The sequence below is a fragment of the Kitasatospora sp. NPDC101447 genome (genome assembly GCF_044767225.1).
Lineage (GTDB): Bacteria > Actinomycetota > Actinomycetes > Streptomycetales > Streptomycetaceae > Kitasatospora.
In genome coordinates this window covers 378,936-436,606 of the sequence record NZ_JBIWNL010000004.1, presented here as the reverse complement: position 1 = coordinate 436,606, position 57,671 = coordinate 378,936, and the positions used below count along the sequence as shown (strand labels likewise).

Genomic DNA, 57,671 nt, shown 5'->3' with positions numbered 1-57,671 from the left:
CCGATCCGACCGGGGTGATGACGGCGGCGGTGCCGCAGGCGAAGACCTCGGTGAGGGTGCCGTCGGCGTTGGCCTGCTGCCACTCGTCGGTGGAGATCTTCCGCTCCTCGACGGCGTAGCCGAGGTCGGAGGCGAGCTGGAGCAGCGAGTCGCGGGTGATGCCGGGCAGCAGCGCGCCGGACAGCTCCGGGGTGACGATCTTCGCGTCCTCGCCCTCGCCGAAGACGAAGTACAGGTTCATGCCGCCCATCTCCTCGACCCACCGGTGCTCGGCGGCGTCGAGCCAGACGACCTGGTCGCAGCCCTTCTCGGCGGCCTGGGCCTGGGCGACCAGCGAGGCGGCGTAGTTGCCCGCGCACTTGGCGGCGCCGGTGCCCCCGGGCGCGGCCCGGACGTACTCCTTGGACAGCCAGACCGAGACCGGCTTGATTCCGCCCTGGAAGTAGGCGCCGGCCGGCGAGGCGATGATCATGAAGAGGTAGGAGTTGGCCGGGCGGACACCCAGGCCGACCTCGGTGGCGAACATGAACGGACGCAGGTAGAGGCTCTGCTCCGGCTCGTTCGGGACCCACTCCTGCTCCTGCTGGACCAGCAGCTCCACGGCCTCGACGAAGGTCTCGACCGGCAGCTCCGGCATGGCCAGGCGGCGGGCCGAGGCCTGGAAGCGGGCGGCGTTGGCCTCCGGGCGGAAGGTCGCGATGGAGCCGTCGGCCTGGCGGTAGGCCTTCAGGCCCTCGAAGATCGCCTGGCCGTAGTGCAGGGTCATGTTCGCCGGGTCGATCTCCAGCGGCGCGTACGGCGCCAGCTGGGCGTCGTGCCAGCCCACGCCCTCGGTCCAGCGGATGGTGACCATGTGGTCGGTGAAGACGCGGCCGAAGCCGGGGTTGGTCAGCCGGGCCTCGCGCTCCGCTGCGGGCAGCGGGTGGGCGGAGGGCTTGAGGTCGAACGTGATGGGCGCCTGGGTGGGCGTGCTCATGGCTGTTTCCTTCACCGTGGGGTTGGTCCGGGCCGCCACCGCTGCAGGGACGTTTCGGCGATCGAACGCCGGAACGAGCGCACAACGGCACGGCCCACTGTCGATACTCGCATCCAGAGGGCCGTGCCGAACAGCCACCGGCTCCTATCAGAGCCGCGAGCTGCGGTTATGCGGTCCGGCCCACCTGGCCGGAAACCTTTTGTCGGTCCGGCTCGTCAGCCGCCCGATACTCGACCGGCGAGCGCGTCGCCGACCTGGGAGGTGCTGCGGGTGCCGGAGCGCTCGGCCAGGTCCGCCGCGACGGCGGCCTCGACCGCAGCGGCCTCGGCGGCGAAGCCGAGGTGCTCCAGCAGCATGGCGACCGACAGCACGGTGGCGGTCGGGTCGGCCTTGCCCTGGCCGGCGATGTCCGGCGCCGAGCCGTGCACCGGCTCGAACATGGACGGGAACTCACCGCTCGGGTTGATGTTGCCGCTCGCCGCCAGGCCGATCCCGCCGGTGACGGCGGCCGCGAGGTCGGTCAGGATGTCGCCGAACAGGTTGTCGGTGACGATCACGTCGAAGCGCTCGGGCTGGGTGACGAAGAAGATCGTCGCCGCGTCGACGTGCAGGTAGTCGGTGGTGACCTCGGGGAACTCCTTGCCGACCTCGGCGAAGATCCGCGTCCACAGGTGCCCGGCGTGCACCAGCACGTTGTTCTTGTGCACCAGGGTGAGCTTCTTGCGCGGCCGCGCCTGCGCCCGGCGGTAGGCGTCGCGCACCACGCGCTCGATGCCGTACGCCGTGTTCAGGCTGACCTCGGTGGCCACCTCCTGCGGCGTCCCGGTGCGCAGCGTGCCGCCGTTGCCGACGTACGGGCCCTCGGTGCCCTCGCGGACGACCACGAAGTCGATGTCGGGCTCGCCGGCCAGCGGGGACCGCACCCCGGGGAAGAGGCGACCCGGACGCAGGTTGATGTGGTGGTCGAAGGCGAACCGCAGCTTGAGCAGCAGCCCGCGCTCCAGCACGCCCGACGGCACACTCGGGTCGCCGATGGCACCCAGCAGGATCGCGTCGTGCGACTTCAGCTCCGCCAGCACGTCGTCCGGCAGCGTCTCCCCCGTCCGGTGGTAGCGCCGGGCCCCGAGGTCGTACTCGGTGGTCTCCAGCTTCACATCGGCGGGAAGCACGGCACCCAGGACCTTGAGGCCTTCGGCCACCACTTCCTGACCGATGCCGTCACCCGGGACAACTGCGAGACGAATGGTGCGAGACATGCTCGGACCCTACTCCGCCGTCCCAGGGGCTGACACCTGGCGTCCACCATCCGGACGCACAGGAGTGGCGGCACCGGGTCGATGTCTGCTGCCACGGCGACACCTTCACAGGCCGGCAGAGCCGGTGCCACTTCATCACTCCTTCGACGGAGCGCGTACGTCGTGGCTCGCGCTGGAGGCGCGCTTAGGGTGGCGAGGTCCGGGGTCACTGGCAGAACGGGGCGCGTGGGTGCAGGGCGAGCGGCGGCGGGAGGTGCTGGTCAGCGGGGGTGCGGCCGCCCTGGCGATGGGCGGGTACGCGCTGGCACTGGGGCTGCGCGGGCGGTGGCCGGCCGGGGCGGAGGAGGTCGCGGTGCCGTACCACGCCCACCTGTGGGACCTGCTGCACGGGGAGGCCACCGGGGACGTGCTGTTCAACTGGAACAGCGGGTACGGCGTCCCGTTCCTGGCGGACTTCTTCGCCTACCTGATGAACCCGTTCTCCTGGTTCACCGCGTTTCTCCCTCGCGACCGGGGCGAGCTCGCCGTCCTGCTGGTCACCCTCGCCACCATCGGCCTCGGCACCGCCCTGATGGCCCGCCTGCTCGGCCGCCTCCATCCGGGCCCGCACTGGCTGCGGGCGTTCGCCGCCGTCGGGTACGGGCTGTGCGCCTGGGTGCTGGACGTCGGCGGGGCCGCGCCGATGTGGCTCTGGGGCCTGGTCTCGCTGCCGCTGCTCGGCCTCGCCGCCGACTGGTGCCTGCGCGAGCGGCGCTGGGTGGCCGGCACGCTCTGCGTCGCGCTGGCCTGGGCGGGCAACCTGTACACCGCCGCGCTGGCCACCCTGGCGGCCGGACTCCTGTTCGCCGTCCGCCTGTTCGCCACGTCACGGCCGTTGCGCCAACGGGTCCGGGCCACCGGCCGGGCGGTCACCATGGCCACGACCGGGGTGCTGCTCGCCTCCCCGGTGCTGTTCGTCGCGGTGCAGGCGGCGCAGCGCGCCCAGCCCGAGTCCCCGGTGGAGCCGCTCGGCCCGTCCGGCCTGGGCGGCCACCTCGCCCAGTTGCTGCCCGCCACCCACGGCGGGCGGGGGCTGCCGGACGTGGCGATCGGGCTGTTCGGGCTGCTGCTGGTGTGCGGGCTGCCCTTCAACCGGAGGGTGCGGCCGCGGGAGCGGGCGGCCTGGTGCGCGGCGCTGGTGCTGGTGGTGCTCGGCTTCGTCTGGACGCCGACCGTCCTGGTGTGGCACGGCCTGGCGATCCCGGCCGGTGGGCCGTACCGGGTCGCCTTCGTGCTCAGCGGGCTGCTGGTGCTGGCCGGTTGGGTGTCGCTGGCGCACCGGCCGGACCGGCTCACCCTGCTGGGCGGCGCGGCCGTGGTCGCGGTGATCGCCTCGGTCGCGGCGGGCCTGCACTCGGTGCGCACCGCCACCTGGGTGCTGCTGGCCGTCGGCGGCACCGTCCTGCTCGCCGCGCTGTGGGTCCTGGACCGCCGCCACCCGGACCGCCGGGCGAACACCGTCGCCACCTGGGTGATCGGCGGCGCGGTGTTCGGCAACGCCGTCTGGTCCGGGTACGCGGCGCTCGGCGCGGCCCCCTCCGGCAGTGTCCGGCCGGCGGCCGTGCGGGCCGGACACGCGGCGGTCCGCGCGGCCGAGGACTGGCCGCGCGGCCGCAGCGACCCCGGCCCGCACGCCTTCACCACCAACGATCCGCTGCTGCTGGGCGGCCAGGGCGGCGGCTACTTCAGCGGGTACCTGCCGACCGTCGCGGCCCTGCTGCTGCACGACCTCGGCGCGGGCTGGACCGCCGGCGGGCGGCAGACCGAGAGCGTCACCGACCCGGTCGGGCAGGCACTGTTCGCCGTCCGCGCCCACCTGGACGACGGTCCGCCGCCGTACGGCTTCACGCCCGTCCGGGCCGCCGCGCCGCCGCTGGTCACCGTGCTGCCCCCGGGCGCCCGCCCGGACACCTCCTCGGTCTGGTCCCGGCAGGAGTCGCTGCTCGGCAGCCAGGTGTACGACGCCCCGCTGCCCGTCCCGGCCGGCGGCCCGGCGCCCACCCTGCACGGGACCAGCGGCTGGTCGGTGCCGCCCGGCGAGGAGGGCACCGTCCTCACCGCCGCCTGCACGCCCGGGTCGACGGCGTTCTTCCACGGCGTCTGGTACCGGGGCACGGTCAGCGCCCTGGGCGCCGCCTACCGCAGCGACGGCGAGCAGCCGACCACGGCCGTGCCGATCCACCGGCTGGGGACCGTCCCGGCGGACGGGGTGGTCCGGGTGACACTGCGCTCCGACACCGTCAGCCAGGTCCCGGCCCGCCCGATCGGCTGTCTGCGGACCGGCGCCCTGGAGGCCGCCGTCGCCCGCCTCACCGCCGGCGGCGCCACCCGCGTCGACGCCGGTGGGCACACGCTCGCGGCCACCCTCCCGGCCGGCTCCACCGGCACCGCGCTGCTCGCCGTCCCCGCCACCGAGGGCTGGACCTGCGCCGTCGACGGCGGCCGCGCCTCCGCCCCCACCCCGGTGCTGGGCATGATCGGCGTGCCCCTCGGCCCCGGCGCCTCCCGGGTCGCCTGTTCGTTCCGCCCGCCGGGGCTCACGGAGGGCCTCACCGTCGGCTCCGCCACCGTCGCCGCCCTCGGCCTGGTGGCCGTCTTCGCCCGCCTCTCCCGCCGCCCCACCCGCACCCCGCGCCGCGAGCGGCGCGCCGCCCGGGACGCCAAGGACGCCACGGACACCACGGACGCCGGGAACGCGTAGGACGCCCGCAACGCGCACGGCGCCCGCAACGCGCAGGGGCGGCCCGCCGACCGGTGTCGGCGGGCCGCCCCGTCAATCGGCTGCCGCGGCTCAGGGCAGGGTCAGCACCTGGGCCCGCCGCTCGCCCGGGTTGAGGTGCTGCAGCAGCAGGAGCTTGGAGCCCGCCGTGCGGTGCACCGTGAGGACGGCGCCGGGGCCGACCGGGGCCATGACCGCCGGAGGCCCGGTGAGGCCGACCCGGGCGTCGAGGGCCGGCTGCAGGACGTCCACCGGGACGGCCGGCCGGGTGCCGCGCAGGCCGATGGCGGCGTAGGCCTCGGCCGGATCCGGTGTGCCGGGGCCGGCGACGCCGGTCCAGACGCCGTAGTGGACGGTGCTGTGGCCGGGGCCGACACCGGGCAGGACGCTCAGCCGGACGGGCAGGACCACGACGTCGCTGTCCAGCAGCGCGGTGTCGGTGTCGCCCCAGCGGGCGTTCAGCGGCTGGACGTCGAGCTCGGCGCCGGTACGGGCGTCGAGGGCGCGGGAGACCAGGACGTCGCTGCCGCGCTGCCGGTCGGCCTTGAGGATGACGTCGGTGCTGCCGTCCCCGTCGGTGTCCAGCGCGACCCGCACCCCGTACAGCCCGACCGGGGTGGCTGCCGGGGCCCACACCTGCGCGCCGACGTACAGCAGTTCGGAGTCGACGGCGGCGCCGGCCGCCCGCAGGTTCACGGACCGTTCGCCGGGGTGCTCGACGCAGACGTCCTGCCCGGGGTCCGCCCCCTCCCCCGCACCGTCGGGCCGGATGCCCGCGCCCGGCCCGACGGCGGTGCCGCTGCCGGGCGGGCAGTCGGCCCAGCGGGCTCCTTCGCCGCCGAGGGCGAGGGCGGTGACCAGTCCGGGCGTCGCCCCGGGCGCGGCGCTGCCGCCGAGCGTGACGAGGGTGCGGTCGCGCACGGTGCGGACGGCGGCCGTCACCGTGAGGTCGGAGGCCGGCCGCGGCGCGGCGAACACCGGGACCCGCAGCTGCGGCAGCGCGCCGCCCGCGACCGGCGTCAGCAGCACCCGCCCCGAGAGCTCGCCCCGGTAGCTGCGCGCCTTGCCGCCCTGCACGGTGTCGATGGTCGGGTCGGGCGCGCGGCCCAACTCCCCGGGGACGGACAGCCTGACCCGTACCCGCGCCGTGCCGCCCGCCGGCACGTCGACCCGCTCCGGGGCCACCGTGAAGGAGGCGCCGGGCAGTTCGGTGGCCGCCGCGTAGCCGGTGCGGTAACTCAACGGCGAGTCACCGTGGTTGCGGACCTCGATCTCCCGCACGAGCGCCGTCGGCCCGCCGACCTCGACCGGCCCGAACGAGACCCCGACGCCGCCCTCCTCGGCGCCCTGCCCCGCCGCGTAGGCGACGACGGGGGTGCGGACCGCCTGGTCGACCCGGACCCGCCCGGCGCCGGTGCGCTCGGGCCCGTAGACCGGCCCGCTGTGGTCGTCGCCGACGTAGGTGTCCGCGGTGGTGTTCATCAGCGCGGCCTTGAGCTGCTCGACCGGCCAGTCCGGATGGGCGGCGCGGACCAGCGCGGCGAGCCCGGCGACGTGCGGGGTGGCCATCGAGGTGCCGTTCTCGCGCTGGCCGCCGGTGCCGCTGCCGACCAGGGCGGACCAGATGGTCTCGCCCGGGGCGGCGAGGTCGGGCTTCACCACCCCGGGCACGCCGATGCCGCGGGAGGTGAAGTCGGTGAGGGTGTCGACCCGGGCCGGCTGGTTCTGCGCCACGGAGCCGTGCAGACGGTTGCCGGGGGCGGCGAGCCGGACCCGCACCGGCCCGGCGGCCACGGCCCGGCGCAGGCGCTCCCCGTCGGCGCGGGCCAGCAGGGCGACGGGGACGCGGTCGTCGCCCGCGATCTCGGCGAGGTGGTCGGAGTCGGCGGCGTACAGCGCGCCGATCGCGCCCGCGTCGGCGACGTGGTCGGCGCGCGGGCCGGAGTTGCAGGCCCGGTCGGCGTCCCTGGTCGTCCAGGCCAGCAGGGCGACCTTCCCGGCCAGCCGCTGCCGGTCGGCCTCGTCGAAGGCGGCGCAGCCGTCCGACTGGTCGGCGGGCAGGGCGAGTTCACCGCCGACGTCGGCGGTGGCCCACCCCTCGTAGCGTTCGCTCCAGTGTGCCGGGACGACCCCGGCCAGCGCGGCGGGGGCGAGCACGGTGACGCCGTCCACGTCGGCGTGCCCGTGGACGGAGGCGGCGACGGTGATCGCCCGGGCGGCGGTGCCGGGGCTGCCGCCGATGCCGTACACGTCGCCCTCGTTGCCGGCGGCCGCGACCACGACGGTGCCCAGCGCGGCGAGCCGGTCGACGGCCAGCGCGTCGGTGTCGTCGGCGCTGCCGAAGCTGCTGCCGAGCGAGAGGTTGACGACGTCCAGCCGGTCGCCGAGGTCGCCGTCCCCGTTCGGGTCGGCGGCCACGTCGAGGGCCTGGGCGAGGCGGTCGGTGGAGCCGTCGCAGCCGAACACCCGGATGGCGTACAGCTGGGCGCCGGGGGCGGCGCCGGGGCCGATCCGGAACGAGGCCGGGTCCAGCCCGGGGCCGTAGGGACCGGTGTACGGCCGGCCGTCGGCGGTGACGCCGTACCCGGCGGCGGTGCCGGCGACGTGGGTGCCGTGTCCGTTGCGCACGCAGTCGATCGGGTTGTCCCCGGGGTGCGGCACGGGCTGGTACCGCGGGGAGGCCGGGTCGGGGTCGTAGTCGTCGCCGACCAGGTCCTTGCCGCCGACCACCTTGGCGTTGGGGAACAGCGCGGCCGGCGCGGGCTTGCCGCGCTCGACCGAACGGAAGGCCTCCTCGGTGCCGGGCCCGCCGAAGTCGGCGTGGGTGTAGTCGATGCCGCTGTCGACGATCCCGATCCGCACGCCCGCGCCGGTGGTGCCGGCCGGCGCCGCGCCACCGGACCACACCTGCGGAGCGCCGGTCAGCGGGACGGAGTAGGCGTTGTCGCGCCGCTTGTTGACGATCGGGTGGACGGCCCGGACGCCGGGCAGCGCCCGCAGCGCGGGCAACCGGTCGGCGGGGGCGCTGACCGCGAGCCCGGTGAGCAGGGTGTGGGTGCGGTAGAGCTCGCGGGCGGCCGGAGCCGTCCGGTGGACGGCCCCGGCGAGCTGCTCCAGCGCGTCTCCGGCCCGGGCCCGCTGGGCGGCACCGGCCTGCGCGGCCTCCCGCCGGACGGCCTCCGGGGAGCGCTGCTCCCGTCGGGCCCCGTCGGCGGCGCGCCGCCAGGCGGGGCCGGCCGCTTCGGTGGTGAGTTCGAGCAGCACGGAGGCCGTTCGACCGGCCGCCGGGGATCCGGCGGCCGGCGGTCCTGCGGCCGGCGGTCCTGCGGTGGGTGGTCCTGCGGTGGGTGGTCCTGCGGTGGGTTGGCCGCCTGCCGCCGGGGTGGCGGCGAGGACGGCGCTCCCGGCCAGCAGGGCCAGGGTGAGGCCGATCCGGGCGACGGGTCGGCGGACGGGTGGCAGACGCACTGGGCCCTCTCCCCCGGCAGGGGGACTGATCCGCACTCCGTGCCGCTGACGCCCGCCCGCGCGGCCGTCGATCACCCTTCCGGGGGCCCCAAATTAGGATGATCGCGCCGGGCCGGGCGAGCAACTTCCCCCGGACGGACCGATGTTGCACTCTACGGGGTGACGTACCGTCAACCCGTCCGGCCCAGTAGCCCGATGAACGCCACCCATGGCTCGGCTCAGTGGTGGCCGGTGACACCGCCGTTGTCCCGGCGGTCCAGCGAGCGCTGCAGCGCGGCGGCGGCGTAGCTGTTCCGCTCGGCGGCCCGACGGCGGCGCGGGGCGCGGACGGGGGCGGCGGCGGGGGCGGCGGGGGCGTGGCGGTCGACGGTGGTGGGCATACCGGGCTCCTTGGAAGCGGCGCGCTCGAAGAGCGCGGCGGGAGGGTGGGAGGGAAGGAGCGCGGGGGCAGGGATCGCCTGCCCGTGAGGGCGCACGCGCACACGGGCCGCGCGCCCTGGCTACAGGGGCGGCACACCGTATGGCTCTTCCACGGTACGACCCCGCCCCGGCCGTGTCTGCACGAATACTTGGATTTCCTACTATCTGAGACGGCAGTCACCCGGCGGAACGCAGCAGGGCCCGGACCGCCGTCCTACGGCGGTCCGGGCCCTGCGCGGGCGGGGGACCCGTCAGCCCAGGTCGACCGAGCGCGCGAAGCGGGCGCCGATCTCGGCGGCGATCACGGTCAGCACGTCCTGCGGGATCTCGCTGTCCACGGTGATGGAGGCCAGCGCGCCGCCGCCGTCGCGGGCGACCTGCATGCCGGCGATGTTGATGCCCGCGTCGCCGAGGTGGCGGCCGAGCACGCCGACCACGCCGGGGCGGTCCTCGTACTTGAAGAAGGCCATGTGGTCGGTGAGCGCCACGTCCACGTCGAAGGCGTCCACGCCGACGATCTTCTGGGTCTGCTTGGGGCCGGCCAGCGTGCCGGAGATGGCGATCTCCTCGCCGTTCGCGAGCGTGCCGCGCACGGTGATCACGTTGCGGTGCTCGGGGCTCTCGCTGGAGGTGGTCAGGCGGACCTCGACGCCGCGCTCCTGAGCGAACAGCGGGGCGTTGACGTAGGACACCGTCTCGGCCACCACGTCCTCGAACACGCCCTTCAGCGCGGACAGTTCGAGCACCTTGACGTCGTGCTGGGTGATCTCGCCGCGGACCTCGACGTCCAGCCGGACGGCCACCTCGCCGGCCAGCGCGGTGAAGATCCGGCCGAGCTTCTCGGCCAGCGGCAGGCCCGGACGGACGTCCTCGGCGATCACGCCGCCCTGGACGTTCACGGCGTCCGGTACGAGCTCGCCGGCCAGCGCGAGGCGCACCGACTTGGCGACCGCGATGCCGGCCTTCTCCTGCGCCTCGTCGGTGGAGGCGCCCAGGTGCGGGGTGGCGACCACGTTGTCGAAGGCGAACAGCGGGGAGTCGGTGCACGGCTCCTTGGCGTACACGTCCAGGCCCGCGCCGGCCACCCGGCCCTCGCGCAGCGCGGCGGCGAGCGCCTCCTCGTCCACGATGCCGCCGCGGGCGGCGTTGACGATGCGCACGGTCGGCTTGACCTTGTGCAGCGCCTCGTCGCCGATCAGGCCGATGGTCTCGGGGGTCTTGGGGAGGTGGACGGTGATGAAGTCCGAGACCTCCAGCAGCTCCTCCAGGGTGACCAGCTTGACGCCCATCTGCGCGGCGCGGGCGGCCTGGATGTAGGGGTCGTACGCGACGATCTTCATCCCGAACGCGGACATCCGCTGGGCGACCAGGACGCCGATCCGGCCGAGGCCGACGACACCGAGGGTCTTCTCGCTCAGCTCGACGCCGGTGTACTTGTTGCGCTTCCACTCGCCCTGCTTGAGCGCGGCGTTGGCCGGCGCGATGTTGCGGGCGACGGAGATCAGCAGGCCGCAGGCGAGCTCGGCGGCGGTGACGATGTTGGAGGTCGGCGCGTTGACGACCATCACGCCGGCCTTGGTGGCGGCGGCGACGTCCACGTTGTCCAGGCCGACGCCGGCGCGGGCGACCACCTTGAGCTTGCGGGCGGCGGCCAGTGCCTCGGCGTCGACCTTCGTGGCGGAGCGGATCAGGATCGCGTCGACGTCGGCGATCGCGGTGAGCAGCTCGGTGCGGTCGGCACCGTTGCAGTGGCGGATCTCGAAGTCGGGGCCGAGGGCGTCGACGGTGGCGGGCGACAGCTCTTCGGCGATCAGAACGACGGCGGTCTTGGATGTCACAGTGCTCACGACAGTGTGTCCTTAACTCTGCGGTTCCCCCGGCACGAAGGTGGCGTGGAAGGGCGGGGGAAGGTGGCATGCCGCGTAGGTAGACGCACGACGCTGTGGGCCTGACGCGCACTCGGAAGTGTATCGACGGGCTGGGTGCCAGGCTGCTCCCGTCCGGCGAAATCACCCGGACGAGAGCAGCCTACTTGTACAAGGGCGTTACAAAAGGGGGGCGGGGAAGGCTCAGGCCTTCTCGTTGACCCAGCTCATCAGCGAGCGCAGCTTCTTGCCGGTGGTCTCCAGCAGGTGGTCCTCGTCGGCCTTCTTGTACTCGTTGTACTTGGGCAGGCCCGCCTTGTACTCGGCGATCCAGTTGTTGGCGAAGGTGCCGTCCTGGATCTCGGCGAGGACCTTCTTCATCTCGGCCTTGGTGGCGTCGGTGATGATCCGCGGGCCGGTGACGTAGTCGCCCCACTCGGCGGTCTCGGAGACCGACCAGCGCATCTTCTCCAGGCCGCCCTCGTACATCAGGTCGACGATGAGCTTCAGCTCGTGCAGGCACTCGAAGTAGGCGATCTCCGGCTGGTAGCCGGCCTCGACCAGGGTCTCGAACCCGGCCTTCACCAGGGCGGCGGTGCCACCGCAGAGAACGGCCTGCTCACCGAACAGGTCGGTCTCGGTCTCCTCGGTGAAGGTGGTCTTGATGACGCCGGCCTTGGTGGCGCCCAGACCCTTGGCGTACGACAGCGCCAGGGCGAAGGCGTTGCCCGAGGCGTCCTGCTCGACGGCGACGATCGCCGGGACGCCGCGGCCCTCCTCGTACTGGCGGCGGACCAGGTGGCCCGGGCCCTTCGGGGCGACCATGCAGACGTCGACGTCCGCCGGGGGCTTGATGAAGCCGTAGCGGATGTTCAGGCCGTGGCCGAAGAACAGGGCGTCGCCGGCCTTGAGGTGCGGGGCGATGTCGGCCGCGTAGACGTCGGCCTGGATCGGGTCCGGGACCAGGATCATGATGACGTCGGCCTCGGCCGCGGCCTCGGCCGGGGTGACGACGCGCAGGCCGGCCTCCTCCGCCTTGGCACGGGACGTGGACTCGGGCTTCAGACCGACCCGGACGTCCGCGCCCGAGTCGCGCAGGGACAGCGCGTGGGCGTGGCCCTGGCTGCCGTAGCCGATGACCGCGACCTTGCGGCCCTGGATGATGGACAGGTCGGCGTCGTCTTCGTAGAACAGCTCGGCCACGGGGGCACATCTCCTTGCATCATGGTGCCGGGTTCGCGGTGTTCACCGTATGCGGTCCCGGCGGGTGTGGGGTCTTTGCTTCAGGGTTTGAGACGGTTTGGCGAGTCGGGCGGGGTCGCCGCCTGGCGCTGTTTACGCGCTGCGGTCCAGGGCGCGCAGCGACCGGTCGGTGATCGAACGGGCGCCGCGGCCGATGGCGACCAGGCCTGACTGGACCAACTCCTTGATGCCGTAAGGCTCCAGCATCCGGAGCATGGCCTCCAGCTTGTCCGAACTGCCGGTGGCCTCGATGGTCACCGCTTCGGGCGACACGTCGACGGTCTTGGCACGGAAGAGCTGGACGATCTCGACGATCTGCGACCGGGTCTCGTTGTCGGCGCGGACCTTCACCAGGACCAGTTCCCGCTGGATCGCAGCGGCCTGGTCGAGTTCGACGATCTTTATCACGTTCACGAGCTTGTTGAGCTGCTTGGTGACCTGTTCCAGCGGGAGGTCCTCGACGTTGACCACGATCGTCATCCGGGACACGTCCGGGTGCTCGGTCGGGCCGACGGCGAGGGAGTCGATGTTGAAGCCCCGACGGGAGAACAGCGAGGCGATGCGGGCGAGCACGCCGGGCTTGTTCTCGACCAGGACGGAGAGGGTGTGCTTGGACATGTGGTTCCTCAGTCGCACAAGAGGGGTCCGGCGTGGCCGGTCCCGAGAAGGGTGGCGGCGGGCGACGGGCGGGCGGGCCCGGTCAGTCGGAGTCGTCGCCGAAGTCGGGACGAACGCCCTTGGCGAACTGGATCTCGTCGTTGCTGGTCCCGGCCGCGACCATCGGCCAGACCATGGCGTCCTGGTGGACGATGAAGTCGATGACGACCGGGCGGTCGTTGATCTCCATCGCCTGCTTGATGACGGCGTCGAGGTCCTCGGGGCGCTCGCAGCGCAGGCCCACACAGCCCATCGCCTCGGACAGCAGGACGAAGTCGGGGATCCGGGTGCCCTGGGCCGGCGGCTCGATGCCGTCGTGCCCCGGGCCGGCGTGCAGCACGGTGTTGGAGTAGCGCTGGTTGTAGAACAGCGTCTGCCACTGCCGGACCATGCCCAGCGAGCCGTTGTTGATGACCGCGACCTTGATCGGGATGCCGTTCAGGGCGCAGGTGACCAGTTCCTGGTTGGTCATCTGGAAGCAGCCGTCACCGTCGATGGCCCAGACCGGGGTCTGCGGGCTGCCGGCCTTGGCGCCCATCGCCGCCGGGACGGCGTAGCCCATGGTCCCGGCGCCGCCGGAGTTGAGCCAGGTGCCGGGCTTCTCGAACCGGATGAACTGCGAGCTCCACATCTGGTGCTGGCCCACGCCCGCGGCGTAGATCGCCTCCGGGCCGACCAGCTGCCCGATCCGCTCGATGACCTGCTGCGGCGAGAGCTGGCCGTTGGGGGCCGGCTCGTAGCCGATCGGGTAGGTCTTCTTCCACTCGTCGAGCTTCTCCCACCACTCGGCGTAGTCGCCCTTGTGGCCGGCGTCGAACTCGGCCTGGACGGCGACGATCAGGTCGGCGAGCACCTCGCGGGCGTCGCCGACGATCGGCACGTCCGCCGGGCGGTTCTTGCCGATCTCGGCCGGGTCGATGTCGGCGTGGACGACCTTGGCGTACGGGGCGAAGCTGTCCAGCTTGCCGGTGACGCGGTCGTCGAAGCGGGCGCCGAGGGTGAAGAGCAGGTCGGACTTCTGCAGGGCGGTGACGGCCGGGACGGAGCCGTGCATGCCCGGCATGCCCAGGTGCAGCGGGTGGCTGTCCGGGAAGGCGCCGAGGGCCATCAGGGTGGTGACCACCGGGGCGCCGGTCAGCTCGGCCAGGATCCGCAGCTCGGCGGTGGCCTGCGCCTTGATCACGCCGCCGCCGACGTACAGCACCGGGCGCTTCGCGCTGACCAGCATCTTCGCGGCCTCGCGGATCTGCTTGGCGTGCGGCTTGGTGACCGGGCGGTAGCCGGGCAGGGCCGCCTCGACCGGCCAGCGGAAGGTGGTGGTCGCCTGCAGCGCGTCCTTGGCGATGTCGACCAGGACCGGGCCGGGGCGGCCGGTCGCGGCGATGTGGAAGGCCTCGGCGATCACCCGGGGGATCTCGGCCGGGTCGGTGACCAGGTAGTTGTGCTTGGTGATCGGCATCGTGATGCCGCAGATGTCCGCCTCCTGGAAGGCGTCGGTGCCGATCGCCTTGGAGGAGACCTGCCCGGTGATCGCGACGATCGGCACGGAGTCCATGTAGGCGTCGGCGATCGGGGTGACCAGGTTGGTCGCGCCCGGGCCGGAGGTGGCCATGCAGACCCCGACCTTGCCGGTGGCCTGGGCGTACCCGGTGGCGGCGTGGCCGGCGCCCTGCTCGTGCCGGACCAGGATGTGGCGCACCTTGGCGGAGTCCATCAGCGGGTCGTACGCGGGAAGGATGGCCCCGCCCGGAATGCCGAAGACGGTGTCCGCGCCCACGGCCTCCAGGGAGCGGATGAGCGACTGGGCGCCGGTCATGGTCTCGACGACGTGCTGGGGAGCGGGAGCGTTGGCGGCCGGGTTGTCCCCGCGGCGGGGGGATGCGGCGTGCTCAGTCATCTGCCTGTCTCTTCTCGGGTTTTGCCGACCCGGCTGCGGGCCCCGGTGCTGCGAGGGTGGGGTCCCGGTCCGGGTCGATCGCCGGCTCTGCCTCAATCGTCCCGCTCAATCCGACAACTCGGAGGATCTCGGGCGGTCGAGGCCAGGGGTCTTGCGGGGTGGAACAGCGTCAGTGCAACAAAAAACCCCTCGTGCCCAAGGGCATGCGAGGGGTGGCGCGTCGGTCTGTCACGAGCAGGGCGTGCGAGCCCTGTCAGCCGACGCGCCCGCCAAGTACGAGAATTCGGGTGCGCATGGCAACGACCATCCTCCCGTCCGGGGTGGCGTGTCAAGCAGGTGGGATGACCGTCTCGCCATGCGGACCACCGGCCGGACCGGTAACGGCACGGTGTTCGGGCAGGTCAGAGCCGCCGTGGTGACGTACGCCACGTCCCGGTGCGGCGTCCGGCCGGCCACTCGTCCGGGTGTCGGCGGCCGGGTGGCCGCGGCGGGCGGAGAGCGGGCCCGGCTGCTTCGGCAGCGGGTAGCCGCGGCGGGCCAGCGCGCGGCGCAACCGGGGTTCGTCCAGCGGCGGCGCGAAGGCCGAGCCCTGGGCCTGCCCGCAGCCCAGTTCCTGCAGCACGGCGACCTGGCGGGGCAGGTCCACGCCCTCGGCGGCGGTGGCCATCCCGAGGTCGCGGCCGAGCCGCAGGGCGTGCCCGGCGAGCGTACGGGCGAGCCCGGACTCGCCGAGGCCCTGGACCAGCGTGCGGTCCAGCTTGAGGCCGTCCAGGGGCAGCCGGGCGAGGGCGCCGAGCGAGCCGCTGCCCGCTCCGTAGCCGGCCAGCCAGGTGGAGACGCCGAGCCGGCGCAGCGCGGCCAGCCGCCGGCCGAGTTCGTCGGCGAGCGAGTCCGGCCCCATCCGGGCCACCTCGATCACCAGCTCGCCGGCCGACAGCCCGCTGTCGCGCAGCGCGGCGGCCACCGTCTCGTACACGCCGGGCGAGCAGAGCCGTTCGGCGGAGAGCCGGACGGCGACCGGGACGGGCTCCGGCGCGCCCCGGCCCCGGCCGTGCAGGCCGCGCCGGGCGGCGGCCGCGGCGACCGCCTCGCGGACCAGCCAGCGGGAGAAGCGGGTCGCCGCGTCGCCGTGCTCGGCGGAGCGCAGGAACTCGGCCGGGGTGAGCAGCAGGCCGCCCGCCGAGCGCCAGCGGGCCTGCGCCTCGACGCCGGTCACGGCGCCGTCGGCGAGGTCCACCACGGGCTGGTGGAGCAGGGTGAAGCCGCCCTCCCGGACGGCCAGTCTCAGCCGCTCCTCCAGCTCGGTGCGGCGCTCCAGGTCGGCCCGCATCGCGGGGGTGTAGAGCACCACCCGGCCCTTGCCCTCGGACTTGGCCCGGTACATCGCGAGGTCGGCGTTGCGCATCAGCTCGTCGGCGGCGGCTCTGGGGTCGGCGGCGGGGCCGCGTTCGGGGGTGCCGAAGGCGATGCCGATGCTGGCGGCGACACCGAGTTCGGCGCCGCCGATCCAGTACGGCTCGGAGAGCGCCACGCGCAGCCGTTCGGCCAGCTCCTGGACCTGGAGGCGGCCGAGCGGGCCGCAGACCAGGGCGGCGAACTCGTCGCCGCCGAACCGGGCGACGGTGTCCCCGCAGCGGACGGCGCCCTGCAGCCGGCGGGCGGCCTGCACCAGCAGCTCGTCGCCGACCTGGTGCCCGGCGGAGTCGTTGACCGCCTTGAAGCCGTCCAGGTCGAGGAAGAGCACGGCGATCCCGGCGCCGGTGCCGCCCTGCTGGCCCCGGGCGCCGAGGGCGGCCCGCAGCCGCTGGGTGAACAGCGCCCGGTTGGGCAGGTCGGTGAGCGGGTCGTGGAAGGCGTTGTGCTGCAACTGGGCCTGCAGCATGACGCGTTCGGTGACGTCCCGGCTGTTGAGCAGCAGCCCGTCGCGGTGCCGGCTGACCGTGGACTCGACGTGCAGCCACTCGCCGTCGCCGGAGCTGATCCGGCACTCCACCCGGGCGGAGGGCTCGGCGGTGGCCGGGACGCGGTGGGCGGTGAGCCGGATCCGTGCGAGGTAGCGGCGGACCTCGGAGAGCACCCGGTCCACGTCCTCCGGGTGGACGAGGTCCAGCAGGTTGCCGCCGACCAGCTCCTCCGGGTCCCGCCCGTACACGCCGAGCGCGGCCGGGGAGACGTAGGAGAGCACGCCGTTGGCGCCGGCGATCATGATGACGTCGCTGGACCCCTGCACCAGGGAGCGGAAGTGCGACTCCTTGTGGGCGAGTTCCTGGGCCAGCGACAGGTTGTCGAGCAGCATCACGCCTTGCCTGAGGATCAGTGCCAACCCGACGGTGCACGCGGCCGCGGCCACCACGCGGTCCAACTCGCGCCCGCCGAGGGCGTTGTAGAGGATTCCGGCGGTGCAGACCGCGGCGGCGGCGTACGGCGTGAGCGCGCTGAAGGTGGTGGCCACCCGGCGGCGCGGCAGGCCGCCGGCCGAGGGGTGCTCGCGCAGCGGGCGGCGCCAGCGCACCGACCACGGCGCCCAGGCCAGCAGCAGGCTGCCGGAGAACCAGCCGGCGTCCAGCAGTTCGCCGGAGTGGTAGCTGCTGCGCAGCTCCGGGGAGGTGAACAGGGCGTCGCACAGCACGGTGACGGCGAGCGCCAGCATCGCGGTGTGCACCGCCGCCCGGTTGCCGTCCCGGCCGCCGAAGCGCAGCCCGACCACCAGGCTGACCAGCAGGATGTCCAGGACCGGGTAGGCCAGGTTGAGGGCCAGCCGCAGCGGGGAGCAGTCCTCGCCGGCGGCGATCCGGCCGAGCGCCAGGCTCCAGCTGAGGGTGAACAGCGAGCCGGCGATCAGCCAGCCGTCGAGCAGCAGGCAGAGCCAGCCGGCCGCGGAGCGCGGGCGCTGGGCGAGCACCAGGACGCCGGTGATGGCGAGCGGGGCGAACAGCAGGAAGGCGTACTCGGCGAGCGAGTCCCGCGGCAGCGGGGTGCGCACGACCAGCTCGTACCAGCCCCAGGTGCCGTTGCCGCAGGCGACCATGAGCGAGGAGAGGCCGAACAGCAGCCAGGCCGGGCGGGCGTGCCCGCCGACGGTGCAGCCGTACACCAGGCAGGACAGGGCGGCCGCCAGGGCCGCCGCGGACAGGCCGAAGTCGCCCATGAAGATGGACAGTTGGCGGGATCCCCAGCCGGCGGTGGCGCCCATGGCGTAGGCCAGGCAGAGCCCGCCCAGGACGAGTCCGGGCAGCGCGCGGCTCTCCCGGAGCCGACGCAGCGGGCCGCGGCGGGCGGGTGCGGGAACCGCCCCGGCGGCGGACGCGTCGGCGGGTGGTGCACCCGGGCGTCCGGCCTCGGGCAGCACCGTATCGGTGGAGCTCACTCGGCCTCTCCCCCTCCGGCCCGGGGCCTCGCGCCCCGGCCACGGGCCACCGGACGCGCACCTCTCAGCCGTACGCGGTGGCCTGGCGCCCCGTCAGGACGGTGGCCCAGGGGGTGGGCGGCCTGCCGGCCGCCGCACCGCACCGATGCTCCCAAAATGGACCCTACACCAATTCCGTCACTCAATGACACGCACACTCAACTTAGAGTAATGGCGCAGAGGTGGGGAAATACCCCCGATTCCGGCGGATCGGCCCGGTTGGCGGCGGCGTGCGGCCGGGGGCTCACGCGGCGCGCACGGGAGCACACGGCGGCGCCCCGCCACCGGGAGCGGTGGCGGGGCGGTGGCGGGGAGGTGCTCCGGGCCCGGCGGCGGGGCCCGGTCTCAGCGGCCTGACAGGGCCTGATCGTCCGGGAACAGCCGCAGCCGGTGCGCCAGCGCGGCCGCCTCGCCCCGGCCGCCGACCGCGAGCTTGCCCAGGATGTTGGAGACGTGCACGCTCGCGGTCTTCGGAGAGATGTACAGTTCCTCGGCGATCTGCCGGTTCGTCCAGCCGCGCGCGAGCAACCGGAGCACGTCCCGCTCACGGGGGGTGAGGTTGAAGGAGTCCCCGACGGCCGCGGCCGGAGCCGGCTCCGCCGCCGCCCGCTCGGCGGGGGCGAGGCTCAGCCCGGCCCGCTCGGCGAGGCCCGCGATCTGCGCCCCCAGTGTCCGGTCCTCCCGGACGGCCGCCAGTTCGGCCGCCTCGCGCAGCAGTTCGGCCCCGTCCTCGCGCCGCCCGGCCAGCACCTCGGCCTCACCGGCCCGAAGCAGGGCGAGCGCCAGCGGGTACGGCAGACCGGTCGGCCGCAGCGCCTCGACCACGGCACCCCACTGGTCCGGGGTGTCGGCGCCCTCGGCACGGGCCAGTTCGGCCTCCAGCAGCCGGGCCCAGCCGTGGTGCAGCGGCGCCCGGGGCCGAAGCCGCCCGGCGGCCGCACCGATGGCGGCCAGCGCCTCGCCCCGGCCCGCGTCGGCCTCCGGCAGGCCCCGGGTGTCCGCCTCCACCCCGGCGGCCTCGGCCAGCAGCGGGTAGACGTCGGACTCGTGGCCGAGGCGCCCCTCCTCCGACAGTGCGGCGAGCAGTTCGGCCCGGGCCTCCAGCGGCCGGCCGCCGAGCGCGGCGAGCCGCACCGCCAGCCGGCTGATCGGCACGCTGTGCTGGACCTGGCCGACCCGGTTGGCCGCCCGGGCCTGCGCCAGCATGGTCGCCGCGGTGGGCAGGTCGCCCCGGAGCAGGGCGAGTTCGCCGCGCATCCGGTCCAGGAACTCGGCGTGGGTGCCGCTGAGGCTGGTCAGCTCGCAGGCGGCGAGCACCTCGGCGGCCTCCTGGACCCGCCCGAGGTCGGTCAGCGCCTCGACCAGGTTGCCGGTCAGGATGGTGCCGATGTTGCGCAGCAGGCCGTTGCCGTCCGCGAACTCCAGGCCCTCGCGGGCCAGCCGGACGGTGTCCTCGGGCCGGCCCAGGCCGCGCTGCATGCTGGCCAGGTTGTTGATGCCGCGCAGCAGCAGGTCGGGCACGCCCAGTCGGCGGGCCCGCTCGACCGCCCCGGCGAGCTCGGCCAGGCCGCCCTCGGCGTCGCCGTGCACGTCGTAGCGCAGGCCGCCGAGGGTCATCCGGGCGTGCACCTCGACCGAGTGCGCGCCGACCTCCTGGGCGATCCGGATCGCCCGCTCGGCGAGTTCGAGGTGTTCGGGGCCGGGCTTCTTGAGCATCGCCGAGCCGGCGCCGAGCGCGAGCACCTCGGCCTGGACGGCGGACGGCGGCAGCTGGGCCACCAGCCGCAGCGCGTGGCCGATCTCCTCCTCGTCGCCGGAGCGGCGCAGGCTGCCCAGCATCCGGGCCCGGTTGATCCGGAACCAGGCCGCGCGCACCGGGTGCACCGTCTCGTCGACCAGCCGCAGCCCGCGCTTGGCCAGGCTCAGGCCGCGCTCGCGGTCGCCGGTGCGCCGGGCCGCGACCACCGCCTCGGCCAGCACGTCCTCCAGCTGGATCCGGTCGCACTCCTCGTCGGCGGCGCTGTGGTCGCAGGAGCCGGGCGGGTAGGTCTCGGCCCAGTCGTACGGGCGCAGGGTGTGCGCCAGCACCTCCTCGGAGACCATGTCCCACAGCTCCAGGGCCCGCTCCAGCATGCCCAGTTGCTCGGCGAAGGCGTTGCGGCGGCGGGCCGCCCGGGCGGCGTCCAGGGCCGTCGGCAGGGCGCGGGCCGGATCGTGCGCGTGGTACCAGTAGTTGGCCAGCCGGGCGGGCAGCGCGTCGGAGGAGAGCAGCTGCGGGTGGGCCTCGACGGCGAGCGCGAACGTGCGGTTGATCCGGTGGCGTTCGCCGGGCAGCAGGTCGTCCGAGACCGCCTCGCGGACGAGGGCGTGCCGGAACCGGTACCCCTCGCCCTCGCTGTCCGGGCGCAGGATGTTGGCGCCGACCGCCGAGCGCAGCGCCTCGATCAGCGCCTCCTCGTCGTCGTCCAGGACGGCGGCCAGCAGGGCGTGTTCGACGTGCGAGCCGCCCTCGGCGGCGATCCGCACCACCCGCTGGGCCTCCTCGTCCAGGCCCTCGACCCGCACCAGCAGGATGTCCCGCAGCGAGTCCGTCAGCCCGGCGCCGAAGCCGTCCTGGAAGGCCGTGGCCAGTTCCTCGACGAAGAAGGGGTTGCCCTCCGAACGGCGGTGGATCCGGTCCACCAGCTGGCGGTCGGGGGCGGCGGTGCCGAGGATGCCGGCCAGCTGCGCGGCCACCTCGCGGCGGTCGAACCGCGCCAGCTCCAACCGCTGGACGGTGCGCAGCCGTTCGAGCTCGGCGAGGAAGGGGCGCAGCGGGTGCCGGCGGTGCAGGTCGTCGCTGCGGTAGGTGGCGACCAGCAGTACCCGGGAGCGGTGCAGGGTGCGCACCAGGAAGGCGAGCAGTTCGCGGGTGGAGCGGTCCGACCAGTGCAGGTCCTCGACGGCGAGGACGAGGGTACGTTCCGCGCCGAGCCGTTCGAACAGCCTCGCGGTGTGCTCGAACAGCCGGGCCCGGCCGTACTCGTCGTTGGGTTCGCCGTCCGCCTCGCCGAACTCGGAGAGCAGGCGGGCGAGGTGGCCCTCGCTGCCGGCCGCGGCGGCCTCGAAGTCGGTGCCCAGCGAGCGGTGCAGCCGGCGCAGCGCGGCGGCCAGCGGCGCGTACGGCAGGCCTTCGGCGCCGACCTCCGGACAGCTGCCGAGCGAGGTGACCGCTCCCCGGTCGGCGGCGCGCTCCAGGAACTCCTCCAGCAGCCGGGTCTTGCCGACGCCGGCCTCGCCGCCGATCAGCACGGCCTGCGGACTGCCGGTGCCCGCCCGGCGCAGCGCGTCGGTCAGTTCGGTGATCTCGCTGCCACGGCCGACGAAGACGGGGCTGACCGATATCTGCTGCATGGAGGCGAGCATGCCATAGCCGGTGGGGACCGGCCGAGGGGTTATCTCCCCTGGCGAACGCCCGGAGGGGGAGACGCTCACTCGCGTCTCCCCCTCCGGAACTCCGTCGGCACCGCCCTGGTGCCGGACCGTCAGCATTCGGGCCGACGCACGGGGCGCCGCTGGAAGCGGGAGGCCACCGGGCGCTGCCGCAGACGGCTCGCCTGCTTGGCCTCGCGGACCAGTCGCTCGTGCTCGGCGCGGGCCACGAGCTCGTGGGCCTGTTGCTGGAAGGTCTGGTACTCGATCACTTCGGTTCCCCTTGTGGGTCTCACTGCGTTTCGCTGACGAGTAAGAGCTTCCTCTCCCAGTGGGGGGTGGGGCATCGGGAGCGTGCCCGATCTTCCGGGGCCCGGATGCCTTAGATCGGGCTCCGGAAAAGGTTCAAGGCCCGGCCTCACCCCATTACGGAGGTGAGACCGGGCCTTAGGCCTTACTTAGAGGGCCTTAGATGCCTTAGATGCCTTAGGAAGGCAGGGTTGACAGCCTAGGTGCCCTGGGAAGGGCCCGCTCAGGCGGACACGCCCCGCTTCTCCAGGCTGTGCCTACTGTCCTTCTGCGGCGAGCCGCTCCAGGATCAGATCCTTCACGCGGGCGGCGTCCGCCTGGCCGCGGGTGGCCTTCATGACCGCGCCGACCAGCGCGCCCACGGCCTGGACCTTGCCGTCGCGGATCTTGGCGGCGATGCCCTCGTTCTCGGCGATGGCCTGGTCCACGGCGGCGCCCAGCGCGGAGTCGTCCGACACCACGGCCAGGCCGCGCTTCTCGACGATCTCGTCCGGCTCGCCCTCGCCGGCCAGCACGCCCTCGATGACCTGGCGGGCCAGCTTGTCGTTCAGCTTGCCCTCGGCGACCAGCGCGGCGACCCGGGCGACCTGCGCCGGGGTGATCGGCTGCTCGCTCAGCTCGGTGCCGGTCTCGTTGGCCCGGCGGGCCAGCTCGCCCATCCACCACTTGCGGGCCTGGTCGGCCGGGGCCCCGGCCGCGATGGTCTCCTGGATCGGCCCCACCGCACCGGCGTTGAGGACGGACTGCATGTCCTTGTCGGACAGGCCCCACTCGGCCTGCAGCCGGGCGCGGCGCACCCGCGGCAGCTCGGGCAGGGCGGCGCGCAGCTCCTCGACCCACTCGCGGGCGGGGGCCACCGGCACCAGGTCCGGCTCGGGGAAGTAGCGGTAGTCCTCGGCGTTGTCCTTGATCCGGCCCGAGGTGGTGGTGCCGTTGTCCTCGTGGAAGTGGCGGGTCTCCTGGACGATGGTGCCGCCGTCGGTCAGCACGGTGGCGTGCCGCTGGATCTCGTACCGGGCGGCCCGCTCCACGCTGCGCAGCGAGTTGACGTTCTTGGTCTCCGAGCGGGTGCCGAAGGTCTCGGTGCCGTTCGGGCGCAGCGACAGGTTGACGTCGCAGCGCATCTGGCCCTTGTCCATCCGGGCCTCGGAGACGCCGAGGGAGCGGATGACCTCACGCAGCTCGGCGACGTACGCCTTGGCGACCTCGGGGGCGCGCTCGCCGGCGCCCTCGATCGGCTTGGTGACGATCTCGATCAGCGGGATGCCGGCCCGGTTGTAGTCGAGCAGCGAGTGCGTGGCGCCGTGGATGCGGCCGGTCGCGCCACCGACGTGGCTGGACTTGCCGGTGTCCTCCTCCATGTGGGCGCGCTCGATCTCCACGCGGAAGGTCGAGCCGTCCTCCAGCTGCACGTCGAGGTAGCCGTTGAAGGCGATCGGCTCGTCGTACTGCGAGGTCTGGAAGTTCTTGGGCATGTCCGGGTAGAAGTAGTTCTTCCGCGCGAACCGGCACCACTCGGCGATCTCGCAGTTCAGCGCCAGGCCGATCTTGACGGCCGACTCCACGCCGATCGCGTTGACCACCGGCAGCGAACCCGGCAGGCCCAGGCAGGTCGGGCAGGTCTGGCTGTTCGGCTCGGCACCCAGCTCGGTCGAGCACCCGCAGAACATCTTGGTCTTGGTACCGAGCTCGACGTGGACCTCAAGGCCCATCACCGGGTCGTACGACGCCAGAGCGTCCTCGTAGGAGACCAGGGTCATGACGCTCACAGCGTCCCTTCTCACTTGAAGCTTGGGAGGTACGGGCCCGGCCGCCGCTCGCGCGGGGCCGGGCCTGGGAGCTCGGCTCGGCTCAGCCCAGCAGCACGTCGTCGGAGCCCAGCCGGCGCAGCTCGCGCACCAGCAGGGCGGTGCCGGTGACCAGCGCCGCGGCGCCGACCAGGGCGTTGACCAGCTTGAGGGTGTCGCTCTCCTCGCGGGCCTTGCGGACGTCCTTGGCGATGGAGATCGCGCCGAAGGCGCTGGTGCCGATGGACAGCCACAGGCCGGGCTTGCTGTGCTTGAAGCCCTTCAGGGAAGTGGACTGCGCCTTCGCCTTCTCGATCTTGCTCACAGTGCCGGTGCCTCCTCCAGCAGGGTGTGCCCCCACTTGTCGTTGAGCGCGGCCTCGACGGCGCCGCCCACGCGGTACAGGCGGTCGTCCGCCATCGCGGGTGCGATGATCTGCAGGCCGACCGGGAGATTGTCCTCCGGGGCCAGCCCGACCGGCAGCGACATGGCCGCGTTGCCCGCCAGGTTCGACGGAATCGTGCACAGGTCGGCCAGGTACATCGCCATCGGGTCGTCGGCGCGCTCGCCGATCGGGAAGGCGGTGGTCGGCGTGGTCGGCGAGACCAGCACGTCCACGCCGGCGAAGGCCGCGTCGAAGTCGCGCGAGATGAGCGTGCGGACCTTCTGAGCCGAGCCGTAGTAGGCGTCGTAGTAGCCCGAGGACAGGGCGTAGGTGCCCAGGATGATGCGGCGCTTGACCTCGTCGCCGAAGCCGGCCTCGCGGGTCAGCGCGGTGACCTCCTCGGCCGAACGCGTGCCGTCGTCGCCGACCCGCAGGCCGTAGCGCATCGCGTCGAAGCGGGCCAGGTTGGAGGAGCACTCCGACGGCGCGATCAGGTAGTACGCCGGCAGCGCCAGGGTGAACGACGGGCAGGAGACCTCGACGACCTCGGCGCCCAGCTCGCGCAGCAGCTCCACCGACTCGTTGAAGCGCTGCATCACGCCGGACTGGTAGCCCTCGCCGGCGAACTCCTTGACCACGCCGATCCGCATGCCGCGGACGTCGCGCATCCTCGCGGCCTCGACCACGGCCGGGACCGGCGCGTCGATCGAGGTGGAGTCCAGCGGGTCGTGCCCGGCGATGGCCTCGTGCAGCAGCGCCGCGTCCAGCACGGTGCGGGCGCACGGGCCGCCCTGGTCCAGGCTGCTGGAGAACGCGACCAGGCCGTAGCGGGACACCGAGCCGTAGGTCGGCTTGACGCCGACGGTGCCGGTGACGGCGCCGGGCTGGCGGATCGAGCCGCCGGTGTCGGTGCCGATCGCCAGCGGGGCCTCGAAGGCGGCCAGCGCGGCGGCCGAACCTCCGCCGGAGCCGCCGGGGATGCGGGTGAGGTCCCACGGGTTGCCGGTCGGGCCGTAGGCCGAGTTCTCGGTGGAGGAGCCCATCGCGAACTCGTCCATGTTGGTCTTGCCGAGGATGACGACGCCGGCGTCCTTGAGACGGCCGGTCAGCGTGGCGTCGTACGGCGGGATCCAGCCTTCGAGCATCTTGGAGCCGCAGGTGGTCGGGACGCCCTTGGTGGTGAAGACGTCCTTCAGGGCGAGCGGGACGCCGGCCAGCGGGCCCAGCTCCTCGCCCTTGGCGCGCTTCTCGTCGACGGCCTTGGCGGCGGCCAGCGCGCCCTCGGTGTCGACGTGCAGGAAGGCGTTGACCTTCTTGTCGACGGCGTCGATGCGGTCCAGGTGCGCCTGCGCGACCTCGACGGCGGACACCTCGCCCTTGGCGATGGCGCTCGCGGTCCGGGCGGCGGTGTAACGGATCAGCTCGGTCATCTCGGTCAGTCCTCCCCGAGGATCTGCGGCACACGGAAACGCTGCTCCTCGGCGGCGGGGGCGCCGGACAGCGCCTGCTCCGGGGTGAGCGAGGGCCGGACCTCGTCCGCGCGCATGACGTTGGTCAGCGGCAGCGGGTGGGAGGTCGGCGGGACGTCCTGTCCGGCGACCTCGGAAACGCGGGCTACCGCGCCGATGATCACGTCGAGCTGCTCGGCGAAGTGGTCCAGCTCTTCGGGCTTCAGCTCAAGACGCGACAGCCGGGCGAGGTGGGCGACCTCCTCGCGCGTGATGCCAGGCATGCAGCGATCCTCAGGGTGAGTTCTGGTGAGGCCCGGCGTGCCTTGCGGGCGGTGCCGGGCCCGGGCAGGAGCAGCCGGGTTCGGCGCTCCGTCCTCGTGGTCTTTGGACCCCATCCTATGGGGCCCGGCCCGGCCACCGGCCAACCAGTGAGCCGAGCCGCCCGTCACCGCCGGGTCGCATCCCCGCCACCACCCCCACGGCGGCGTCCGGCACGGCGTCGATCACCGCGCGAGCACCGGGCGAGCACGGCGTCGATCACCGCGCGAGCACCGGGCGAGCACCGCGTCGATCACCGGGCGAGCACCGCGTCCGTCACTGCGGCCGGAAGCGGGCCCAACTCTGCGTGCCCGGCGCGTTGATCTCCATCTGCGCGGCCTGGACGGCCTGGACCACCGGCGGCAGCACCGGGGGCAGGACGGGCGGGAGCGTCGGCGGCAGCACCGGCGGGATGGCCGGCTGGACGATCGGCTTGCCCTGGACCGGCTTGCCGCCCTGGAGCGGCTGCAGGCCGGCCCGCAGCGGCGGCGCGCCGAGCCGTTCCACCGGCGGGGCGCCGGTGCGGTGCACCCGCAGCCAGGCGGTGGCCTGCTCGGCCGGCAGCGCCGCCGACACCAGCCAGCCCTGGACGGCGTCCACGCCCATGCCGTGCAGCCGCTCCCAGGTCTCGTCGTCCTCGACGCCCTCGGCGACCACGGTCAGGCCCAGCGAGTGGGCGAGCTCCACCGAGCAGCGGACCACCGCCGCATCGTGGTCGTCGGCGACCATCCGGGAGACGAAGGAGCGGTCGATCTTCAGCTCGCCGACCGGCAGGCTGCGCAGCCGCACCAGCGAGGAGTGCCCGGTGCCGAAGTCGTCGAGGGACATCCCGACGCCGTAGCCGCGCAGCTCGGCGAGGGTGTCGGCGGCCCGCCGGGAGTCGTCCAGCAGCAGCCGCTCGGTGATCTCCAGCTGGAGCGCGTGGGCCGGCACCTGGTGGCGCACGAGGTGGCCGGCGACGCGCTGGGCGAAGCCGGGGTTGAGCACGTCCCGCGGCGAGACGTTCACCGCGACCTGCACCTGCAGCCCCTGGTCGCGCCAGTAGGCGAGCTGGCCGACCGCCGCCTCCAGCACGTAGTCGGTGAGCCGCGGCATCAGGCCGCTGGACTCCGCGAGCCCGACGAACTCGTCCGGCGAGACCCGGCCCTGGCCGGGGCGCTCCCACCGCAGCAGCGCCTCCAGGCCGACCACCCGGCCGTCGAAGGCCACCTTGGGCTGGTAGTGCAGCTGCACCTCGCCGGTCTCCAGGGCCCGCCGCAGGTCCCCCAGCAGCCCGATCCGGTACGGGGTGTCGGCGTCCTGGGTCTCGTCGTACTGGGCGACGCCGCTGCAGCCGCGCTGGGCGTGGCCCATCGCGACGTCGGCGCGGCGCAGCAGGGACTCGGCGTCCTGGGCGTGCTGCGGGTAGACGCAGACGCCGGCGCTGGCCTCCAGGACGAGCAGCAGCCCGTCCAGCCGGATCGGGGCGGCCAGTTCGGCGATCAGCGCCTTGGCGACCCGCTCCAGGCTGTCCGGGCAGTTGATGCCGGGCAGCAGGACGGCGAACTCGTCGCCGCCCATCCGCGCCACCATCGGGCGGCCGCGCCGGTAGTGCCGGGGCAGCCCGGCGAAGACGTCGTCGATGGACTCCCGGGTGGCGCTGCCGGCCGGGCCGCCGGAGCGCAGTGCGCGGTGCAGTCGGCGGGAGATGTGAACCAGCAACCGGTCACCGGCCGTATGACCGAGTGTGTCATTGAGTGATCGGAAGCGGTCGAGGTCAAGCAGGATGAGACCGACGCTGTACCCCTGGTCGCACTCCGCGATCGCCTCCTGGGCGGCCAGCAGTAAGGCCTGACGGTTGGGCAGGTCCGTCAGCGGGTCGGTCAGTTGGTCACGGGCGCGGTCCCTGGCGATCCGCCAGGCCGCCACCAGCACGGCCAGGGGCACCGCGAACAGCGGCAGCAGTTCGGGTTCGTACCGGTAGACCAGGACGGCCAGCGGGATGAGCGGCGCAGCACCGGCCAGCAGCACGCCGAGCAGCAGGACCGCACCCGCCACCCCCTGCGGCGGGCGTGTGGGCGCACCGCCGGTCGTACGATCCATAAGCCCTGTCCTCCGTCGGGCCCGCCCCGTCAGGCCGCCTTACGGTGAGGCACCGTGCCGGTACCGACAGCTGCCGGGCATGGAGCGACCCCGCGGAGCACCGGCTCAGCCGGTGCCCCCACCCCTGCTGACACTCTGTTGCGCACCAGGGTATGCCTGGGCCCACCCGGTGGGCAGACTTTCGGACAACCGGAAACGCGCCACCGCGCACGAGTGTCACACAGTGACACAATGCCCGCTTTCACTGCACGTACCCGGTGACGTTGCATCAGGACGATAACAACACGGATCCGACCGCCCGCCGCTCGGGTCGGCTCCGGGTCAGTCCTCGGCGGGCGCCTGCTCCGGCTCGGCGGCCTCCTCCGGCTCCGGAAGTCCCAGGTGGGCGCGGGCGGCGGCCGGTCCGTCGGCCAGCAGGACGGCGAAGCCCGCGTCGTCCAGGACGGGCAGTCCGAGCTGAACGGCCTTGTCGTACTTGGATCCCGGGTTGTCACCGGCGACCACAAAATCGGTCTTCTTCGAAACCGAACCGGTCACCTTCGCTCCGCGCGAGGTCAGCGCCTCCTTGGCGCCGTCCCGGGTGTGGCCGGCCAGCGTGCCGGTCACCACGACGGTCAGACCCTCCAGCGGGCGCTCCGCCTCCTCCTCGTCCGCGAACTCCTCGGTGAAGCGCACCCCGGCGGCGCGCCACTTCTCCAGGATCTCCCGGTGCCACTCCTCCTGGAACCACTCCACCACGGACCGGGCGATGATCGGCCCGACGCCCTCGACCGCGGCCAGCTCCTCCTCGGTGGCCGAGAAGATCCGGTCCAGGTCGCGGAACTCCCGCGCCAGCTCCTGCGCCGCGACCGGCCCCACGTGCCGGATCGACAGACCGTTGAGGAACCGCCAGAGCGGGCGGTCCTTCACCTTCTCCAGGTTCTCCAGCAGGACTCCGGCGGTCTTCTTGGGCTCGCCCTTCTGGTTGGCGAAGAAGGTGGCCTTCTTCTCCTTGCCGGTGCGGTCGTCCAGCTTGGGCATGCCGGTCTTCTGGTCGCGCACCAGCACCTGCAGCGGCAGCAGCTGCTCCATCGTCAGCCCGAAGACGTCCCCCTCGTCCTTCACCGGCGCCTCGGCCGGCTCCAGCGGCTGGGTCAGCGCGGTGGCCGCGACGTAGCCGAGGCCCTCGACGTCCAGGCTCGACCTCCCGCCGAGGAAGGCGATCCGCTCGCGGATCTGGGCCGGGCAGAACTGGGCGTTGGGGCACCGCAGATCGATGTCGCCCTCGGTCATCGGGCGCAGCTCGGCCCCGCACTCGTGGCAGTGCGAGGGCATCACGAACTCCCGCTCGGTGCCGTCCCGCAGGCTCTCCACCGGGCCGAGGATCTCCGGGATGACGTCGCCGGCCTTGCGCAGCACGATGGTGTCGCCCAGCAGCACGCCCTTGGCCTTGACGACCTCCTGGTTGTGCAGCGTCGCGTACTGCACCATCGAGCCGGCCACCTTCACCGGCTCGGCCAGCACCGCGTACGGGGTGGCCCGGCCGGTGCGGCCGATGCCGACCCTGATCTCGGCGAGCTTGCCGGTGACCTCCTCCGGCGGGTACTTCCAGGCGATCGCCCAGCGCGGGGACTTGGAGGTGGCGCCGAGCCGGCCCTGCAGGGCGATCTCGTCCACCTTGACGACCACGCCGTCGATCTCGTGCTCGACCGAGTGCCGCTGCTCGCCGAAGTGCTCGATGAACGCCCGCACCTCGTCGAGCGTCCCCACCACCTCGTTGTGCCGGGCGGTGGGCAGGCCCCAGTCGTGCAGCAGCCGGTAGGCGTGCGACTGGTTGTCGATGTCGAAGCCGACCCGGGCGCCGATGCCGTGCACCACCATGTGCAGCGGGCGCGAGGCGGTGACCAGCGGGTCCTTCTGGCGCAGCGACCCGGCGGCGGCGTTGCGCGGGTTCATGAACAGCCGGATCATCGCCCGGGGCCGCTTGCCCTCCTTGGCGCGCTCCTCGTTCTCCGCGCGGCGGCGCTCGTTCTCCGCCACGAAGGAGGCGTTGAGCGCCTCGAAGGCCTCGGTGGGGAAGTAGACCTCGCCGCGGATCTCCACCAGCTCGGGGACGTTCTCGCCCCTGAGCCGGTGCGGGATCTCCTTGATGGTGCGGACGTTGGCGGTGATGTCCTCGCCCACCCGGCCGTCGCCGCGCGTCGCCGCCTGCACCAACTGGCCGTTCTCGTAGGTGAGGTTGACGGCCAGGCCGTCCACCTTGAGCTCGCACAGGTAGTGGTACTCGATGCCGGCCAGCTCGCCGGCGACGCGCTCGGCCCAGGCGGCGAGCTCGTCGTCGTCCATCGCGTTGTCGAGGCTGAGGAGGCGCTCGCGGTGCTCGACCTCGGCGAACAGCTCCGTCGGGGCGCCGCCGACCTTCTGCGTCGGGGAGTCGGGGGTGACCAGGGCCGGGTGCTCGGCCTCCAGCGCCTCCAACTCGCGCATCAGGGCGTCGAACTCGGAGTCGCTGACGACCGGGGCGTCCTGCTCGTAGTAGCGGGCGCGGTGGTCGGTGATCTCCTGCGCCAGCTCGGCGTGCCGCCGGCGCACCTCCGCCGGGACGTCCTCCCAGCCCTCGACAGCCGTCACCGCAAGCCCTCCTACGTTCTCATTCCGGGTTGTCCACCAGGCTCTGCGCCGCCCGTACGCTCTGGGACAGCGCCCTGCGCGCGTACGCCGGGGAGGCCCCGGCCAGCCCGCAGGTCGGCGTCACCAGCACGCGGCGGCCCAGCAGCTCCGGGGCGAACCCGAGCCTGCGCCACAAGGTCCTGACACCCTGGACACTACCGGCCGGGTCCGACACCGCCTGGTCAGTGGAGGGGACGACACCGGCGAGGATCGTCGTGCCCGCCTCCACCGCCTCGCCCAGGTCGTCGTCCGAGCGCTCGGTGAGGAGGGAGAAGTCGAGGGAGATCCCGGCGACTCCGGCCCGGCGCAGCAACGGGACCGGGATGTCCGGCGCGCAGCTGTGCACGACGACCGGCGCGTCCAGACCGCGGATCGTCTCGCGCAGCACCTCCTCGGCGACCTGCCGGTCGACGGCGCGCAGCCGCTGGAAGCCGCTGGCGGTCCGCACCGCCCCGGCCAGCACGGCGGGCAGCGAGGGCTCGTCGAGCTGGAGCACGACCTCCGCGCCCGGAATCCGCCTACGGACGTCGGCGAGGTGGCGGCGCAGGCCCTCGGTGAGCGAACCGGCGATGTCCCGGCAGGCGCCGTGGTCGGCGAGCGCCTTCTCGCCGTGCTTCAGCTCGATGCTCGCCGCCAGCGTCCACGGGCCGACGGCCTGCACCTTGAGCGCACCCTCGTACCCCTGGGTGAACTCCTCCAGGGCGTCCAGGTCCTCGCCGAGCCAGGAGTGGGCGCGCCGGGCGTCCCGGCCCGGACGGTCGGTGAACCGCCAGCCGCTGGGCTCGGTCTGCGCGAACAGCTCGACCAGGAAGCCGGCGCCGCGGCCGATCATGTCGGCGCCCGGGCCGCGCGCGGGCAGCTCGGGCAGGAACGGCAGGTGCTCCAGCGCCCCGGTGGAGGTCTTGGCGGCCTCCCGGGCGTCGGTACCGGGCAGCGAGCCGACGCCGGTGGCGGCGCCGCGCAGGTCGGGGAAGGGGTGATCGGTGCTCACCCCACCGAGCCTAGTGCGCGGCGCCGGGACCTCGTTCCGGTGGGCCCCGGCGCCCCTGGGCGTTCCTCAGCGTCCCGGGCGGACGCTGATGTCGGTGATCTCCGCGTCCCGGGAGGCGTCCAGCGCGGCCAGCACCGCCTTGGCGACGGACTCGGGCTCGATCCAGCGGGCGGCGTCGTACTCCTTGCCCTCCTGCTGGTGCACCTTGACCTGCATCGCGGTCGCCGTACGGCCGGGGTAGACCGAGGTGACCCGCACGCCGCCCGCGTGCTCCTCCTGGCGCAGCGAGTCGGCGAGCGCCTTCAGGCCGTGCTTGCTCGCCGCGTACGCCGACCACTCGGCGTGGGCGTTGAGGCCGGCGCCGGAGTTGACGAAGACCACGTGGCCCTTGGCGAGCCGGAGCGACGGCAGCAGGAGGCGGGTCAGCTCGGCGGGGGCGACCAGGTTGACGTTCAGCGTCTCCTGCCACGCCTTGACCGGCAGTTCACCGACCGTGCCCAGCTCGACCACGCCCGCCACGTGCAGCACGGAGTCGAGGGTGACGGGCAGCTGCTGGTGCCCGAAGGCCCAGGACAGCTTGGCCGGATCGCCGAGGTCCCCGACGAGGGTGCGGGCGCCGGGGAAGCGCTCCCGCAGCTCCGCCGCCCGGCGGGCGTCGCGAGCCAGCAACCAGAGGTCGTCGCCGCGCTCGGCGAGCTTCCCGGCGAGGACGGCGCCGATGCCGGAGCCGGCGCCGGTGATCAGATGTGCAGCCATGGGTCCGATCCTCTCAGGCCTTGAGCTGCGCAAACACCTCGGCGGGCGTGTCGGCGAAGGTGACCAGCTCGGTGAGCGGCCGGGGCAGGAAGCCCTCGGCGTCCATCCGCTCCAGCTGGGTCCGCAGGCCCGAGTAGAAGCCCTCGGTGTCCAGGACGACCACCGGCTTGTCGAACATCCCGTGCTTCTTGAGCTCCAGCACCTCGGTGACCTCGTCCAGCGTGCCCAGGCCGCCGACGAGCACCACGATCGCGTCCGCGCGGGACGCCAGCTCCGCCTTCCGCTCGGCCAGGTCGGCGGTCATGACCAGCTCGTCGGCGCCGACGTAGCCCTTGTGCTGCAGCATCTCGACCATGACGCCGACCAGCGTGCCGCCGGCCGCCTTCACCCCGTCGGCGAGCAGGCCCATCAGCCCGGCGTTCGAGCCGCCCCACACCAGGGTGTGCCCGCCCTCCCCCAGGAGCCGCGCGAACTCGGCGGCGGGGGCGGCGTAGCGGTCGTCGAGCGAGTACGCGGAGCAGAAGACAGTGATGTTCATAGTGCCCACTGGTCTATCACGCCTCCTCTCCCCCACTCACCGGCATTACGCCCGGTGACCGGTTGCCCCTAAGGTGCTGCGCGTGCGCCAACTGGAGATATCGGACCTGATCACGGCCGTGGACCCGCGCGACGGCCGCCGGCTCCCGGTCGCCCGCGACGAGGTCGTCCGGCAGCTGCGGGAGGGCGGGGACGAACCGGCCGCCCGGATCGTCGCCGGGCTGCCCGCCGACCGCGACGGCGTGCTCGACCCCGACGCCGTCGACCGGCTGCTCGTCGGCGTGCACACCGAACTCCAGCGGCTCAGCGAGGAACTGCGCATCGGCGACCGCCTCGTCCACCTGCTCGGCCCGCTGTTCGACGCGATCCGGGCGGACGGCGGCCGTCCCGGCCCCTACCGCCTGGTCGACGTCGGCTGCGGCCTCGGCTACCTGGTCCGCTGGCTCGCCGCCACCGGCGCCCTCGGCCCCGACGTCGAACTCGTCGGCGTCGACCTGAACGCCGCACTCGTCGGCGAGGCGGACCGGCTCGCCCGCACGGAGGGGCTCGACTGCCGCTTCGTCCACGGCAACGCCTTCGAACTGCCGGAAGCCGCCACGGTCTACGTCTCCACCGGAGTGCTCCACCACTTCGGCGCGGACGCCCTCGGGGAGTTCTTCCGGGCACAGGCCGCGTCGCCCGCGCTCGCCTTCTGCCACTTCGACATCGCCGCGACCGGCCTGGCGCCCGTCGGCGCCTGGGTCTTCCACCGTGCCCGGATGCGCCACCCCCTCGGCCGCCACGACGGCGTGGTCTCCGCGATGCGGGCGCACCCCGACGAGGTGCTGCTGCGGGCGGCGGCGGTGCCCGGCATGCGGGCGCTGGTGTACGAGCCGCGCGGACTGTCCAACCCGTTCTGCACCACGCTGCGGCCGGTGATCGGCGTACGGCCGGAGCTGGAGGCGCCGCTGCGGCGGGCCCTCGGCCGCCGCGCCCGACGGCTGGTCGGGCCCGAGCACCTGGTCGGGGCCGCCCGATGACGCTCGCCGCCGCCCTCCTGGTGCTGGGCCTGGTCGACTCGGCCTTCAGCGGCTTCCGCGCCTACGCCGGACGCGACGCCCGCATCCGCAAGCACCGGCGCAACCTCCGGGCCGCCGGGCGGGGGTTCGCGGTCGGGGCCGTCCTGCTGACCGCCCCGGCGGCGGTGGCGGGCCTGCTGCTGGTGACGGCCGCCGACCAGGAGCGAACGTACGCCGACCTGACCGCCGGCGCTCTCGGCTACCTGCTCCCGCTGGCCGTCTACGCGGCCGCCGTCCTGCTCTCGCTCGCCGCCTACTTCACCCTGCCGTTCCGCGCCGGCACCCTGGCGATGGTCATCGGCCTCGGCCCGCTGACGCTGCTGCGGCCGCTCGCCGTTGCGGCGGGCTGCCTCGGCGCGGTGGTCAACGGCGGCGGCGCGGCAGCGCTGCTGGTCGGCGTGACCGCCGGTGCGGCGGTGCTGTGCGTCGAACCCCTGGTGCACCGCCGCTGGTACCGCGAGGTGCAGTAGCCCGGCTCGGGGCTCAGTCCTTGTACGGAACGAGTCTCCCCGGGAGGTGTGCCTCGGGAACCGTAGCCGCCGGAGCGGACACCCGGGTGAAGGCCCGGCGGTAGGTGCGGGGCGGGACTCCGCGGCGGCGGACGAACTGTTCGCGCAGGACGGCCGCGCTGCCGTAGCCGACCCGGCGGGCGATCTCCTCGACCGGCAGGTCGGTCGTCTCCAGGAGTTCCTCGGCGCCGCTCAGCCGCAGGTCCCGCAGCCAGGCGTGCGGGGTGGTGCCGGTGGCCGCGGCGAAGCGGCGGAGGAAGGAGCGCTTGCTCATCATCGCCCGCTGCGCCAACTCCGCGACCGGCAGCGGCTCGTGGAGGTGCCCGCGGGCCCAGGCCAGCACCTCGGCGAGGCGCTCGTCCTGGCCGTCCTCGGGGACGGGCACGGCCAGGTACTGGGCCTGCCCGCCGTCGCGGTGGGAAGGCAGCACCATGTCCCGGGCGATGTGGTTGGCCAGGGCGGTTCCGTGCTCCCGCCGGATCAGGTGCAGGCACAGGTCGAAGCCGGCGGCGGCTCCCGCTCCCGTGGTGATCCGCCCCTCGTCGAGGTAGAGCGCGTCGGGTTCGACGGTGACGTCCGGGTAGGTGCGGGCCAGCAACCCGGCGAACCGCCAGTGCGTGGTGGCCCGACGGCCGGCGAGCAGACCGGCGGCGGCGAGCGCGAACGTGCCGACGCAGTGGGCGGCGACCAGCGCTCCGCGCTCGTGCGCGGCCGACAGCGCGTCGAGCACGGCGGGAGAGGGCGGCGTACGGAATCCGGCGCCGGGCAGGGCGAGCACGAGATCGGCGGCGGCCAGCCGGTCCAGGCCGTGCTCGACGGCGATCGGCACGCCCAGGTCGGTCGGGACGCTTCCCGTCCGGTCCGCGCAGAGGGCGAAGTCGAAGCCCGGTGCCGCCTCCCCGTGCGGGCCGAACACCTCGGCGACGATGCCGACGGCCAGCATGCCGACGCCGGGCGGGACGTACGCGGCGACGGTCGTGAAGGGAGCCGTGGAAGCCATCCGCGGATGATGGCACATTTCCTGCGATCAGTGGCATCCGTGCCACTCGTCGGGGGCGGGCCGGTCCGAAAGGATCGGGGCATGAACGACGCACCGCTCGGCCGCAGCGCCCAGTACCAGGTCCTGACCACCGGCTACGTCGGCTCCACCGGCCCCGGGGTCGCCGCCACCGTCTCCTACGTCGCGGACGCGGGACGGCACGTGATCTTCGACCCGGGCATGGTCTCCGGCCACGACGACATCCTCGCCCCGCTCGCCGAGTTGGGGCTCGGCCCCGACGACATCACCGATGTCGTGCTCAGCCACCACCACCCGGACAACACCATGAACGTCGGCCTGTTCGGGAAGGCCCGGGTCCACGACCACAAGGTCGAGTACCAGGGCCACCACTGGACCAACCGCGACGCCGAGGGCTACGAACTCACCCCCTCCCTGCGCCTCATCCGCACCCCCGGCCACAGCCACGAGGACATCACCCTGCTGGCCGGCACGGACGCGGGCGTCGTCGCCTTCGCCGGCGACCTGTGGTGGCACCGGAACGGCCCGGCCGACGACCCGGTCGCCCCCGACCGCGAGGTCCTGCGGGCCTCCCGCCGCCGGGTGCTCGCGGCGGCCGACGTGATCGTCCCCGGCCACGGCGCCCCGTTCACGGCCGACGACAACCCGCCGCTGTAGCAGGACCGACCATTCACTTCGGCCTCACCGAGGAGCTCACGCGCCCGACGCGGAGCGATCATGCGGCCACCTGCTGCGCCCCCGAGGGCCTCGACTCGGACGACAGGTCCATATGGATTTCTGTATAATCACTGCGTGAGCGATCCGTGGCAGATCGAGATCGAGCCGGAAGTCCGACGTTGGTTGGAACTCCTGCCGGACACCCAGTACGACAAAGCTGAGCGGGCGGCCGACATGCTCGCGGCCCACCCAACCACGCTCGGGGAGCCGTACACCCGCCACCTCGGGGGCAAACTGCGCGAGCTGCGCTTCACCATGGACGGCAACGCCGTACGCATCACATACTGGCTCACCCCCGAGCGGCGAATCGTGTTGCTGACGGTGTTCCGCAAGACCAGGCAGCGCGAGACGGCCGAGGTCGAGCGCGCCCACCAGGCCCAGAAGGCATGCGAGGCGGACCATGGTCCCGCCGAGCACAGCTATGACCGGATCAAGGAGGAAAGCCTGTGAACCACTCGCAGTGGAAGACCCGCCGGACCAAGAGGCTCCTCGGAGAGTCGGTCGAGGAGTCCCCGGCCTACTTGGAAGCCGGATACGCATTTGCACTTGGCCAGGCCGTATACGACCGCCGCACTGAACTTGGCTTCTCTCAGGCTGAGTTGGCGCGGCGCGCAGGAATGACCCAGCCACAGATCTCCAACATCGAGGGCGGCGACGCCGCGCCCACCCTGCCGCTGCTCACCCGCCTGGCCAAGGCCCTGGATGCATCACTGACCATCGACTTGGACGGCGACACCTCGGCATTCGTGTTCACCCCGCACCGCGTCCCCGAGCCCGACCAGGCACCTGCGGACGGACGCTCCTCAGCGGCCTGACCCGGACCGCCCCCGTAGGCTGTGGGACGAGGCCGCGGCCGCGTATCAGTGGTGGTCCGGCCAGGGCCGCCCCGGCCATGACCGGTTCGGCCTGACCGTCACCCCTGACGGCCAGTACGTCTGGCTGGACTCCCCCGACCATCCCGTCCCACAGCGCTGATCGGGCCCGGCCGTCCGCACCGGACGGCCGGGCCCCCCGAGTGACCCGCGCGGGCACCGCTCACGGGTGCTGGAACAGCACCTCCGGGTTGGCCGCCGACGGGCCGTCGAGCAGGGGCGGGTGGAGGCCCTTCAGGGTGCGGTCGAGGAAGGCTCCGACGTACTCCCGGGTCAGCTGCATGCCGCGCTCCGGTGAGGTGGTCGTCCCCGGAGGCATCGGCAGGCCGATCCCGGCGGCCAGCACCGGGACGTCCGTGAAGCTCGCGTGGTTGGTGCCCGTGACGGCCAGCCAGGGCTTGTAGCCCTTCCAGCCGGCCCAGGCCTGCCCCCAGGAAGGGTCCCCGCCGTCGGCGGTGTGGTTGCTCTGCTTGCCGAGCAGGAGGAACGAGCGCCCGGCCAGCGTGTCGGCCGGGACGGGCGGGAAGAACGATCCGTCCATGTTCACCCCGGCCCGGATCCGCCGGTCCTCGGCCATCGCCGTCAGCGCCGACGCGCCGCCGATGGAGTGCCCGGCCATGCCGATGCGGTCGCGGTCGATCAGGTGCGACAGACGCCAGGCGGGGTCGTGCCCGGTCAGCCGGTCCAGGACGAACGAGACGTCCTTCGCCCGGCTGTCGGGGAGGGTGTCCGGGGCGCCGCTGTCGCACAGCGCGCAGCCCGGGGTGGTGCCGTCGGCGAGCGTCTCGCCGGAGTCCTCGTAGGTGTGGCCGACCAGGGCCACGACGTAGCCGCGGGAGGCCAGGTCGGTGGCCAGGCCGGTCAGCGTGGCGCGGGGGTTCTCGAAGCCGGGCGAGAGGACGACCAGCGGGTGCTTCCCGCCGACGGGCTTCGCGCCGGTGTAGGCGTACGTCCTGGTGTCCGCGAGGTCCTGCGGCCGGGCTCCGGTGCCCGGCGGGACCCGCGTCGCCACGAAGCCCTGGGCCTCGCCGAGGGTCATGTAGGGAGCGGGGACGCCGGTGCCCTCCCGGGCGGGGTAGAACATCGACACCGCCACCTGCCGCGGGCCGGCCGAGGGCACCCACGGGTCGGTGCGGCCCTGGTCGGTCAGGTGCAGCACCTCCTCGCCGACCGCGTACGGCCCGGTGGGGCGCGGCAGTTCACCGTGGAAGGCGGCCGGGGTCACCGCGCCGGGCGCAGCAGCGGACAACGATGAAGACGGCGAGGCCATGGCGGCCCCGGCCGTCGGGAGGGGCAGGGCGAGGAGGAGGGCGGCGAGGGCCGCGATGCGGCGGGATCGGTTCATGACCGCGAGACTAGGTTCGCGGTCGGGGCCCTCGAATCAGCCCGATTGATGCATTCCCGGGCCGTGGTCATCCGGAGGATTCAGCGGCGTCATCCCCGTGGATGACGCCGCGCCGTCCGCTTCAGGCGTTGACGGCCGGGCGCTCGGTGGTGGCGATCGTCGCGGAGCCGACGACCCGGGTGCCGTCGTACAGCACCACCGCCTGGCCGGGCGCGATGCCCCGGACCGGGGTGTCCAGCCGGACGCGCAGCTCACCGTCGACCACCGACGCGGAGACCGGCACCTCCTCGCCGTGGGCGCGCAGCTGGGCGGTGTAACGGCCGTCCGCCAGCGGCTCGGTGCCGCACCAGCGGGGGCGGATGGCGGTCAGCCCGGTCACGTCGAGGCCCTCGACCGGGCCGACCGTCACGGTGTTGTTCACCGGCGAGATGTCCAGCACGTACCGCGGCTTGCCGTCCGCCGCCGGGCGGCCGATCCGCAGGCCCTTGCGCTGGCCGATGGTGAAGCCGTACGCGCCGTCGTGCTCGCCGAGCTTGGTGCCGTCGACGTCGAGGATGTCGCCGGTCGCCGTGCCGAGGTGCTTGGCCAGGAAGCCCTGGGTGTCGCCGTCCGCGATGAAGCAGATGTCGTGGCTGTCGGGCTTCTTCGCGACTGCCAGGCCCCGGCGCTCGGCCTCCTCGCGGATGGCGTCCTTGGTGGTGTCGCCGAGCGGGAAGAGCGAGTGGGCGAGCTGGTCGGCGTCGAGCACACCGAGCACGTACGACTGGTCCTTGGCGCCGTCGACGGCGCGGTGCAGCTCGCGGGAGCCGTCCGGGAGGTCGACGATGCGGGCGTAGTGGCCGGTGCAGACGGCGTCGAAGCCGAGCGCGATCGCCTTGTCCAGCAGCGCGGCGAACTTGATCTTCTCGTTGCAGCGCAGGCACGGGTTGGGCGTGCGGCCGGCGGCGTACTCGGCGACGAAGTCGTCGATGACGTCCTCGCGGAAGCGCTCGGCGAGGTCCCAGACGTAGAAGGGGATGCCGATCACGTCGGCGGCCCGCCAGGCGTCCCGGGAGTCCTCGATGGTGCAGCAGCCGCGGGCCCCGGTCCGGAAGGACTGCGGGTTGGCGGACAGCGCCAGGTGGACGCCGGTCACCTCGTGCCCCGCTTCGACGGCGCGGGCGGCGGCGACGGCGGAGTCGACTCCGCCGGACATCGCCGCGAGCACGCGCAGACGGCCGGTGGACGGAGTGGTCGGGGCACCCGGGAAGTCAGTCATGGTGACTACAAGAGTACGTGGCCGCCGAACATGCCCGCCCCGGTAATTCCTACCGCCGCACCGACGCCAGCCCGGCATTGCGCGCCCGCTGGACGACCGGCCCGATGGCCTCCGCGAGCGCCGTGACGTCCTCCGGCACCGAGGTGTGCCCGAGCGAGAACCGCAGCGACGCGCGCGCCAGCAGCGGATCGACGCCCATGGCGAGCAGGACGTGGCTGGGCTGCGGCACCCCGGCGGTGCACGCGGAGCCGGTCGAGCACTCGATGCCGGCCGCGTCGAGCAGCATCAGCAGTGCGTCGCCCTCGCAGCCGGGGAAGGAGAAGTGGGCGTTGGCGGGCAGCCGGCCGCCGGGCTCCGGGTCGCCGTTGAGCACCGCGTCGGGCACCGCGGCCAGCACCGCCGAGACCAGTGAGTCCCGGAGCCCGCCGAGCAGCACCGCCTGCTCTTCCCGGTGCGCGACGGCCCACGCCGCGGCGGCCGCGAAGCCGGCTGCGCCGGGGGCGTCCAGGGTGCCGGAGCGGACGTCGCGTTCCTGTCCGCCGCCGTGCAGCAGCGGTACGGGCTTGGCGCCGCGGGAGAGCAGCAGCGCGCCGATGCCGAACGGGCCGCCGATCTTGTGGCCGGTGACGGTGAGTGCGGTGAGCCCCGACTCGGCGAAGGAGACCGGGAGCTGACCGAGCGCCTGCACCGCGTCGGCGTGCATCGGGATGCCGTACTCGGCCGCGACGGCGGCGAGTTCGCGCACCGGCTGGACGGTGCCGACCTCGTTGTTGGCCCACATCACGGTGACCAGCGCCACGGACGCCGGGTCCCGCTCGATCGCGGCGCGCAGCGCCTCCGGGTGCACCCGCCCGTACGGGTCCACCGGCAGGTACTCGACGGACGCGCCCTCGTGCTCGGAGAGCCAGTGCACCGCGTCCAGCACCGCGTGGTGCTCGACGGGGCTGCTCAGCACCCGGGTGCGGGCCGGGTCGGCGTCCCGGCGGGCCCAGTAGAGGCCCTTGACCGCCAGGTTGTCCGACTCGGTGCCGCCGCCGGTGAAGACGATCTCGCTCGGCCGGGCACCCAGCGACTCGGCCAGCGACTCGCGGGACTCCTCGACCACCCGGCGGGCCCGGCGGCCGGCCGCGTGCAGGGCCGAGGCGTTGCCGACCACCCCCAGGTGCGCCGTCATCGCGGCGATCGCCTCGGGCAGCATCGGCGTGGTCGCCGCATGGTCCAGGTATGGCATAACCATCCGATTGTAGAGGGCCGCACCGCGCAGCCCTCCAGGCCTGCGCATCGATCCGGCCATCGCGCGTACGATCCGGCGCGGCGCCGGGCAGTGGTCTGCACCACTGCCGGACGACCGTGTCCGGCACTGGTTTGTACCACTGCACCACCCAGCGGTTAGCCTGACGCCACTTCTCAGCCGGAACCACGGGGGGCGCCATGACGCAGTCGGTCGACCGCGCGCTGACCCTGCTCGGCGCGCTCGGCGAGGCACCGCTCTCCCTCGACCAGGCCGCGACCAGCCTCGGGGTGCACAAGTCCACCGCACTGCGGCTGCTGCGCACCCTGGAGGAGCACGGCTTCGCCCGGCGCCAGCCCGACCTGCGCTACCGGCTCGGCGGCCGGGTGCTGTCGCTGGCCCACCGGGCGCTGGAGGACTTCGACGTCCGGCAGGTGGCCGCGCCGTACCTGGCCGAGCTCAACGCCCGCTGCGGGTTCACCGTCCGGCTCGCCGTGTTGCACGACGGCGAGGTGCTGTACCTGGACGAGGTGGCCGGCCCGGCGGCCGCCGGGCCGTCCCGGATCGGGCGGCGGGCCCCGGTGACGGGCACGGCGGTGGGCCGGGTGTTGCTGGCCGGGCTGCCGGCGGACGGCGTGCCCGAGGAGCCCGAGCTGGCGGCGGTGCGCCGCCGGGGCTGGGCGGCGGAGTCGGCCGAGCACCGGGAGCCGGTGACCTGCGTGGCCGCGCCGGTCGCGGGCAGCGGCGGGCGGACGGTCGCGGCCTGCGCGCTGAGCGCCCCGGCCGCCGAGGTGCCCGCGGCCGAACTCGCCCGGATGGTGCCGGAACTGCTGTGCACGGCCGAGGCGATCTCGCTCGCGTACGGCGGTTCGCCTACTCCTCGCTGGTGCGAGAACCGTTGCGGTGCCAAGCCCGCGGGGCACGCCAGCCGTACTTCAGGGCGAGCATCCGCAGGCCGAAGGCGGTGAGCGCGGCGGCGGTGCCGGTCACGCCGGTGAGCCGGTCCGCGCCGATCAGCACCGCGACCAGGGCGGCGCCCACCAGGGCCGGAACGGCGTAGATCTCCCGGTCCCAGCGCAGCAGCGAGGGGATCTCCCCCGCGAGGACGTCGCGGATCACGCCGCCGCCGGCCGCGGTGACCATGCCGAGCGCGATCGACGCGACCGCGCCGAGCCCGAAGTCGTGCGCCTTGGCGGTGCCGGTGACGCAGAACAGTCCGAGCCCGAGGGCGTCCAGGGTCTGCACGGCGCGGTTGATCCGCTCGACCTCGGGGTGCAGGAAGAACACCACCAGCGCGGCGACGAGCGGGGTCACGAAGTAGCCGAGGTTGGTGAACGCGGCGACCGGGGTCGCCCCGATCACCAGGTCGCGCATGACTCCGCCGCCGAGGGCCGTGACCTCGGCCAGCACACAGATCCCGAAGATGTCCATGTTCTTGCGGACGGCGAGCAGGCCCCCGGAGAGGGCGAAGACGAAGATGCCGATGAGGTCCAGCGACTGCTGCACGTCGGAGGGGAAGATCTGCGAGGTCACCACACAACTATGACTTGTCCGGAATCCTCCCCTCCGCCTGTGGTGTCAGGAGGAGGCTTCCTCCGCTGCCGGCCGGGCGTCCTCCGGGCTGCGCCGGTCGTTCCCCTCGCTGTGCTCGGGGAAGTGGCACGCCACCTGGTGCCCGGTCTTCAGCGCGGTCAGCGGCGGCTCCTGGGTGGCGCAGATCTCCTGGGCCTTCCAGCAGCGGGTGCGGAAGCGGCAGCCGCTGGGCGGGTTGATCGGGGAGGGGACGTCGCCGGTGAGCAGGATCCGCTCGCGCCCGGCGCTCTGGCGGCGGCGCGGGTCGGGGACCGGCACCGCGGACATCAGCGCGTTGGTGTACGGGTGCATCGGGGTGCGGTAGAGCGAGTCCCGGTCGGCGATCTCCACGACCTTGCCGAGGTACATCACCGCCACCCGGTCCGAGACGTGCCGGACCACCGAGAGGTCGTGCGCGATGATCAGGTAGGTCAGGCCGAGCTCCTGCTGGAGGTCGTCCAGCAGGTTGACCACCTGCGCCTGGATGGAGACGTCCAGGGCCGAGACCGGCTCGTCCGCGACGATCATCTTCGGCTTCAGCGCGAGCGCCCGGGCGATGCCGATGCGCTGGCGCTGGCCGCCGGAGAACTCGTGCGGGTAGCGGTTGTAGTGCTCGGGGCTGAGGCCGCACAGCTCCAGCAGTTCCTGGACGGCCTTCTTGAGCCCGCCCGCCGGCACCGCGTCCTGCAGCTTGAACGGCGCGCCGACGATGGTGCCGACGGTGTGCCGCGGGTTCAGCGAGGAGTACGGGTCCTGGAAGATCATCTGGATGTCGCGGCGCAGCGGTCGCATCGCCCCGACGCTCAGGTGGGTGATGTCGGTGCCCTCGAACTCGATCTTCCCGCCGGTCGGTTCGTCGAGCCTGGTGACCAGCCGGCCCATGGTCGACTTGCCGCAGCCGGACTCGCCGACGACACCGAGCGTCTCGCCGGCGTTGACGGTGAAGTCGATGCCGTCGACGGCCCGCACCGCGCCGGTCTGGCGCCGCAGCAGCCCGCTGCGGATCGGGAAGTGCCGGGCCAGGCCGGTCACCTTCAGCAGCGGCTCGCGGTCGGAGGCAGGTGCCGGCGACGGGATCGCCGCCGCCTGGCTCGCCTGAGTGTCCGTCATCGGTTCTCTCCAGAAAGGTGGTACGAGGCCGGGCTCACAGCCGGGGCGCGATCTCTTCGGCGAAGATGCGGTGCCGCTCGTCGGCCGACAGGTGACAGGCCGCGAAGTGCCCGGGCGCCGCCTCGGCCAGCACCGGGAGGTCGCTCGTGGAGCGCCCGTCGGTCAGGGCGGCGTACGCACAGCGCGGGTGGAAGGCGCAGCCCGTCGGCACGTTGATCAGGCTGGGCGGGGTGCCCTTGACCGGGACGAGCCGGTCCTGCAGCTCCCGGTCCAGGCGCGGCATCGAGCCCAGCAGGCCCCAGGTGTAGGGGTGTTCGGGCGCGTCGAAGAGGGTCTCGGCCGGGCCGCGCTCGATGCACTTGCCGCCGTACATGACCAGGATGTCGTCGGCCAGTTCGGCGACCACCCCGAGGTCGTGGGTGATGATGATGACGGCTGAGCCGAACTCCTCCTGGAGGTCGCGGATGAGGTCCAGGATCTGCGCCTGGACGGTGACGTCCAGGGCGGTGGTGGGCTCGTCGGCGATCAGCAGGGAGGGGTCGTTGACCAGCGCCATGGCGATCATCGCGCGCTGGCGCATGCCGCCGGAGAACTGGTGCGGGTAGTCGTCCACCCGGCGGTCGGGCTGCGGGATGCCGACGCGGTCGAGCATCTCGATCGCGCGGGCCCGGGCCTTCTTCTTGTTGGCCTCGGGGTGGTGCACCCGGTAGGCCTCGACGATCTGCTGCCCCACCGTGTAGTAGGGGTGCATCGCGGTCAGCGGGTCCTGGAAGATCATCGCCAGTTCGCGGCCGCGCAGTTGGCGCACCCGGTCCGGGCCGGCCGCGATCAGGTCCTCGCCGTTCAGCCGGATCTCGCCGCTGATCCGGGCCCGCTTGGAGCGGTGCAGGCCCATGATGCCCAGCGAGGTGACGGACTTGCCGGAGCCGGACTCGCCGACGATGCCGAGGGTGCGTCCCTTGTGCAGGTCGAAGCTGACGCCGTCCACCGAGCGGACCAGGCCGTCGTCGGTGTCGAAGTGGATCCGCAGGTCCCGCACGGACAGGAACGGGTCGCCGGACGGTGCGGGAGCGGGAGCGGCGGCGGCCGTGGTCTTCTGGAGCTCGGTCACGAGAGCCTCACCCGGGGGTCGACGAGGGCGTACAGGAGGTCGACCACGAGGTTGCAGGCGACGATGAAGAAGGCGGCGAGCAGGGTGACGCCGAGGATCTTGGGCAGGTCGTTGTCGGAGATCGCCTGGACGGCGAACTGGCCGACGCCCTGGAGCGAGAAGACCTGCTCGGTGATCAGCGCGCCGCCGAGCAGCAGCCCGAGGTCCATGCCGAAGATGGTGACGATCGGGGTGAGCGCGGCGCGCAGCCCGTGCCGGGTGACGACCTTGCGCTCGGCCAGGCCCTTGGCCCGGGCGGTGCGGATGTAGTCCTCGCTCATCGTCTCCAGCATTCCGGCGCGGGTGAGCCGGGCGTAGAGCGCGGAGTAGAGGAAGGCCAGCGAGATCCAGGGGAGGATCAGGTTGCGGGCCCACATCAGCGGGTTGTCGGTGAAGTCGACGTACTGCAGGTTGTCCAGGATCGGCCACTCGTAGCTGAACAGCGTGAGCAGCAGCGCGCCGGTGAAGAAGACCGGCAGCGAGACGCCGGCGAGGGCGACGCCCATGGAGAGCCGGTCGAAGATCGACCGCGGCTTGAGGGCGGAGACGACGCCGGTGGCGACGCCGGAGACCAGCCAGAGCACGGCCGCGCCGATGGCGAGCGAGATGGTGACCGGGATCCGCTTGGACAGCTCGGGCCAGACCTCCAGGTGGTTCTTGAAGGAGTAGCCGAAGCAGGGCACGTGGCAGGTGGCCGGTTCCGGCCCGAACTTGTACTCGGCGCCGCTGACCAGCCCCTTGAGGAAGTTCCAGTACTGGGTGTACAGCGGCTGGTCGAGGCCGAGGTTCTGCTTGACCGCGGCGATCGCCTCGGGTGAGGGGTTCTTCCCGATGTACTGGGCGGCCAGTTGGTCGGCCGTCTCGCCGGCGACGCGCGGGAGCAGGAAGAAGATCGCGAAGGTGACCGCGCTGACGACCAGCAGCAGTAGCACCGCCGCGAAGATCCTGCGGATGATGTAGGCAAACACAGTTGGGCGGCTCCGGCGGCCCGCCGCCGTCCGGGATCTTCCGGACGGCGGCGGGCGCCGCTGCCTTCACCTGCCTTCAGGGATGCGGAGCCAGGCTCTTACTTGGTGGTGCCGATGTTCAGGTAGTCGTACTCACCCGAGAACGCCGGCGTGGAGGCCAGGTTGGTGGCGTTGTCCGGGCGGTACAGGAAGACCTTGAAGTAGGTCAGCGGGACGATGACCGCCTGGTCCATGACCTTCTTGTCGATGTCGCCGTAGATCTTCTCGCGGGCCGCCTTGTCCGGGTTGACGGCGGCGTCGTCGAGCAGCTTGTTGACCGACGGGTCGTCCAGCTGGGACAGGTTGCTGTTGCCGGAGGGCTTGATCGCGCGGCCGTCGACGATCTGCTGCAGGAAGCCGTAGCCGGTCGGCCAGTCGGCACCCCACTGCATCATCATCAGACCGATGTTGTGGTCCTGGGTGAACTGCGGGGCACCGGCGCTGTCGGTCAGGTACTTGCCCTGCGGGTACTGCTGGATCTCGGCGTTGATGCCGACCTTCTTCAGCGCGGCCTGGATCGAGGTGGCCGCGGCGACCTCGGTGGCGCGCTCGGTCCGGGCCGAGATGACGGTGTTGATGCTGTCCTTGCCGCAGGCCTTCAGGGCGTCCTTGGCCTTGGCCTCGTCACCCTTGTTGTCCTTGGTCTCGAACGCGTTGAAGTCCTGGTGGCCCGGGATGTCCGGCGGGAGCACCGTGTTGGCGATCTGGCCGCGGATCGGGCCGCCCTCGGCGGTCTGCACCGAGACCTTGTCGATCGCGAACTGGACGGCCTTGCGGCAGTCGACGTTGTCGAACGGCGCGACCTTGGAGTTGATCGCCAGGTAGACCAGACGGCCGCCGTAGGCGTTGTCGGTGCTGGCCTTCAGCTTCGGGTTCTGCAGGATCTGCGCCTGGGTCTGCGGGTCGACGCCGCCGCCCACCAGGTCGACCTGGGCGTTGCCGGCCAGCAGGTCCTTGTCGATGGTGGCCTGGTCGATGTTCATCTTGAGCACGATCTTCTCCGGAAGCTGCTTCCGGATCGGGTCGGTGCTCTTGTCCCAGTTGGTGTTGGGCACCAGGACGGCCTGCTTGCCGTCCTCGTAGGACTCGAACTTGAAGGAGCCCGAGGACACGATGTGCTTCACGTAGTCGGCACCGGTGTCCTTGGCCTGCGGGACCGGCGCGGTCTGCGGGGCGCTGACCAGGTAGTCGAAGTCCGCGAACGGGTGCTTCAGGTGGAAGACGATCGTGGTGTCGTCCGGCGTCTCGATCGAGTTCAGGCCGCCGGCCTTGTCCTTGTACGGGCCCGCGTACGGCGTGTCGTTGTCGACCAGCAGGTCGTGGAAGTAGGTCGGGCCGTTGGAGTTCACGTCCGGCGCGAAGTTGGAGCGCTCGACGGCGTACTTGACGTCCTTCGAGGAGATCGGGGTGCCGTCGTCGTACTTCAGGCCCTGGCGCAGCTTGTACGTCCAGGTCAGGCCGTCCGCGCTGGGCTGGCCCATCGACTCGGCGAGGTCCGGGACGAGCTTGTTGCCGTCCTCGCCCGCGGCCGGGTTGAAGGTGGTCAGCGGGCGGGCGTACAGGCGCGAGAAGTTGTAGATGTACGCGTAGTACGTGTTGCCCGGGTCGAGCGAGTCCGGGGTGCCCTTCATCTCGAAGGTGACCGTCCCGCCCTTCTTGTCCGAGGCGTTGACGATGTTCTTGGTGGCCGCGTTGGCTCCGCCACCCGATGCGGAGGACGAGTTGTCGTCGCTCTTCTTCGGCGAGCTGGAGCAGCCGGTCACGACCAGGACCGCGGCGGCGGCCGCCGCGGTCAGGGCGACGGTACGGGACCTACGCATGGGAGAGATCAACCCCTTGGGGATGTGGAGGCGGTGGAGGGTCCTGACGCGGAGTCAGCTGCTCGGAGTCAGTTGCTCTTGGGATCGAGGGCGTCGCGCAGCCCGTCGCCGAGCAGGTTGAAGGCGAGCACGGTGATGAAGATCGCCACACCGGGGACCACCATGTACTGGGGGTCCACCTGGTAGTACCGGATCGCGTCCTGGAGCATCCCGCCCCAGGAGGCCTGCGGGGGCTGGATGCCGACGCCGAGGAAGCTCAGTCCGGCTTCGAAGAGGATGTTGGTCGGGATCAGCAGGGTCGAGTAGACCAGGATCGGACCGACCAGGTTCGGCAGCAGTTCCTTGAACAGGATGAACGGGCCGCGGGCGCCGAGGCTGCGGGCCGCGTGCACGAACTCCCGCTCGCGCAGGGAGAGCGTCTGTCCGCGCACGATCCGGCCCATGTAGGGCCAGTTGAAGAAGCCGATCACGAAGATCAGCACCATGATGTGCAGCGGCAGGCCGTGCAGGCCGAACGCACCGCCCTGCAGCGAGGTCGAGATGGCGATCGCGAACAGCAGCAGCGGGAAGGCCAGGAAGACGTCCATGATCCGGCTGATCAGCGTGTCCACCCAGCCGCCGTAGTAGCCGGCCATGATGCCGAGCACGGTGCCGATGGTGTTGGACAGCACGGTCGCGCCGAAGGCGACCAGCAGGGAGACCCAGGAGCCCTCGATCACACGGGTGAGCAGGTCCCGGCCCTGCAGCGGGTCGATGCCGAGCGGGTGGTCCCCGCTCATGCCGCCCCAGTCGCCGAGCGGCAGACCGCCGAGGTCGGCGTCCAGCAGGTCCTGGTGGAGGGCGTCCGGGTCGAGCCCGAACATCGACTCGATCGGCTTGGCCAGCACGGCGAGCAGGATCAGCAGGATCACCACGACGCCGCCGATGACGGCGGCCTTGTCGCGCTTGAAGCGCGTCCAGGCGATCTGGCCGAGGGAGCGGCCCTCGATCTTCTTGGCCGGGCTCGGGGCGGCGGCTGCCTCCGGCTCGTTCCCGGCGGTGGTCACGGATGCGGTCATGGTCAGTTGGTCCCCTCGCCGACGGTGGCCGGCCCACGGGTGCCGGTCGCCGGCTTCGGCGGTGCGGCTGCGGACGTGCGAAAGCTGTAGGAGGAGCGGGTGTTCGCGACAGTGCTTCGTGCACGGGCACTGTCGCCACGCGGCATGGGCTTCGCGTGGACGAGCGGTCGGCGTGCGCGCTCACCTTTGTGGGGTTCCAGGACGCGCGGTGCGTTGCGCAGAACTCTCTGCCATGCGAACTGGCTTGCGCCAGCCCTGACAACCGACAGATGCCCAACTGTGATCTGCAGGCATGCATCTCCCCGATCTCCGGCATATACCTCTTCACATGGCTGTAACAGGCATGTCAAGATGACCGGACCTCATATCCGGAAATCCGTCCGGAAAGCATCGAAGCCGACTTGATGGACAATCAAGTCGGCTTCGTGGCAAGGATTTCGGGTTTGGCAATCAGCGCCCGGGGTAGCCCGGCCACGGCTGCTGGGGCTGCTGCTGCCAGCCCGGCGCAGGCGCCTGCGTGCCGTACGCCCACCCCGGCGTCGGCTGCCCCGGCATCGACGGCCCCGGGTACGCGGGCGGCGGCACCGGCGGGTACGGACCGGTCGCCGGGCGCCCGGACTCCCGGTCGAAGAACGGCCGCGAGTTGGCGCGCATCCACAGCGCCACCGGGTCGTACTCGTCCGACATCGCCACCGTGGACACCGCGAGCCCCTCCGGGGCCACCGCGATCGCCCGCTGCATCAGGGCGCGCACCGCCTCCACCGCGGGCGGAGAACTCTCGTACAGGTCCAGGCCGATCGCCAGGTACGGCTCCCCCACCGCCGGCTGCACCCAGGCCCGGCGCAGCGCCCGCACCGCGCGCACCTCACCGGCCTGCCGCTCCAGCAGCGCGAAGAACGGCTGCGCGTTGACCTGCGGCTCGCTCAGCTTCAGCGGACCGGCCGGCAGCCGGTCCAGGCCCGCGGCGATCCGCCGCAGGTCGGCCCAGGGCACGCCGACACCGCCGCCGGGGGCGTGCGGGTTGAGCCACAGGCCCCAGCGGGTGCGGTACAGCGACGCGGCGATCTCCCGGCCGGAGATGACCTCGTGGGCCCGCGCCCAGCCGGACGCGGCGAGCTGCTCGGGCGAGGTGACGGCCGGCGCGTAGCCGTGGCCGCTGATCTCCATGTTCCCGTACTGCGCGTCCGGACTGCCCGGCGTGCCGTGCCAGAGCAGCATCCAGACCCGGCCGTCCGCCAGCGCGTGCAGCAGTCGCTCGTACGCGTCGTAGCGCTCCGGCGCGACCTCGCGCAGGGCGTGCTCCAACACGCCGGGGTCCGCTCCCGGGTGCCCGGCCGGGGCCTGGCCCCAGGGCCCCGGCGCCCCGCCCGCTCCCGTACCCGCACTCATGCGCCCACCTCGCCGCGCCTCTTTCCTCGAACCCGCCGGCCCGTCGGCCGTCTGCACGCACCCTATGGCGCGGCACCGGCCACCGCCACGGCGACGTGCCTACGAACGAACCCCGCTCACACCCGCGTGTAGAAAGGCATTACCCGGGTGAGCAGCCACTCGACCACCGGGTCGTCGGCGAGGTCGAGCAGTACGAGGTGGACGCCACCCGGCAGCGGCGCGGTTCCCAGCGCTCGGCCGAGCGCGTCGTTCACCGCGGCCGGCTCGGCCGGGGCCGCCGGATCCAACTGGACGCCCACGAACATCACGGTCGGCTCGCCCTCGATGCTGGCCAGCGCCCGGCGCGCGGTCAACACCCCGGGAAGGGCCGAAAGTTCGGCCCGGCAGGCGGCCAGGAAGTGCTCCGGGTCCTCGCCCGGCACCGGCTCGCGCAACGCCACCCGGCCGCCGGTCGGCGCCGCCGGATCCTCCGCGCCCTCCCAGCGGTCCTCGCGCGGACCGCGGCGCAGCTCGGCCACGCCCTGCGGCGGCACGGGGATGCCCACCGCCGCCTCCGGGTTCACCGCGATGCCCACGCCCAGTGGCAGCCCGCGGGCGAACTCCCAGACCGGCGCGATCGCGAAGGCCATCCCCGGCGCCTGCTGCAGGAACACCTCCTGCGAGGAGAACACCGGCACGTACGGGTCGCCGCCCAGCTCGATGATCGGCAGGTCCAGCGCCTGCCCCTGCGGGTCGGCCCCGGCCGGCAGCGGCACCCACACCTGGCTGCGGGCCAGCACCTCGATCACCCGCGGCGTCGCGCCCGGGTCGCCCATGGCCGCGGTCAGCACCTGCTCCAGCTCGTTGGCCGGCCACGTGCCACCCGACGGTGCCCCCTCGGGACCGCCCCACCCCTGCTGCTGCTCCACCGGGTACCCCATGCGCCGCCGATTCCGCCCTCTGCCGGTCGGCCGCCCTCTGCTGCGCCGACGCGGAGCAGTCTAGGGCCCGTGTTCGGGACGGCGCGGGGTGGTCGGGTCCGCCGTTCCCGCCCGACCCGGTCCCCTCCTCCCGCCCGATCCCGGCCCCCTCCTCCCGTGTGACCGGGTCCCCTCTCCCTTCCCGGTCCGGGACGTGCCATGATGTGCGCGTCCGACGGCATGCGCCGCGGGCTCCACAACTCCATACCGGCCGCTCGAACCCGCGCGGGAGAGCCCGGAGTGCCGCCAGCGTGGCGGCAGAGCCGGCGCCGAAGGAGCAAGTCCTCCCCGGAATCTCTCAGGCCCCCCTACCGCACGGGTTAGGCACATCTGGAAAGCGGCGCACGGCCCTGTCGCGCGCCCACCCACGGTGCAAGCCGCCATGCTGTCCCCCAAGCTGGAAACAGCTGCGGGCCGGCGGGGCGGTGAAGCTCTCAGGTTCGACGACAGATGGGGAGACCCACGCCGCCGCATGCCCGCGCGCAGGGTCGGCCCCCGAGCGGGTCCGGTCCGGCGCGTGCACCCCTGAGTGCCCCGACCGAGGAGTTCCTGGCCATGTCGTCCCTCCGCCTGACCGCGCTCGACGCGCTGCACCGCGCCCTCGGCGCGACCATGACCGACTTCGCCGGCTGGGACATGCCGCTGCGCTACGGCAGCGAGCGCGAGGAGCACCTCGCCGTCCGCACCAAGGCCGGTCTGTTCGACCTCTCCCACATGGGCGAGATCACCGTCACCGGCCCGCAGGCCGGGGAGATGCTGGACCACGCGCTGGTCGGCTTCGTCTCCGCGCTGGGCGTGCTGCGCGCCCGCTACACCATGATCTGCGCCGAGGACGGCGGCATCCTGGACGACCTGATCGTCTACCGCCTGCGCGAGGACGCCTTCCTGGTCGTCGCCAACGCCTCCAACGCCCAGCTGGTCCTCGACGAGCTGATCGCCCGCGCCAAGGGCTTCGACGCCGTCGTCACCGACGACCGCGACACCTACGCGCTGATCGCCGTCCAGGGCCCGGAGTCGACCGCCATCCTGGCCGGGACCACCGACGCCGACCTGCCCGGCCTGAAGTACTACGCGATCCTCCCGGCCCAGGTCGCCGGCCGCGAGGTGCTGCTGGCCCGCACCGGCTACACCGGCGAGGACGGCTTCGAGATCTTCTGCCGCCCGGCCGACGCCGAGGAGATCTGGCAGGCGCTGACCGCCGCCGGCGAGGGCCGCGGCCTGGTCCCGTGCGGCCTGTCCTGCCGCGACACGCTGCGCCTGGAGGCGGGCATGCCGCTGTACGGGCACGAGCTGTCCACCGACCTCACCCCGTTCGACGCGGGCCTGGGCCGGGTCGTCCGCTTCGACAAGACCACCAACGAGGGCGCCTTCGTCGGCCGCAAGGCGCTGGAGCAGGCCGCCGCCGCGGCCGAGGCCAACCCGCCGCGGGTGCTGGTCGGCCTGGTCTCCGAGGGCAAGCGCGTCCCGCGCGCCGAGTACAGCGTGGTCTCCGCCGACGGTGCCCCGATCGGCCGGATCACCTCCGGCGCGCCGTCCCCGACGCTGGGCCAGCCGATCGCGATGGCCTACGTCGACGCGGCCCACGCCGCTCCCGGCAGCACCGTCGCGGTGGACGTCCGCGGCAAGCACGAGCCGGTCCGGGTCGTGGCGCTGCCCTTCTACAAGCGCGCCCGCTGACGCCCGTCCGGGCCCCCCGTTTTCCCATAGACGCAGGTCGAAGCCGTCCGCGCGGCGGCCCGCTTCGTCGTACCCGCTTCCCATCCTGGAGAATGACGTCATGAGCAACCCCCAGCACCTGCAGTACACCAAGGAGCACGAGTGGCTGACGGCCGCTGAGGACGGTGTTTCCACGGTCGGCATCACCAAGCACGCCGCCGACGCCCTCGGTGACATCGTCTACGTGCAGCTGCCGGCCGTCGGCGACACCATCACCGCCGGCGAGACCTGTGGCGAGCTGGAGTCCACCAAGTCGGTCAGCGACCTGTTCTCCCCGGTGACCGGTGAGGTCACCGAGATCAACGAGGACGTCGTCGCCGACCCGGCCACCGTGAACGCCGACCCGTTCGGCAGCGCCTGGCTGTTCAAGGTGCGCGTCGAGTCCACCGACGAGCTGCTCAGCGCCGACGAGTACGAGGCCCTCACCAACCCCCAGGGCTGATCCACTGGTGCCGGGGCGGGCCGCCGTGCCGCGGCCCACCCCGCGCCGTCTCCCCCCTGTCGCTCCTCCCGGGAAGACCACACCATGACGGTTCTCAACCAGTCCCTGCACGCCCTCGACCCGGAGATCGCCGCCGCGGTCGACGCCGAGCTGCACCGCCAGCAGACCACGCTGGAAATGATCGCCTCCGAGAACTTCGCCCCGGTGGCGGTCATGGAGGCCCAGGGCTCGGTGCTCACCAACAAGTACGCCGAGGGCTACCCCGGCCGTCGCTACTACGGCGGCTGCGAGCACGTCGACGTGGTCGAGCAGATCGCGATCGACCGCATCAAGGCCCTGTTCGGCGCCGAGCACGCCAACGTGCAGCCGCACTCCGGTGCGCAGGCCAACGCCGCCGCGATGTTCGCGCTGATCCAGCCGGGCGACACCATCCTGGGCCTGAACCTGGCGCACGGCGGTCACCTGACCCACGGCATGAAGATCAACTTCTCCGGCAAGCTCTACAACGTGGTCGCGTACCACGTGGACGAGAAGACCGGCCAGGTCGACATGGCCGAGGTCGAGCGCCTCGCCAAGGAGCACCAGCCCAAGCTGATCATCGCCGGCTGGTCCGCCTACCCGCGCCAGCTGGACTTCGCCGAGTTCCGCCGGGTCGCCGACGAGGTCGGCGCGCTGCTCATGGTGGACATGGCGCACTTCGCCGGCCTGGTGGCCGCGGGCCTGCACCCGAACCCGGTGCCCTACGCCGACGTGGTCACCACCACCACCCACAAGACCCTGGGCGGCCCGCGCGGCGGCGTCATCCTGTCCAAGGCCGAGTACGCCAAGAAGATCAACTCCGCGGTCTTCCCCGGCCAGCAGGGCGGCCCGCTGGAGCACGTGATCGCCGGCAAGGCGGTCGCCTTCAAGGTCGCGGCCTCGGAGGAGTTCAAGGAGCGCCAGCAGCGCACCCTGGACGGCGCGCGCATCCTGGCCGAGCGCCTGCTGCAGGCCGACGTCGCCGAAGCCGGCGCGTCCGTCCTGTCCGGCGGCACCGACGTCCACCTGGTCCTGGTCGACCTGCGCAACAGCCAGCTCGACGGCCAGCAGGCCGAGGACCGCCTGCACGAGGTCGGCATCACGGTCAACCGCAACGCGATCCCGAACGACCCCCGCCCGCCGATGGTCACCTCCGGCCTGCGCATCGGCACCCCGGCCCTGGCCACCCGCGGCTTCCAGGCCGAGGACTTCCGCGAGGTCGCCGACATCATCGCCGAGGCGCTCAAGCCCGCCTTCGACGAGACCGTCGCCGCCGCGCTGAAGGCCCGCGTCACCGCGCTGGCCGACAAGTACCCGCTGTACCCGAACCTGGCCAACCAGGACTAGTCCGTACCGGCCGGGAGTGGACGACCGGCCGGTGGACAGGGCCCGAGTGACCGGCCTCACCCCGCCGGTGGACCAGGGACCCCGGGGCACCGCGCACACTGGACAGTGCGCGCGGTGCCCCGTCCCGTGTCGGCTCGCGCCCGCCCACCCGAAGCAAGCAAGCCCCCCCACGCCCCGCCCGCAAGTCCTTCCACGAGACCAGACAAGGACGTCCTCCGTGGCCATCAGTGTCTTCGACCTCTTCTCCATCGGCATCGGCCCGTCGAGCTCCCACACCGTGGGTCCGATGCGCGCCGCCCGGATGTTCGCCCGCCGACTGCGGTCCGAAGGCCTGTTGGCCCAGGTGACGGGTGTGCGCGCCGAGCTGTACGGCTCGCTCGGTGCCACCGGCCACGGCCACGGCACCCCGAAGGCCGTCCTGCTCGGCCTGGAGAACAACTCGCCCCGCACCGTCGACGTCGACCAGGCCGACAAGGACGTCGAGCGGATCACCGCCGAGAAGCGGATCAACCTGCTCGGCGAGCACGTCATCGACTTCGACCCCGACAGCCAGCTCGTGCTGCACCGCCGCCGCTCGCTGCCCTACCACGCCAACGGCATGACCCTCTGGGCCTTCGCGGCGGACGGCTCGACGCTGCTGGAGAAGACCTACTACTCGGTCGGCGGCGGCTTCGTCGTCGACGAGGACGCCATCGGCGCGGACCGGGTCAAGCCCGACGACACCGCGCTGCGCTACCCCTTCCGCACCGGCGAGGAGCTGCTGCGGCTCACCCGCGAGACCGGCCTGTCCATCTCCGGCCTGATGCTGGAGAACGAGAAGGCCTGGCGCAGCGAGGAGGAGATCCGCACCGGCCTGCTGGAGATCTGGGCCGTGATGCAGGAGTGCGTCCGGGCCGGCATGAGCCGCGAGGGCATCCTGCCGGGCGGCCTCAAGGTCCGCCGCCGCGCCGCCTCGGGGGCCCGGGCGCTGCGCGCCGAGGGGATCGGGCCGGCCAACGCGATGGAGTGGGTGACCCTCTACGCGATGGCGGTCAACGAGGAGAACGCCTCGGGCCGCCGGGTGGTCACCGCGCCGACCAACGGCGCGGCGGGCATCATCCCGGCCGTCCTGCACTACTACCTGAACTTCATTCCGGGCGCCGACGACGACGGCATCGTCCGCTTCCTGCTCGCGGCCGGCGCGATCGGCATGCTGTTCAAGGAGAACGCCTCCATCTCCGGCGCCGAGGTCGGCTGCCAGGGCGAGGTCGGCTCCGCCTGCTCGATGGCCGCGGGCGGCCTCGCCGAGGTCCTCGGCGGCACCCCCGAGCAGGTCGAGAACGCCGCCGAGATCGGCATCGAGCACAACCTCGGCCTCACCTGCGACCCGGTCGGCGGCCTCGTCCAGATCCCCTGCATCGAGCGCAACGGCATGGCGTCGGTCAAGGCCGTCACCGCCGCCCGGATGGCGCTGCGCGGCGACGGCCGGCACCACGTCTCGCTGGACAAGGCGATCAAGACGATGAAGGAGACCGGGGCCGACATGAAGATCAAGTACAAGGAGACCTCGCGCGGCGGCCTCGCCGTGAACGTCATCGAGTGCTGATCCACGGCTGACCGGGCCCAAGCCCCCGGGCGGATTCCCCTCCGCCCGGGGGCCTTCGTCCTTCCGGTGCGCATTTTCACTGGCCGACCGACCGTCAGGAGGTCCATAATCACGGCCAGTTGGTTCACGCCGAAGGGGGAGGCGGATGACCTTCCAGCCCGGGCCGGTGCGGCCCGACGAGCCACCCGGACCACCCACGCCGCCCGACGAGCCGCCACCGTCGCCCCACGCGAAGTCCGAGGCCACCCGGCTGCTCTGCGCCGGGGTCTACCTCGACCCGGACTACCGGCGACGCGTCATCACCGAACTGGTCGAGCACGACGAGCGTTCCGTCCCGCCGTCCCTGGGCTTCGACCTGGTCACCGTCCTGGCGCACGCCCTGCGGGCCCGGGCGCTGGAGATCCGCACCGGCGCCGTGCTCGCCGCGCTCTGGTCGGGCTTCTTCCTCACCGACTACTGGGCGCTGATCCGGCACCCGCCGTCCGCCGACTACTGGAAGGCGTACGGCGAGGGGCTGACCAGCGGGTACCACGACTACGACCCGTACGGCCGGGAGTCGGTGTCCGACACCGCATGGGGTGCGATCTCCCACTACCTGCCGCCCTTCACGGCGACCTTCGCCGTCCTGTACGCCGTGGTATGTCTGCTGTCCTGGTACGCCAAGCCCCCGGAGGTCCGGCAGCACGCGCTGTACGCCCCCGTCGCTCCGGCCGACTCCCGGGCCTCCGAGCCCCGACGTACCGCCGCCGGACTGCTCACCGCCCTCGCCGTGACCGCCCAGATCCTGTACTGGGCGCTGGCGTTGACCTCCCTGCAGGACGGGGGCTGGGAGGGCACGCTGTTCCCGCTGGCGCTCGCGGTGACGGTGGGCTGGCACCGCCTCCAGGTCGCCCAGGCCCTCCGGAAGGAGCTGACCCGGGAGAACTTCCCGCGGCACCCGCGCCGGGTGCCCTTCCGGCCGCGCTACCTGGAGGTGCAGCGGGCCATCGCCCGGGAACAGTACTCGCAGCTCGTCGTCTACGACCCGGCCGACCCCTTCCTCGGCGCCGGATTCCCCTTCAAGGCCTGGCAGTTCACCCTGGAACTGAAGCGCCGCAAGACCGGCCCGGTGGCCCCGGAGGGCAGCCTCACCGCCCGCGCCGTCCTCGACCTGGTCGTCCCGCGGCTGGCCGCCCTGCGACAGGCCACCGCCGACATCAGCCTGGACCGGCTGCAGGACCTGGAGATCGAGCACATCGTCTACCTCCCGTACGGCCCGGCGCGCGACGAGGTCCCGCGCGGACCCGAGGAGATCGCCCGGCACATCGCCGAGGCGGTGGACGAGGGCGGCGAGCGGCGCCGGCACTTCCTGCGGATCCGGGTCGGCGCGTGGGACGAACAGGTGGTGCTGACCGTCCAGTTGAGGGTGCACACCCAGGGGAACCTGCTGATGGTGGAGGTCGTCCCGCACGTGCTCGGGCCGGTCCGCCGCGACTACGAGCTGCTCGCGGACGCGGTGGCCCAGCAGGGCACCCGACCCGGACGTCGCGGCCCCGCGATGTCCGCCTTCACCGCCGGCCCGGCCGCGCTCCGCTCGCTGCTGCGCCCGGGCGGCGGCCGGGCCGCCGGCGGGACGGCCGACGACGAGGACCTGCTGACCGTCGCCGCCCGGCCGATCGTCTCCCTGCGCGAGGCCGCCACCACCTCGACCATCTCGATCTTCCAGGAGCTGGACGTCAGACGGTACTTGCGGACGATCGAGCAGCGGATCATCGAGGGCGTCCGCGTCGCACTGGAACAGTCGGGGTACGAGACCGACCGCTTCGACAAGACCGTGATCCAGGTGATGCAGGGCGGGATCCACATCGGCGAGATGAGCGGCGGAGCCGT

The 57,671-nt window shown here is 72.9% G+C and carries 44 protein-coding genes and 1 riboswitch (2 of these 45 cut by a window edge); of the genes, 12 read left to right on the top strand and 32 right to left on the bottom strand.

From position 1 onward, the window contains the following. Positions 1 to 976 carry the 5' portion of a branched-chain amino acid aminotransferase gene (locus ACIRST_RS08910; RefSeq protein WP_396552005.1) on the bottom strand. Its footprint begins 137 nt before the window's first position, so only the first 976 of its 1,113 coding nucleotides appear in the window; the start codon lies at positions 974 to 976; its stop codon lies off the left edge, out of view. 215 nt (positions 977 to 1,191) lie between these two features. After that, on the bottom strand, positions 1,192 to 2,232 hold the full coding sequence (locus ACIRST_RS08905; protein WP_396552006.1) for a 3-isopropylmalate dehydrogenase: 1,041 nt from the start codon (positions 2,230 to 2,232) through the stop codon (positions 1,192 to 1,194). A 229-nt stretch (positions 2,233 to 2,461) separates the two neighbouring features. On the opposite strand from ACIRST_RS08905, the gene ACIRST_RS08900 reads away from it, so the two are divergent. Then, complete coding sequence (locus tag ACIRST_RS08900) at positions 2,462 to 4,972, top strand: YfhO family protein (protein ID WP_402800931.1); 2,511 nt, start codon at positions 2,462 to 2,464, stop codon at positions 4,970 to 4,972. 90 nt (positions 4,973 to 5,062) lie between these two features. Here the strand turns inward: ACIRST_RS08900 and ACIRST_RS08895 are convergent, their stop codons facing one another. From ACIRST_RS08895 to ACIRST_RS08810, 18 genes are all read right to left on the bottom strand, one after another. Then, entirely contained in the window at positions 5,063 to 8,458 is a 3,396-nt protein-coding gene (locus ACIRST_RS08895; protein ID WP_402800928.1) for a S8 family serine peptidase, read from the bottom strand. A 218-nt stretch (positions 8,459 to 8,676) separates the two neighbouring features. After that, the gene (locus tag ACIRST_RS08890; protein ID WP_350630965.1) at positions 8,677 to 8,838 is read right to left on the bottom strand and encodes a hypothetical protein; all 162 of its coding nucleotides are present in this window, start codon (positions 8,836 to 8,838) and stop codon (positions 8,677 to 8,679) included. Positions 8,839 to 9,129: 291 nt separating this feature from the next. Next, complete coding sequence (gene serA / locus ACIRST_RS08885; RefSeq protein ID WP_350520343.1) at positions 9,130 to 10,716, bottom strand: phosphoglycerate dehydrogenase; 1,587 nt, start codon at positions 10,714 to 10,716, stop codon at positions 9,130 to 9,132. A 231-nt stretch (positions 10,717 to 10,947) separates the two neighbouring features. Further along, on the bottom strand, positions 10,948 to 11,946 hold the full coding sequence (gene ilvC / locus ACIRST_RS08880; RefSeq protein WP_350520176.1) for a ketol-acid reductoisomerase: 999 nt from the start codon (positions 11,944 to 11,946) through the stop codon (positions 10,948 to 10,950). Between the two features lie 132 nt (positions 11,947 to 12,078). Further along, positions 12,079 to 12,603 carry an acetolactate synthase small subunit gene (gene ilvN / locus ACIRST_RS08875; protein ID WP_030057405.1) on the bottom strand — a complete coding sequence of 175 codons (525 nt, stop codon included), beginning with the start codon at positions 12,601 to 12,603 and terminating at the stop codon, positions 12,079 to 12,081. An 82-nt stretch (positions 12,604 to 12,685) separates the two neighbouring features. Further along, positions 12,686 to 14,539 carry an acetolactate synthase large subunit gene (locus tag ACIRST_RS08870; protein ID WP_350520177.1) on the bottom strand — a complete coding sequence of 618 codons (1,854 nt, stop codon included), beginning with the start codon at positions 14,537 to 14,539 and terminating at the stop codon, positions 12,686 to 12,688. 328 nt (positions 14,540 to 14,867) lie between these two features. Continuing rightward, positions 14,868 to 17,801: an EAL domain-containing protein gene (locus tag ACIRST_RS08865; protein ID WP_350520344.1), complete on the bottom strand. Its 2,934-nt coding sequence runs from the start codon at positions 17,799 to 17,801 to the stop codon at positions 14,868 to 14,870. Positions 17,802 to 18,290: 489 nt separating this feature from the next. Then, positions 18,291 to 21,338 (bottom strand): AAA family ATPase, encoded by a 3,048-nt coding sequence (locus tag ACIRST_RS08860; protein ID WP_350520178.1) that lies wholly within the window; start codon positions 21,336 to 21,338, stop codon positions 18,291 to 18,293. Positions 21,339 to 21,469: 131 nt separating this feature from the next. Next, the gene (locus ACIRST_RS08855) at positions 21,470 to 21,628 is read right to left on the bottom strand and encodes a hypothetical protein (RefSeq protein ID WP_350520179.1); all 159 of its coding nucleotides are present in this window, start codon (positions 21,626 to 21,628) and stop codon (positions 21,470 to 21,472) included. Positions 21,629 to 21,922: 294 nt separating this feature from the next. Further along, positions 21,923 to 23,434 carry an Asp-tRNA(Asn)/Glu-tRNA(Gln) amidotransferase subunit GatB gene (gatB, locus tag ACIRST_RS08850; protein WP_350520180.1) on the bottom strand — a complete coding sequence of 504 codons (1,512 nt, stop codon included), beginning with the start codon at positions 23,432 to 23,434 and terminating at the stop codon, positions 21,923 to 21,925. Positions 23,435 to 23,516: 82 nt separating this feature from the next. Next, the gene (locus ACIRST_RS08845; protein WP_350520181.1) at positions 23,517 to 23,777 is read right to left on the bottom strand and encodes a hypothetical protein; all 261 of its coding nucleotides are present in this window, start codon (positions 23,775 to 23,777) and stop codon (positions 23,517 to 23,519) included. Further along, positions 23,774 to 25,267: an Asp-tRNA(Asn)/Glu-tRNA(Gln) amidotransferase subunit GatA gene (gatA, locus tag ACIRST_RS08840; protein WP_350520182.1), complete on the bottom strand. Its 1,494-nt coding sequence runs from the start codon at positions 25,265 to 25,267 to the stop codon at positions 23,774 to 23,776. Before gatA ends, ACIRST_RS08845 begins: the two co-directional genes overlap by 4 nt. Positions 25,268 to 25,272: 5 nt before the next feature. Continuing rightward, positions 25,273 to 25,569: an Asp-tRNA(Asn)/Glu-tRNA(Gln) amidotransferase subunit GatC gene (gene gatC / locus ACIRST_RS08835; protein ID WP_030057414.1), complete on the bottom strand. Its 297-nt coding sequence runs from the start codon at positions 25,567 to 25,569 to the stop codon at positions 25,273 to 25,275. A 313-nt stretch (positions 25,570 to 25,882) separates the two neighbouring features. Next, on the bottom strand, positions 25,883 to 27,688 hold the full coding sequence (locus ACIRST_RS08830; protein ID WP_402800922.1) for a putative bifunctional diguanylate cyclase/phosphodiesterase: 1,806 nt from the start codon (positions 27,686 to 27,688) through the stop codon (positions 25,883 to 25,885). Between the two features lie 321 nt (positions 27,689 to 28,009). Continuing rightward, positions 28,010 to 30,298, bottom strand: coding sequence for an NAD-dependent DNA ligase LigA (gene ligA, locus ACIRST_RS08825; protein WP_402800920.1), 2,289 nt, complete (start codon positions 30,296 to 30,298; stop codon positions 28,010 to 28,012). Positions 30,299 to 30,317: 19 nt separating this feature from the next. Continuing rightward, a complete protein-coding gene (locus ACIRST_RS08820) occupies positions 30,318 to 31,328 on the bottom strand; it encodes a methionine synthase (protein WP_402800918.1) in 1,011 nt (336 codons plus the stop codon). A gap of 66 nt (positions 31,329 to 31,394) precedes the next feature. After that, positions 31,395 to 32,084, bottom strand: coding sequence for an SDR family oxidoreductase (locus tag ACIRST_RS08815; protein ID WP_350520186.1), 690 nt, complete (start codon positions 32,082 to 32,084; stop codon positions 31,395 to 31,397). A 13-nt stretch (positions 32,085 to 32,097) separates the two neighbouring features. Further along, complete coding sequence (locus tag ACIRST_RS08810) at positions 32,098 to 32,622, bottom strand: TIGR00730 family Rossman fold protein (RefSeq protein ID WP_402800916.1); 525 nt, start codon at positions 32,620 to 32,622, stop codon at positions 32,098 to 32,100. An 82-nt stretch (positions 32,623 to 32,704) separates the two neighbouring features. Here ACIRST_RS08810 and ACIRST_RS08805 point away from each other — a divergent pair, with 82 nt between their 5' ends. Both ACIRST_RS08805 and ACIRST_RS08800 read left to right on the top strand, forming a co-directional pair. Further along, positions 32,705 to 33,640, top strand: a complete 936-nt coding sequence (locus ACIRST_RS08805; protein WP_402800914.1) for a class I SAM-dependent methyltransferase — start codon at positions 32,705 to 32,707, stop codon at positions 33,638 to 33,640. Further along, positions 33,637 to 34,149 (top strand): hypothetical protein, encoded by a 513-nt coding sequence (locus ACIRST_RS08800; RefSeq protein ID WP_402800912.1) that lies wholly within the window; start codon positions 33,637 to 33,639, stop codon positions 34,147 to 34,149. The genes ACIRST_RS08805 and ACIRST_RS08800 overlap by 4 nt, the downstream gene beginning before the upstream one ends. A gap of 13 nt (positions 34,150 to 34,162) precedes the next feature. Here the strand turns inward: ACIRST_RS08800 and ACIRST_RS08795 are convergent, their stop codons facing one another. After that, positions 34,163 to 35,188, bottom strand: coding sequence for a GlxA family transcriptional regulator (locus ACIRST_RS08795; RefSeq protein WP_402800909.1), 1,026 nt, complete (start codon positions 35,186 to 35,188; stop codon positions 34,163 to 34,165). An 81-nt stretch (positions 35,189 to 35,269) separates the two neighbouring features. Here ACIRST_RS08795 and ACIRST_RS08790 point away from each other — a divergent pair, with 81 nt between their 5' ends. The 3 genes from ACIRST_RS08790 (at position 35,270) to ACIRST_RS08780 (ending at position 36,738) form a co-directional block, all read left to right on the top strand. Then, positions 35,270 to 35,863 carry an MBL fold metallo-hydrolase gene (locus ACIRST_RS08790; protein ID WP_402800906.1) on the top strand — a complete coding sequence of 198 codons (594 nt, stop codon included), beginning with the start codon at positions 35,270 to 35,272 and terminating at the stop codon, positions 35,861 to 35,863. Positions 35,864 to 35,998: 135 nt separating this feature from the next. After that, complete coding sequence (locus ACIRST_RS08785) at positions 35,999 to 36,373, top strand: type II toxin-antitoxin system RelE/ParE family toxin (RefSeq protein WP_402800904.1); 375 nt, start codon at positions 35,999 to 36,001, stop codon at positions 36,371 to 36,373. Further along, positions 36,370 to 36,738, top strand: a complete 369-nt coding sequence (locus tag ACIRST_RS08780; protein WP_402800902.1) for a helix-turn-helix domain-containing protein — start codon at positions 36,370 to 36,372, stop codon at positions 36,736 to 36,738. Before ACIRST_RS08785 ends, ACIRST_RS08780 begins: the two co-directional genes overlap by 4 nt. A gap of 220 nt (positions 36,739 to 36,958) precedes the next feature. On the opposite strand, the gene ACIRST_RS08775 is transcribed toward ACIRST_RS08780, so the two are convergent. From ACIRST_RS08775 to ACIRST_RS08765, 3 genes are all read right to left on the bottom strand, one after another. Next, positions 36,959 to 38,140, bottom strand: coding sequence for an alpha/beta hydrolase family protein (locus ACIRST_RS08775; RefSeq protein WP_402800900.1), 1,182 nt, complete (start codon positions 38,138 to 38,140; stop codon positions 36,959 to 36,961). Between the two features lie 121 nt (positions 38,141 to 38,261). Continuing rightward, positions 38,262 to 39,398 (bottom strand): tRNA 2-thiouridine(34) synthase MnmA, encoded by a 1,137-nt coding sequence (mnmA, locus tag ACIRST_RS08770; protein ID WP_350520198.1) that lies wholly within the window; start codon positions 39,396 to 39,398, stop codon positions 38,262 to 38,264. A gap of 49 nt (positions 39,399 to 39,447) precedes the next feature. Then, a complete protein-coding gene (locus tag ACIRST_RS08765) occupies positions 39,448 to 40,629 on the bottom strand; it encodes a cysteine desulfurase family protein (RefSeq protein ID WP_402800897.1) in 1,182 nt (393 codons plus the stop codon). A 200-nt stretch (positions 40,630 to 40,829) separates the two neighbouring features. On the opposite strand from ACIRST_RS08765, the gene ACIRST_RS08760 reads away from it, so the two are divergent. Beyond that, entirely contained in the window at positions 40,830 to 41,597 is a 768-nt protein-coding gene (locus ACIRST_RS08760; RefSeq protein ID WP_350520200.1) for an IclR family transcriptional regulator, read from the top strand. Here ACIRST_RS08760 and ACIRST_RS08755 read toward each other — a convergent pair. The 8 genes from ACIRST_RS08755 to ACIRST_RS08720 all read right to left on the bottom strand — a co-directional run bounded on the left by ACIRST_RS08755 (position 41,503) and on the right by ACIRST_RS08720 (position 50,655). Continuing rightward, positions 41,503 to 42,162 carry a trimeric intracellular cation channel family protein gene (locus ACIRST_RS08755; RefSeq protein ID WP_350520201.1) on the bottom strand — a complete coding sequence of 220 codons (660 nt, stop codon included), beginning with the start codon at positions 42,160 to 42,162 and terminating at the stop codon, positions 41,503 to 41,505. The two genes, ACIRST_RS08760 and ACIRST_RS08755, sit on opposite strands and share 95 nt — an antisense overlap. Positions 42,163 to 42,207: 45 nt before the next feature. Then, complete coding sequence (locus ACIRST_RS08750) at positions 42,208 to 43,311, bottom strand: dipeptide ABC transporter ATP-binding protein (protein ID WP_350520202.1); 1,104 nt, start codon at positions 43,309 to 43,311, stop codon at positions 42,208 to 42,210. A gap of 34 nt (positions 43,312 to 43,345) precedes the next feature. Then, the gene (locus ACIRST_RS08745; RefSeq protein WP_350520203.1) at positions 43,346 to 44,422 is read right to left on the bottom strand and encodes an ABC transporter ATP-binding protein; all 1,077 of its coding nucleotides are present in this window, start codon (positions 44,420 to 44,422) and stop codon (positions 43,346 to 43,348) included. After that, the gene (locus ACIRST_RS08740; RefSeq protein WP_350520204.1) at positions 44,419 to 45,429 is read right to left on the bottom strand and encodes an ABC transporter permease; all 1,011 of its coding nucleotides are present in this window, start codon (positions 45,427 to 45,429) and stop codon (positions 44,419 to 44,421) included. Before ACIRST_RS08740 ends, ACIRST_RS08745 begins: the two co-directional genes overlap by 4 nt. Positions 45,430 to 45,527: 98 nt before the next feature. After that, positions 45,528 to 47,288: an ABC transporter substrate-binding protein gene (locus ACIRST_RS08735; protein WP_350520205.1), complete on the bottom strand. Its 1,761-nt coding sequence runs from the start codon at positions 47,286 to 47,288 to the stop codon at positions 45,528 to 45,530. A 68-nt stretch (positions 47,289 to 47,356) separates the two neighbouring features. Then, positions 47,357 to 48,346 (bottom strand): ABC transporter permease, encoded by a 990-nt coding sequence (locus ACIRST_RS08730; RefSeq protein ID WP_402800893.1) that lies wholly within the window; start codon positions 48,344 to 48,346, stop codon positions 47,357 to 47,359. 450 nt (positions 48,347 to 48,796) lie between these two features. Beyond that, positions 48,797 to 49,735 carry an enhanced serine sensitivity protein SseB C-terminal domain-containing protein gene (locus ACIRST_RS08725; RefSeq protein ID WP_350520207.1) on the bottom strand — a complete coding sequence of 313 codons (939 nt, stop codon included), beginning with the start codon at positions 49,733 to 49,735 and terminating at the stop codon, positions 48,797 to 48,799. Between the two features lie 116 nt (positions 49,736 to 49,851). Then, complete coding sequence (locus tag ACIRST_RS08720) at positions 49,852 to 50,655, bottom strand: enhanced serine sensitivity protein SseB C-terminal domain-containing protein (protein ID WP_350520208.1); 804 nt, start codon at positions 50,653 to 50,655, stop codon at positions 49,852 to 49,854. A 255-nt stretch (positions 50,656 to 50,910) separates the two neighbouring features. Further along, positions 50,911 to 51,018: riboswitch (glycine riboswitch) on the top strand. 231 nt (positions 51,019 to 51,249) lie between these two features. Between ACIRST_RS08720 and gcvT the strand changes: the two genes are divergently transcribed. The 5 genes from gcvT to ACIRST_RS08695 form a co-directional block, all read left to right on the top strand. Beyond that, a complete protein-coding gene (gene gcvT, locus ACIRST_RS08715; RefSeq protein ID WP_402800889.1) occupies positions 51,250 to 52,371 on the top strand; it encodes a glycine cleavage system aminomethyltransferase GcvT in 1,122 nt (373 codons plus the stop codon). Between the two features lie 100 nt (positions 52,372 to 52,471). Continuing rightward, positions 52,472 to 52,852, top strand: coding sequence for a glycine cleavage system protein GcvH (gcvH, locus tag ACIRST_RS08710; RefSeq protein WP_402800887.1), 381 nt, complete (start codon positions 52,472 to 52,474; stop codon positions 52,850 to 52,852). A gap of 84 nt (positions 52,853 to 52,936) precedes the next feature. Further along, positions 52,937 to 54,217 carry a serine hydroxymethyltransferase gene (gene glyA, locus ACIRST_RS08705; RefSeq protein WP_350520211.1) on the top strand — a complete coding sequence of 427 codons (1,281 nt, stop codon included), beginning with the start codon at positions 52,937 to 52,939 and terminating at the stop codon, positions 54,215 to 54,217. Between the two features lie 217 nt (positions 54,218 to 54,434). Further along, entirely contained in the window at positions 54,435 to 55,802 is a 1,368-nt protein-coding gene (locus ACIRST_RS08700; protein ID WP_350520212.1) for an L-serine ammonia-lyase, read from the top strand. A 145-nt stretch (positions 55,803 to 55,947) separates the two neighbouring features. Continuing rightward, a protein-coding gene (locus ACIRST_RS08695; RefSeq protein WP_402800883.1) for a hypothetical protein crosses the window boundary here: on the top strand, positions 55,948 to 57,671 show its 5' portion. It continues 73 nt past the right edge of the window; the window shows 1,724 of its 1,797 coding nt (coding positions 1-1,724); the start codon lies at positions 55,948 to 55,950; the stop codon falls past the right edge of the window.

What these genes read in the sequence shown, in the direction of transcription:
- ACIRST_RS08905 (WP_396552006.1), bottom strand. Translation starts at nt 2,232, where the DNA reads ATGTCTCGCACCATTCGTCTCGCAGTTGTCCCGGGTGACGGCATCGGT.
- ACIRST_RS08890 (WP_350630965.1), bottom strand. Translation starts at nt 8,838, where the DNA reads ATGCCCACCACCGTCGACCGCCACGCCCCCGCCGCCCCCGCCGCCGCC.
- ilvN (WP_030057405.1), bottom strand. Translation starts at nt 12,603, where the DNA reads ATGTCCAAGCACACCCTCTCCGTCCTGGTCGAGAACAAGCCCGGCGTG.
- ACIRST_RS08870 (WP_350520177.1), bottom strand. Translation starts at nt 14,539, where the DNA reads ATGACTGAGCACGCCGCATCCCCCCGCCGCGGGGACAACCCGGCCGCC.
- ACIRST_RS08860 (WP_350520178.1), bottom strand. Translation starts at nt 21,338, where the DNA reads ATGCAGCAGATATCGGTCAGCCCCGTCTTCGTCGGCCGTGGCAGCGAG.
- gatA (WP_350520182.1), bottom strand. Translation starts at nt 25,267, where the DNA reads ATGACCGAGCTGATCCGTTACACCGCCGCCCGGACCGCGAGCGCCATC.
- gatC (WP_030057414.1), bottom strand. Translation starts at nt 25,569, where the DNA reads ATGCCTGGCATCACGCGCGAGGAGGTCGCCCACCTCGCCCGGCTGTCG.
- ACIRST_RS08830 (WP_402800922.1), bottom strand. Translation starts at nt 27,688, where the DNA reads ATGGATCGTACGACCGGCGGTGCGCCCACACGCCCGCCGCAGGGGGTG.
- ACIRST_RS08815 (WP_350520186.1), bottom strand. Translation starts at nt 32,084, where the DNA reads ATGGCTGCACATCTGATCACCGGCGCCGGCTCCGGCATCGGCGCCGTC.
- ACIRST_RS08810 (WP_402800916.1), bottom strand. Translation starts at nt 32,622, where the DNA reads ATGAACATCACTGTCTTCTGCTCCGCGTACTCGCTCGACGACCGCTAC.
- ACIRST_RS08800 (WP_402800912.1), top strand. Translation starts at nt 33,637, where the DNA reads ATGACGCTCGCCGCCGCCCTCCTGGTGCTGGGCCTGGTCGACTCGGCC.
- ACIRST_RS08795 (WP_402800909.1), bottom strand. Translation starts at nt 35,188, where the DNA reads ATGGCTTCCACGGCTCCCTTCACGACCGTCGCCGCGTACGTCCCGCCC.
- ACIRST_RS08790 (WP_402800906.1), top strand. Translation starts at nt 35,270, where the DNA reads ATGAACGACGCACCGCTCGGCCGCAGCGCCCAGTACCAGGTCCTGACC.
- ACIRST_RS08775 (WP_402800900.1), bottom strand. Translation starts at nt 38,140, where the DNA reads ATGAACCGATCCCGCCGCATCGCGGCCCTCGCCGCCCTCCTCCTCGCC.
- mnmA (WP_350520198.1), bottom strand. Translation starts at nt 39,398, where the DNA reads ATGACTGACTTCCCGGGTGCCCCGACCACTCCGTCCACCGGCCGTCTG.
- ACIRST_RS08765 (WP_402800897.1), bottom strand. Translation starts at nt 40,629, where the DNA reads ATGCCATACCTGGACCATGCGGCGACCACGCCGATGCTGCCCGAGGCG.
- ACIRST_RS08760 (WP_350520200.1), top strand. Translation starts at nt 40,830, where the DNA reads ATGACGCAGTCGGTCGACCGCGCGCTGACCCTGCTCGGCGCGCTCGGC.
- ACIRST_RS08750 (WP_350520202.1), bottom strand. Translation starts at nt 43,311, where the DNA reads ATGACGGACACTCAGGCGAGCCAGGCGGCGGCGATCCCGTCGCCGGCA.
- ACIRST_RS08735 (WP_350520205.1), bottom strand. Translation starts at nt 47,288, where the DNA reads ATGCGTAGGTCCCGTACCGTCGCCCTGACCGCGGCGGCCGCCGCCGCG.
- ACIRST_RS08730 (WP_402800893.1), bottom strand. Translation starts at nt 48,346, where the DNA reads ATGACCGCATCCGTGACCACCGCCGGGAACGAGCCGGAGGCAGCCGCC.
- ACIRST_RS08725 (WP_350520207.1), bottom strand. Translation starts at nt 49,735, where the DNA reads ATGAGTGCGGGTACGGGAGCGGGCGGGGCGCCGGGGCCCTGGGGCCAG.
- ACIRST_RS08720 (WP_350520208.1), bottom strand. Translation starts at nt 50,655, where the DNA reads ATGGGGTACCCGGTGGAGCAGCAGCAGGGGTGGGGCGGTCCCGAGGGG.
- gcvT (WP_402800889.1), top strand. Translation starts at nt 51,250, where the DNA reads ATGTCGTCCCTCCGCCTGACCGCGCTCGACGCGCTGCACCGCGCCCTC.
- gcvH (WP_402800887.1), top strand. Translation starts at nt 52,472, where the DNA reads ATGAGCAACCCCCAGCACCTGCAGTACACCAAGGAGCACGAGTGGCTG.
- glyA (WP_350520211.1), top strand. Translation starts at nt 52,937, where the DNA reads ATGACGGTTCTCAACCAGTCCCTGCACGCCCTCGACCCGGAGATCGCC.